Annotated in this window: 45 protein-coding genes (1 of these 45 only partly in view); 23 read left to right on the top strand and 22 right to left on the bottom strand. The window is 35.3% G+C overall.

Annotated elements, in window-relative coordinates; translation table 11 throughout:
- The 5 genes in view from ftsH to GGR42_RS05795 are tightly spaced (at most 52 nt apart) and all read left to right on the top strand, a layout consistent with a single transcriptional unit that may run on beyond the window.
- Positions 1 to 1,526 carry the 3' portion of an ATP-dependent zinc metalloprotease FtsH gene (gene ftsH, locus GGR42_RS05775; RefSeq protein WP_167961783.1) on the top strand. The gene continues 448 nt to the left of window position 1, outside the view, so the window shows 1,526 of its 1,974 coding nt (coding positions 449-1,974); the start codon falls outside the window, past its left edge; its stop codon occupies positions 1,524 to 1,526.
- Between the two features lie 52 nt (positions 1,527 to 1,578).
- Positions 1,579 to 2,187 (top strand): LUD domain-containing protein, encoded by a 609-nt coding sequence (locus tag GGR42_RS05780; protein WP_167961795.1) that lies wholly within the window; start codon positions 1,579 to 1,581, stop codon positions 2,185 to 2,187.
- A 1-nt stretch (position 2,188) separates the two neighbouring features.
- A complete protein-coding gene (locus GGR42_RS05785) occupies positions 2,189 to 2,992 on the top strand; it encodes a phosphatidate cytidylyltransferase (RefSeq protein WP_167961797.1) in 804 nt (267 codons plus the stop codon).
- Positions 2,982 to 3,650: a phosphatidylserine decarboxylase family protein gene (locus tag GGR42_RS05790; protein ID WP_167961799.1), complete on the top strand. Its 669-nt coding sequence runs from the start codon at positions 2,982 to 2,984 to the stop codon at positions 3,648 to 3,650. The genes GGR42_RS05785 and GGR42_RS05790 overlap by 11 nt, the downstream gene beginning before the upstream one ends.
- Positions 3,640 to 3,906 (top strand): acyl-CoA-binding protein, encoded by a 267-nt coding sequence (locus GGR42_RS05795; RefSeq protein ID WP_167961801.1) that lies wholly within the window; start codon positions 3,640 to 3,642, stop codon positions 3,904 to 3,906. The genes GGR42_RS05790 and GGR42_RS05795 overlap by 11 nt, the downstream gene beginning before the upstream one ends.
- Before the next feature lie 17 nt (positions 3,907 to 3,923).
- Here GGR42_RS05795 and GGR42_RS05800 read toward each other — a convergent pair whose 3' ends face one another.
- From GGR42_RS05800 to GGR42_RS05815, 4 genes are read right to left on the bottom strand one after another with little or no spacing between them, the layout of a single operon-like run.
- Positions 3,924 to 4,691, bottom strand: coding sequence for a creatininase family protein (locus GGR42_RS05800; RefSeq protein WP_209023926.1), 768 nt, complete (start codon positions 4,689 to 4,691; stop codon positions 3,924 to 3,926).
- 8 nt (positions 4,692 to 4,699) lie between these two features.
- Entirely contained in the window at positions 4,700 to 5,959 is a 1,260-nt protein-coding gene (locus tag GGR42_RS05805; RefSeq protein WP_167961803.1) for a sterol desaturase family protein, read from the bottom strand.
- A gap of 58 nt (positions 5,960 to 6,017) precedes the next feature.
- Entirely contained in the window at positions 6,018 to 6,722 is a 705-nt protein-coding gene (locus tag GGR42_RS05810; RefSeq protein WP_167961805.1) for a response regulator transcription factor, read from the bottom strand.
- A complete protein-coding gene (locus GGR42_RS05815; protein WP_167961807.1) occupies positions 6,706 to 7,986 on the bottom strand; it encodes a sensor histidine kinase in 1,281 nt (426 codons plus the stop codon). Before GGR42_RS05815 ends, GGR42_RS05810 begins: the two co-directional genes overlap by 17 nt.
- 229 nt (positions 7,987 to 8,215) lie before the next feature.
- On the opposite strand from GGR42_RS05815, the gene GGR42_RS05820 reads away from it, so the two are divergent.
- Positions 8,216 to 9,349, top strand: a complete 1,134-nt coding sequence (locus tag GGR42_RS05820; RefSeq protein WP_167961809.1) for a hypothetical protein — start codon at positions 8,216 to 8,218, stop codon at positions 9,347 to 9,349.
- 4 nt (positions 9,350 to 9,353) lie between these two features.
- Positions 9,354 to 9,785, top strand: a complete 432-nt coding sequence (locus GGR42_RS05825; protein WP_167961811.1) for a DoxX family membrane protein — start codon at positions 9,354 to 9,356, stop codon at positions 9,783 to 9,785.
- Positions 9,786 to 9,788: 3 nt separating this feature from the next.
- Here the strand turns inward: GGR42_RS05825 and GGR42_RS05830 are convergent, their stop codons facing one another.
- Positions 9,789 to 12,431, bottom strand: a complete 2,643-nt coding sequence (locus tag GGR42_RS05830) for a valine--tRNA ligase (protein WP_167961822.1) — start codon at positions 12,429 to 12,431, stop codon at positions 9,789 to 9,791.
- Positions 12,432 to 12,630: 199 nt separating this feature from the next.
- On the opposite strand from GGR42_RS05830, the gene GGR42_RS05835 reads away from it, so the two are divergent.
- Positions 12,631 to 13,023, top strand: a complete 393-nt coding sequence (locus tag GGR42_RS05835; RefSeq protein WP_245201400.1) for a DUF1573 domain-containing protein — start codon at positions 12,631 to 12,633, stop codon at positions 13,021 to 13,023.
- 55 nt (positions 13,024 to 13,078) lie between these two features.
- Here GGR42_RS05835 and GGR42_RS05840 read toward each other — a convergent pair whose 3' ends face one another.
- On the bottom strand, positions 13,079 to 14,278 hold the full coding sequence (locus tag GGR42_RS05840) for an aspartyl protease family protein (protein WP_245201401.1): 1,200 nt from the start codon (positions 14,276 to 14,278) through the stop codon (positions 13,079 to 13,081).
- Between the two features lie 286 nt (positions 14,279 to 14,564).
- Between GGR42_RS05840 and GGR42_RS05845 the strand changes: the two genes are divergently transcribed.
- The 9 genes from GGR42_RS05845 (at position 14,565) to GGR42_RS05885 (ending at position 23,409) form a co-directional block, all read left to right on the top strand.
- On the top strand, positions 14,565 to 15,755 hold the full coding sequence (locus GGR42_RS05845; protein WP_167961824.1) for a pyridoxal phosphate-dependent aminotransferase: 1,191 nt from the start codon (positions 14,565 to 14,567) through the stop codon (positions 15,753 to 15,755).
- Entirely contained in the window at positions 15,755 to 16,771 is a 1,017-nt protein-coding gene (gene murB / locus GGR42_RS05850; protein WP_167961826.1) for a UDP-N-acetylmuramate dehydrogenase, read from the top strand. The genes GGR42_RS05845 and murB overlap by 1 nt, the downstream gene beginning before the upstream one ends.
- A 206-nt stretch (positions 16,772 to 16,977) precedes the next feature.
- A complete protein-coding gene (locus GGR42_RS05855) occupies positions 16,978 to 17,544 on the top strand; it encodes an RNA polymerase sigma factor (protein ID WP_167961828.1) in 567 nt (188 codons plus the stop codon).
- Positions 17,541 to 18,299 (top strand): anti-sigma factor, encoded by a 759-nt coding sequence (locus GGR42_RS05860; RefSeq protein WP_167961830.1) that lies wholly within the window; start codon positions 17,541 to 17,543, stop codon positions 18,297 to 18,299. Before GGR42_RS05855 ends, GGR42_RS05860 begins: the two co-directional genes overlap by 4 nt.
- An 82-nt stretch (positions 18,300 to 18,381) precedes the next feature.
- Positions 18,382 to 18,579: a membrane or secreted protein gene (locus GGR42_RS05865; RefSeq protein ID WP_167961832.1), complete on the top strand. Its 198-nt coding sequence runs from the start codon at positions 18,382 to 18,384 to the stop codon at positions 18,577 to 18,579.
- A gap of 53 nt (positions 18,580 to 18,632) precedes the next feature.
- On the top strand, positions 18,633 to 19,202 hold the full coding sequence (locus GGR42_RS05870; RefSeq protein ID WP_167961834.1) for an RNA polymerase sigma factor: 570 nt from the start codon (positions 18,633 to 18,635) through the stop codon (positions 19,200 to 19,202).
- Between the two features lie 56 nt (positions 19,203 to 19,258).
- A complete protein-coding gene (lipA, locus tag GGR42_RS05875) occupies positions 19,259 to 20,125 on the top strand; it encodes a lipoyl synthase (protein ID WP_167961836.1) in 867 nt (288 codons plus the stop codon).
- Between the two features lie 48 nt (positions 20,126 to 20,173).
- Entirely contained in the window at positions 20,174 to 21,184 is a 1,011-nt protein-coding gene (gene gap, locus GGR42_RS05880) for a type I glyceraldehyde-3-phosphate dehydrogenase (RefSeq protein WP_167961838.1), read from the top strand.
- Positions 21,181 to 23,409: a tetratricopeptide repeat-containing hybrid sensor histidine kinase/response regulator gene (locus tag GGR42_RS05885; RefSeq protein WP_394352750.1), complete on the top strand. Its 2,229-nt coding sequence runs from the start codon at positions 21,181 to 21,183 to the stop codon at positions 23,407 to 23,409. Before gap ends, GGR42_RS05885 begins: the two co-directional genes overlap by 4 nt.
- On the opposite strand, the gene lpxK is transcribed toward GGR42_RS05885, so the two are convergent.
- On the bottom strand, positions 23,390 to 24,397 hold the full coding sequence (lpxK, locus tag GGR42_RS05890) for a tetraacyldisaccharide 4'-kinase (RefSeq protein WP_167961840.1): 1,008 nt from the start codon (positions 24,395 to 24,397) through the stop codon (positions 23,390 to 23,392). The genes GGR42_RS05885 and lpxK overlap by 20 nt on opposite strands.
- A gap of 50 nt (positions 24,398 to 24,447) precedes the next feature.
- Between lpxK and GGR42_RS05895 the strand changes: the two genes are divergently transcribed.
- From GGR42_RS05895 to GGR42_RS05905, 3 genes are all read left to right on the top strand, one after another.
- On the top strand, positions 24,448 to 25,542 hold the full coding sequence (locus GGR42_RS05895; RefSeq protein WP_167961842.1) for a Nif3-like dinuclear metal center hexameric protein: 1,095 nt from the start codon (positions 24,448 to 24,450) through the stop codon (positions 25,540 to 25,542).
- Between the two features lie 3 nt (positions 25,543 to 25,545).
- Positions 25,546 to 26,328: a zinc ribbon domain-containing protein gene (locus tag GGR42_RS05900; protein ID WP_167961844.1), complete on the top strand. Its 783-nt coding sequence runs from the start codon at positions 25,546 to 25,548 to the stop codon at positions 26,326 to 26,328.
- A 207-nt stretch (positions 26,329 to 26,535) separates the two neighbouring features.
- On the top strand, positions 26,536 to 26,934 hold the full coding sequence (locus tag GGR42_RS05905; RefSeq protein ID WP_167961846.1) for a DoxX family protein: 399 nt from the start codon (positions 26,536 to 26,538) through the stop codon (positions 26,932 to 26,934).
- A 56-nt stretch (positions 26,935 to 26,990) separates the two neighbouring features.
- Here the strand turns inward: GGR42_RS05905 and GGR42_RS05910 are convergent, their stop codons facing one another.
- From GGR42_RS05910 to GGR42_RS05930, 5 genes are all read right to left on the bottom strand, one after another.
- Positions 26,991 to 28,334 carry an FAD-dependent oxidoreductase gene (locus tag GGR42_RS05910; protein ID WP_167961848.1) on the bottom strand — a complete coding sequence of 448 codons (1,344 nt, stop codon included), beginning with the start codon at positions 28,332 to 28,334 and terminating at the stop codon, positions 26,991 to 26,993.
- A 192-nt stretch (positions 28,335 to 28,526) separates the two neighbouring features.
- Positions 28,527 to 29,075, bottom strand: coding sequence for a ClpP family protease (locus GGR42_RS05915; protein ID WP_167961850.1), 549 nt, complete (start codon positions 29,073 to 29,075; stop codon positions 28,527 to 28,529).
- A 96-nt stretch (positions 29,076 to 29,171) separates the two neighbouring features.
- Complete coding sequence (locus GGR42_RS05920; RefSeq protein WP_167961852.1) at positions 29,172 to 29,999, bottom strand: mechanosensitive ion channel family protein; 828 nt, start codon at positions 29,997 to 29,999, stop codon at positions 29,172 to 29,174.
- A gap of 16 nt (positions 30,000 to 30,015) precedes the next feature.
- Positions 30,016 to 30,198: a hypothetical protein gene (locus GGR42_RS05925; RefSeq protein ID WP_167961854.1), complete on the bottom strand. Its 183-nt coding sequence runs from the start codon at positions 30,196 to 30,198 to the stop codon at positions 30,016 to 30,018.
- A complete protein-coding gene (locus GGR42_RS05930) occupies positions 30,199 to 30,828 on the bottom strand; it encodes an RNA polymerase sigma factor (RefSeq protein ID WP_317169671.1) in 630 nt (209 codons plus the stop codon).
- 111 nt (positions 30,829 to 30,939) lie between these two features.
- Here GGR42_RS05930 and GGR42_RS05935 point away from each other — a divergent pair, with 111 nt between their 5' ends.
- On the top strand, positions 30,940 to 31,620 hold the full coding sequence (locus GGR42_RS05935; RefSeq protein ID WP_167961856.1) for a hypothetical protein: 681 nt from the start codon (positions 30,940 to 30,942) through the stop codon (positions 31,618 to 31,620).
- Here GGR42_RS05935 and GGR42_RS05940 read toward each other — a convergent pair.
- From GGR42_RS05940 to GGR42_RS05950, 3 genes are read right to left on the bottom strand one after another with little or no spacing between them, the layout of a single operon-like run.
- Positions 31,610 to 32,764: an MFS transporter gene (locus GGR42_RS05940; protein WP_167961858.1), complete on the bottom strand. Its 1,155-nt coding sequence runs from the start codon at positions 32,762 to 32,764 to the stop codon at positions 31,610 to 31,612. The two genes, GGR42_RS05935 and GGR42_RS05940, sit on opposite strands and share 11 nt — an antisense overlap.
- A 33-nt stretch (positions 32,765 to 32,797) precedes the next feature.
- The gene (gene kynU, locus GGR42_RS05945) at positions 32,798 to 34,066 is read right to left on the bottom strand and encodes a kynureninase (protein ID WP_167961860.1); all 1,269 of its coding nucleotides are present in this window, start codon (positions 34,064 to 34,066) and stop codon (positions 32,798 to 32,800) included.
- Positions 34,067 to 34,102: 36 nt separating this feature from the next.
- Positions 34,103 to 34,561 carry a GNAT family N-acetyltransferase gene (locus tag GGR42_RS05950; RefSeq protein WP_167961862.1) on the bottom strand — a complete coding sequence of 153 codons (459 nt, stop codon included), beginning with the start codon at positions 34,559 to 34,561 and terminating at the stop codon, positions 34,103 to 34,105.
- A gap of 63 nt (positions 34,562 to 34,624) precedes the next feature.
- Here GGR42_RS05950 and GGR42_RS05955 point away from each other — a divergent pair, with 63 nt between their 5' ends.
- Entirely contained in the window at positions 34,625 to 35,266 is a 642-nt protein-coding gene (locus GGR42_RS05955) for an O-methyltransferase (RefSeq protein WP_167961864.1), read from the top strand.
- Here the strand turns inward: GGR42_RS05955 and GGR42_RS05960 are convergent.
- From GGR42_RS05960 to GGR42_RS05990, 7 genes are all read right to left on the bottom strand, one after another.
- Positions 35,244 to 35,804, bottom strand: a complete 561-nt coding sequence (locus GGR42_RS05960; protein ID WP_167961866.1) for a phosphatase PAP2 family protein — start codon at positions 35,802 to 35,804, stop codon at positions 35,244 to 35,246. The genes GGR42_RS05955 and GGR42_RS05960 overlap by 23 nt on opposite strands.
- 6 nt (positions 35,805 to 35,810) lie before the next feature.
- Entirely contained in the window at positions 35,811 to 36,137 is a 327-nt protein-coding gene (locus GGR42_RS05965) for a Sec-independent protein translocase subunit TatA/TatB (RefSeq protein WP_167961868.1), read from the bottom strand.
- 100 nt (positions 36,138 to 36,237) lie between these two features.
- Positions 36,238 to 38,547 carry a M1 family metallopeptidase gene (locus GGR42_RS05970; protein ID WP_167961870.1) on the bottom strand — a complete coding sequence of 770 codons (2,310 nt, stop codon included), beginning with the start codon at positions 38,545 to 38,547 and terminating at the stop codon, positions 36,238 to 36,240.
- A 63-nt stretch (positions 38,548 to 38,610) separates the two neighbouring features.
- Positions 38,611 to 39,120: a DUF6702 family protein gene (locus tag GGR42_RS05975; RefSeq protein WP_167961872.1), complete on the bottom strand. Its 510-nt coding sequence runs from the start codon at positions 39,118 to 39,120 to the stop codon at positions 38,611 to 38,613.
- Between the two features lie 79 nt (positions 39,121 to 39,199).
- Positions 39,200 to 39,937, bottom strand: a complete 738-nt coding sequence (locus GGR42_RS05980) for a carboxypeptidase-like regulatory domain-containing protein (RefSeq protein WP_167961877.1) — start codon at positions 39,935 to 39,937, stop codon at positions 39,200 to 39,202.
- A 156-nt stretch (positions 39,938 to 40,093) separates the two neighbouring features.
- A complete protein-coding gene (locus GGR42_RS05985) occupies positions 40,094 to 40,894 on the bottom strand; it encodes a carboxypeptidase-like regulatory domain-containing protein (RefSeq protein ID WP_167961879.1) in 801 nt (266 codons plus the stop codon).
- Positions 40,881 to 41,627, bottom strand: coding sequence for a carboxypeptidase-like regulatory domain-containing protein (locus tag GGR42_RS05990; RefSeq protein ID WP_167961881.1), 747 nt, complete (start codon positions 41,625 to 41,627; stop codon positions 40,881 to 40,883). Before GGR42_RS05990 ends, GGR42_RS05985 begins: the two co-directional genes overlap by 14 nt.
- Positions 41,628 to 41,843: 216 nt before the next feature.
- Here GGR42_RS05990 and GGR42_RS05995 point away from each other — a divergent pair.
- Positions 41,844 to 43,732 (top strand): autotransporter outer membrane beta-barrel domain-containing protein (locus GGR42_RS05995; protein ID WP_167961883.1); only part of this gene is annotated, 1,889 nt, incomplete at its 3' end.

Raw genomic sequence — 43,732 nt, forward strand, 5'->3', positions numbered from 1 at the left:
TTATTATAGGTATTTGGATTTATCTTATGCGCAGAATGTCTGGTGGAGCTGGTGGTGGAGCTGGTGGTCAAATTTTTAATATTGGCAAATCCAAAGCCAAGCTTTTTGACGAGAAAACAGACACCCGAACCTCCTTTAAAGATGTTGCCGGACTAGAAGGCGCAAAGGAAGAAGTTGAGGAAATTGTTGAATTTCTAAGAAACCCAGATAAATATACTTCATTGGGAGGTAAAATTCCAAAAGGCGCTTTATTGGTAGGTCCTCCTGGAACAGGAAAAACACTATTGGCAAAGGCCGTTGCCGGTGAGGCCAAAGTTCCTTTTTTCTCATTATCTGGTTCAGATTTTGTTGAAATGTTTGTGGGAGTAGGTGCTTCCAGGGTTAGGGATTTATTTAAACAAGCAAAAGATAAATCACCAGCAATCATATTTATTGATGAAATTGATGCTATTGGACGTGCAAGAGGAAAAAATAACTTTACAGGTTCCAATGATGAAAGAGAAAACACACTAAATCAATTATTGACTGAAATGGACGGTTTTGGGACCAATACCAACGTTATTGTATTGGCAGCAACCAACCGTGCAGATGTTTTGGACAAAGCATTGATGAGAGCTGGTAGATTTGACAGACAAATATATGTTGACCTTCCAGACATTAGAGAGCGTAAGGAAATATTTGAAGTTCATTTAAGACCTATAAAGACTGCTGAAACATTGGATTTGGATTTTCTTTCCAGACAGACTCCTGGTTTTTCTGGAGCGGACATCGCCAATGTATGTAATGAAGCTGCTCTGATTGCCGCTAGAAAAGAAAAGAAAGCTGTTACCAAACAAGACTTTTTAGATGCGGTGGATAGAATAGTTGGTGGTCTTGAAAAGAAAAATAAAATCATAACTCCAGGTGAGAAAAAAACAATTGCCTATCATGAAGCGGGTCATGCAACAGTAAGTTGGATGTTGGAACATGCCGCACCTTTGGTAAAAGTAACTATTGTGCCAAGGGGACAATCTTTGGGAGCTGCATGGTATTTACCAGAAGAACGGCTTATAGTACGCCCAGAACAGATGCTAGATGAAATGTGTGCCACCATGGGAGGTAGGGCCGCAGAAAAGGTAATGTTCAACAAAATTTCCACAGGAGCCTTAAGCGACTTGGAAAAAGTGACCAAACAAGCTAGGGCCATGGTCACCGTTTATGGTCTCAATGATGAAATTGGAAACGTTACCTATTATGATTCTTCAGGCCAAAATGATTATGGTTTCTCTAAACCTTATAGTGAAGAAACAGCTCAAAAAATTGATGAAGAAATTTCAAAAATGATTGAGGAACAATATAAGAGGGCAATTGATCTTTTAAATAACAACAAAGATAAACTTACAGAACTTGCTGAACGTTTATTGGAAAAAGAAGTTATCTTTAAGGACGATTTAGAAAAAATCTTTGGAAAAAGACCATTTGACAGTGGTGCTGGTGAAGAAATTGCTGAAAAAGAACCAGCAAAGGAAGAGGAAAAGAGTGAATAAAAACTTGTTGTTTTTAGTCAATATCTTATTATTTTGAAGCTTTTTAGTATTAATGGGGTTATTTGATAAGTTATTTGGAGGAGGAAAAAAGGTTCCCAAAGAGACTGTGGAAACAAGAGGTGCCCATATGCCCAACCTCAACATCCCCGTAGATGAAAAATTCACCATTTATTTTAAAAAAAATGGGGGAAAGTTTCTTTATTGCGAATCTTTCTCCGAAGTTTCTGAGGCCCTTAAGAATATATTGATTGAAAACCAATGGGAAAATCATCCCTTCTTCTCTATGAATTCTAGATTGGAAGAAAAATTTTCAAAAGAAAATATCACGTTCACCAACAAAGCACATAAAAGCGAAATATTCTTTACCACCTGTGAGCATTTGGTTGCCCAAAATGGTTCTATATTGGTTTGTTCCCATCAATTAAAAGAAAAAAAACTGCACGAGCTTCCTTCCAACCTAATTGTTTTTGCCACCACCAGTCAATTAGTGGATTCAATTGGAGAAGGGCTAAAAACTATAAAGAAGAAATACAAAAACCAGATTCCGGCTAATATTACTACCATAAAGCACTTTCAATTAACACCAGAAAACAAAAATGATTTCCTTTCCTATGGTAGTACTTCCAAAAATTTATATCTTTTATTGATGGAAGACCTTTAATATGAAAGAAATTCTTAGGCGATTAATCACAGGGGCAGTATATGTTATTCTCTTGTTGTCCGCAGTTTTTTTAAGTTCCGATGCCTTTGATTTTTTGTTCATGACTTTTGGCCTTGCCTGTCTTTATGAATACAAAAGATTGGTACATCTTAAGGGATATCATATTTTTATAGCCTATTTGGGCCTATGGTGGGCCTACATTTACCTTATTAAAGACAACATTCCTATTTACATTCTGCTTATTGTCACCATTGCCGTAAACTTTTCACTTTTAGTCTATTTGTTCTCAAAAAAAGAAAGACATTTTAGCACTTTACAAAAATTTATAGTTGGCCTTTTTTATATTGGAGGAGGTTGCATTTTCTTAACCATGATTCCTTATAAAAACAACAATTTTGCCCAACTCCTAATAATGGGTATTTTTATACTCATTTGGGTGAATGACTCTTTTGCCTATTTAGTTGGAAAAAGTATGGGGCGCACAAAATTGTACTCAGCGGTTTCCCCAAAAAAAACAATTGAGGGTACACTGGGTGGTTTGGTTTTTGCCATTTTTGCAGCCTATTTAATTTCAATATATGACACCAACCTTACCATGCAACAATGGATTATCTTGGCTGTTGTAATTGTGGTTATGGGTAGTTTGGGGGATTTAGTCGAATCAAAATTTAAACGCGTTGCTGGAGTTAAGGACAGTGGTGCTATTTTACCAGGTCATGGGGGCATGTTAGACCGTTTGGATAGTTTGGTCTTTGCGGCTCCTTTTGCCTATTTAACGATAAATATTTTTACACATGTTTCATAGAGAGGGGCAAAAAATCATCCTAATTACTTTTTTAATTGTTTCGGCCATTGTGTTAGGGGCTCAGTTTTATATAGAGCATCCATGGTTAAAATTGGGATTGCAAATTGTTGCATTATTGATTTTAATTTTGATTTTACAGTTTTTCAGAAACCCTAAAAGAACGGTGAATCCAACCTTTGACGATATACTAGCGCCAGTGGACGGAAAAGTAGTAGTCATTGAAGAAGTTGAAGAAACGGAATATTTTAAGGACAAACGTCTACAGGTTTCAATTTTTATGTCACCTATTAATGTACATGTGACCCGTTACGCAGCATCAGGAAGCATTAAATATTCCAAATACCATCCTGGGAAATATTTAGTGGCATGGCACCCAAAATCCAGTACCGAAAATGAGCGCACGACTGTAGTCATTAATACTCCAAAATTTGGTGACATTCTGTATAGGCAAATTGCAGGAGCTTTAGCTAAACGTATTGTTAATTATGCTGAAGTTGGTGAAAGTGTTCAACAGGGAACAGATGCGGGATTCATTAAATTTGGTTCTCGCGTGGATTTGTTATTACCTTTAGATTGTGCAGTAGCAGTTAAATTAAACCAAAAAGTAGTGGGTGCCAAAACTTGTATTGCGACATTGGCAAGTAAGGATGAAAAATGAGAAATTACATAAGGAATTTGAAGAGGCTGTTGAATTTGTAAACTCATATGAAGAACCTTTCCCTGCCGACCTTCTATTAAAACTTTATGCCTATTATAAAATTGCAAACAAGAATTTTGGAACTCCAGGCAGTAAAACCCCTTTGATAAATGCTTTTAAGGCCAATGCCCTAATACAGGCAAGAAACTTGAGCCGTGAAGATGCAATGAAAAATTATGTGAAATTGGTAAATAAGGAAATTAGAAAAAAGAAGTAATACTCCTATTAAGCTTTTTACTCGTATAAATCAGTTATATCGGACTTACAAAGGTCTGCCATAAAATTGCCTATTTTTTTTGTAACGGCCTTAAAATATTTTTCTCCTTTTTCAGCAGTAGAAAATTCAGGGTTACCAACACCAGTATCTTCGCTTATTTGGGACCATTTGCGCTCCGCCCAAACCCATCCTTCAGAAAAATCTTTTATTTTATATTTCTTGCTAGCTCCTTTTCCCCATGAATCTTTTGAAAGCACTAAATCTGGTTTTAAATACAACAGAATACTCGTTTCCATTTCATCTGCATGATCGCCTTCTTCATCAAAAAACTCTGACTTATTTAAAGATTGAAACCAGTTAGAAAAACATATGAACATTTCCGGAAACTTTAATCCTAACTCCCGAACCAAAGGCTTAAAATTATTTCCACCATGACTGTTAAAAATCATTAACTTTTTTATTCCATGTCTATCCAATGTTGTAACTACATCGGACAAAATGGCCAATTGGGTAGTAGGGTTTAAATTGATATCCAAGTATATATCTGACTGCCCTGTATTTACACCAAAAGGAATTGTGGGCAACACAATAACTTTTGCTCCTTTTCCCCATGCAATTCTTGCTGATTCAACTGCCAGGGCATCAGCTTCAATAATATCGGTAGCATAGGGCAAGTGATAGTTGTGGGCCTCTGTTGCGCCCCAAGGCAGAATTGCCAAATCAAACTTTTCATCCTTTAAATGCTTCCAATTGGTTTCAGCTAAAATATAGGGCCTAATACTCATTTTTATAATTATATTGCTTCTATTAGTTTCTTTTCCTTTAATCCAAAATAAATCCCTCCTAAAATTGTACTCAGGAAATAAGTTCCTACCAGCAAACTACCCCAAGAAATATAAGAATCCACCCCAAACCAATCTCCAGTATATAAAATAAGAGCTATTCCTGCCAATCCTCTAAAAACCTCTATCCAAATACCGGAAGGATGACCATCCATCAAGGTAGTATATCCATAGATTCCAAAAAAAACAAAAGCACCATATAATAATAACCCATCTGCTCCTATTTGACCATAATTGAAAAACATAAACAATATAAGCCCCAAACACGCAAGCATTTGAGAAATAACATACCATTGAAATGAAATTGAAGTCGGTGTTTTATACTTATTAAAATTATACACATCGGTAATAATTTCAACCGGGTACTTTATTTTTACATCAGCTGGTCTCCAGCCTGTTGGCATAAACCAAATACGCAACTTATCATAATAATTTTTGGTTCTCCAAGCATCTTTAATAAGTCTCCACAAGTGTTGAAAATTAATTATAATGGGATTCCATGTGTTCACAGGTTTTAGCACTCCAAATTGTGGTGGCGCATCTTCCAACTCTTCTTGAAAAGTACCGAACATACGATCCCATACACAGAATATCGCAGAAAGGTTTTTGTCTATATACTCTGGGTTTATGGCATGATGCACTCTATGCTGAGATGGTGTAACAATCACATATTCCAGCCAACCCAATTTACCAATATGCTTGGTATGATACCAAAATTGGGCAAAAAGATGCACTGGGGCCAAAATGGCAATAACGTTATTTGGAATACCCAAAAGTGCTGCGGGTATAAGGAATATAGCATAGAAACCCAGTAAATTAGATATAGGTTGACGTAAAGCACAAGCTAAATTAAATTCCTCGCTACTGTGATGAATCATATGTGTATTCCAAAAATAGTTTATATGATGGCTAAGTCTATGATTCCAATAACTGGCAAAGTCCAATGCTACAAATGCTACTATCCAAACCACCCAAGTGATTTTCATATCCACCAATGCCAAATATTTTAAGAAAAAGGGATAGGTAACCAGAACTATGCCAAGACCTAATGAATCTTTAATAATATTGGATAAACCTGAACTTATACCTGAAACAGAATCCATAACATTATGGGTTTGTTTCTTAACTAGTGAACCATATAAAATCTCAGCTCCTAACAGAACCAAAAAAAAGGGAATGGCGTACAACAATGCATTTGCGTATGCTTCCATAAAATTAAAAACTTAATAATAAATATCCTTGAAACTAAATTTAATAAAACCCTTTGTATTAAAGGGTATACTTTGTCCTAAAAACAAAACCTTTACCATGAATGTTCTCTATTTTTATGGATGGATCCTTTTCCAAGTACTTTCTTAAATGGGTAATAAATACGTTTAAACTTTTCTTATTAAAATAATCGTTCTTTCCCCATATCCTATTAAGAATATCTTTATGCCTGCATAGTTCATTTTCATGGGAAGCCAAAAATTTAAGCAGTTCATTTTCCCTTGACGTTAAGTGAATTATATCATCCTTATAAAACAGTTCCTGTGTGGAACTCTTTAAATAATATGCTCCTATGTGAAAGTTGGATTCCTGTGGTTCTTCCAATTTAGATGTACGCAGCCTAGACAACAAAGTAGTTATTCTTACCACCAATTCTTCTTCGTCAATTGGTTTTTTTAAATAATCTACCGCTCCCAGTGAAAAACCTTTTAAAACATCTATTTTTAAGGACCTTGCCGTTAGAAAAATAAAGGGTAGTTCAGGATTTGTTTTTCCTATTTCTTTTGCCAAAGTAAAGCCATCCATTTCTGGCATCATAACATCTAAAATAGCCAAATCAAACAAATCTGACTCAATGGTACGCAATCCCTGCATAGGGTTTTTTTCCCAAATCACCTCAAAGTCTTTCATCCTAAGGTATTCTGAGAGCAGATAACCTAGGGATTCATCGTCCTCTACCAATATTATCTTAAACTTTCTTTCCATTTTTGTTCAAAGGAATTTCTATTAAAACTGTGGTTCCCATTCCCACTTCACTTTCTATCATAATTTTTCCTTTATGATTTTCCACTACCTTTTTTACATAACTAAGACCCAATCCGTAACCCTTCACTTCATATGTATTTCCGTTCAAAACTCTATAATACTTTTGAAAAATACGGTTTTTATCCTTTTCATCTATTCCTTTACCATTATCACTTATTATAATTTGAAGCTTTCCATTTTTCTTTTTGGCCTTTAGATTGATTATTGGATTTTTTGAATATTTTTTAGCATTGTCCAATATGTTATTGATAGAATTTTCCAAATGCGAAGCTTCTGTTTTAATACAATATGGACCCTCATCTAAATCATAGGAGAAGGAAACATTCTCAATCGAAGAGAGTGTTTTAAATTGTGAACAGAGTTTTTTAATATTTGGCTCAAAATCCATTTTCACAAGAGTAAAAACCCTTTTCTTAGCCTCAAGGCTACCTAGTTCCAAAACTTTGTCTATATGGTTTTTTAATCTTTCCACTTCTTGCCTGATTATAGCAATCTTTGGATTGTTCTCATCCCCTATTTCCTCTTCCAGCATCTTACTTGCCAAGCCAATGGAAAAAACTGGAGTTTTTAATTCATGTGTAAGGTTATTTATAAACTCATTGGTTGTTGTAATCACATTTCGTTGCCAATAATAGGTTCTTAACACCCAAAACACGGTAGCAATAATTCCCAAAATAAAAAGAAGGCTAGGGAGTGTAAGTCCGTTCAACTTAGACAAAAAGTAGGAGTTCAAACTTTCAAATTGCAACTCCAATATTAATCTTTCATTCAAAAGCTCCGGCAAATACCCTTCTAACTGTATAGGATAAACCGCAATATTATTTTCCTTGTTAAAAGTCGCGGGAGATTTAAGATAATAGGTAGAATCACGGGCAAACAAACCATAGGTAAAATCGGCGTCTATTCCATTATTTACCATCCTTTCTGTTAAATAATCGTTTAAGAAGTGGCTGGATGCATCTTTAAGACTATCTATTTCCAGTTCAAAATAAGATTGGTCCTCTCTTATAGCCTCTCCAATCAGAAAAGTAAGTCTATTGTTCTCTTTTAACTCTTCCTTTATGGTTTCGCTTGCCGTTCCTATTTTTATATTGAACTGTACTTTTGCCAGGTTAAGCCCTACCCGTAAATATTGATATTGGACAATTGCCAAGCCCAATATGGATACAATAAAAACTATAATATATATGTTTTTCTTTTTCAAAACTTTTGCTAAATAACTAAAAATAGCCTTCTCTTATCTTTTCTTAAACTTTTGTTTATCTAATTAACTCTTTGTTAATCTTTTTTACCCAACGGTTAACTCCTTGGCACTACATAGAACTCTACTTTAGCAACAGTTAAGTTAATGTAAAAAATAGTAGTAAGAAGTAATCAATTTTAATAGGCTGACCATTTGCGAATTGGTCAGCCTATTTTTCAAACTAAATCGAATGAGACCAAACAAAATTATAGTATTGATAGGGGTATTTGCCACCATGATGCAATTAAATGCCCAAGGCTGTGTAGCAATAAGACATTTTTCTTCTTGCGTTGGAAACACATTGGAAAACAACCTTTTAGGACCAGGTGATGTACAATTTGGCATGAACTACAGATATTTTAAATCTTTTAGACATTTTAGGGGAACTGAGGAAGAACCAGATAGGATATCCAATAATTCAGAGGTCATAAACAATTCCCACTCTTGGGATTTTTTCTTAACATATGGCCTTACAGATCGACTGTACACCAGTGTTACCATTCCCACGGTAATTAATACAAGGTCTTCTTTATACGAACACGGAAGGGAAGAAAGGCATACTTCCTTCTCTAGGGGACTTGCAGATATTCGAATAGGGGTCGGCTATTGGTTACTAAACCTTGAGAAACATGAAAACGGAAACGTAGCGGTTGGGTTGGGATTAAAACTTCCTACTGGAAATTACAATGCTTCAGATATATTTTACAATGTGGGACCAGATGAAACACCGCAAGTAAGACCCGTTGATCAATCCATACAACCAGGGGATGGAGGTTTTGGTATTACTGCAGATTTTCAATTTTATCAGAAGGTGGCCACCAACTTCTTTGCATATGGTGGTGGTTTTTACCTATTGAACCCAAAAGAGGTAAATGGCACAAGAACTTTTAGGGAAACTTTAAGCCCTATTTTGGAAAATGAGGCTATTATGGCCGTTCCAGACCAATATTCGGTAAGAGCAGGATTTAGTTATAGCATATCCAATACTATATCTACATCTTTGGGTTCTAGGTATGAAGGTGTACCTGTAAAAGATATTATGGGTGGAAATGAAGGGTTTAGAAGACCTGGAAATGTTCTTTCCATTGATCCTGGAATCGCCTTTATGAAGAATAATTTTTCATTAAACCTTAATCTTCCTTTTGCAGTGAGAAGGGAAAGACCACAAAGTATTACCGACAAACAAACCGAAGAACTAACAGGAAATCCTAGAAATGGTGATGCTGCCTTCGCAGACTATGTTATAAATTTTGGTATTTCTTATAGAATATCAAATAACAAAGTTAAAATTGACCCTACACTAATGGATGAATTTAAAAATTAGAATAATGAAAATACAGACCAAAATCAAACAAAACATACTTCCAATTTCAATAGGTGTTGTGTATTTGTGGTTTGGATTGTTAAAATTCTTTCCCAATCTAAGTCCTGCAGAGGAATTGGCAAAAACTACAATTTATGAACTTACTTTTGGGCTAGTCCCACCCAACATTTCCATTATTCTATTGGCTATTTTGGAAACCGGGATAGGATTGTTGTTAATCTTTAATTTTTACAAAACAATAGCCATTAGATTCGCCTTGGGGCATATTTTTCTAACCTTTACCCCATTATTTATTTTCCCAGAACAGGTGTTTAACAATACTCCTTTTGAACTTACACTATTAGGGCAATATATTGCCAAAAACCTTATAATAGTAAGCGTGCTCATTGCTTTATTAAATAACAACGGGAAGCATGGTAAATTCGCAAGAATTTAAATTTTACCCCAAACTGGCCAAACTTTTTTCCAAGGTCTCGATTTTAGCTTCAGCATCGGCAGCTTTTTTCTTTTCCATAGCCACAACTTGCTCCGGAGCATTGTTCACAAAACGCTCATTACTCAATTTGTTCTGAACGGATTGCAAAAAGCCTTTGGTATAATCTAGCTCTTCTGTAATTTTCTTTATTTCAGCCTCCACATCAATTGCGCCAGACATTGGAATGAAGTATTCATTACTTTTTACCCTAAAGGACAAAGCACCATCCACAGGTTTATTTACATAGGAAATACTTGAAACATTCGTAAGTTTTTGTATTACAACATCCCAATTTTTGGAAACATTTTCTTCATTTAATAAAGAAAGCTCCAAAGCATCTTTCATTGCAATATTCTTTTCTTTTCTAATGGTACGTATTCCCGATATTACTTCTGAGGCAAAATCAAACTCTGTTATTAAATTTATATTCACCTTCTGATCTATCGGCCATTGTGAAACCACCAAAGCCTCTTCTGGAGTCCGAACGGCAATATGTTGCCATACCTCTTCTGACAAAAATGGCATAAAAGGATGTAATAACTTTAGGTTTTCCTCAAACAAATGGATTACGGCATCATATGTTTCTCTATCAATGGGTTGTTGATAGGCTGGCTTAACAATTTCAAGCAGCCAAGAACAGAAATCATCCCAAACCAGTTTATAGATTGCCATAAGGGCATCTGATATTCTATATTTGCTAAAATGGTCTTCAATTTCCACTAGTGTTTGATTAAATTTAGCGCCAAACCAGTTTATTCCCAAACTTGAAGCTTCAGGCTGCGGCAAGTCGCTTACCTCCCAGCCTTTTATTAATCTAAAGGCATTCCATATTTTATTGGCAAAGTTCTTTCCTTGCTGACATAAAGTCTCATCGAACATTAAATCATTTCCCGCAGCAGAACTCAATAATAAACCAACACGAACACCATCAGCACCATATTCTTCGATCAACTTTAGAGCATCTGGAGAATTGCCCAAAGATTTGGACATTTTTCTACGCTGCTTGTCCCTAACCAATCCTGTTAAATATACATTTTCAAAAGGACGCTCATTTCGGTATTCATACCCCGCAATAATCATACGTGCAACCCAAAAGAACAAAATATCTGGTCCTGTAACCAAATCATTTGTTGGATAGTAATAGTTAACCTCTTTATTATTTGGCTCCAAGATTCCTCCAAAAACACTGATTGGCCATAACCAAGATGAGAACCAAGTATCCAGTACATCTTCGTCTTGACGCAAATCGTCAGCTGTTAGTACCTTTTTGACCCCACCCGAAGTGATAGCTTGCTGGGCTTTTACCAAGGCTTCCTCCTTACTTTCTGCCACCACAAAATCGTTCTGTCCATCACCATAATAGTAAGCAGGAATCTGTTGTCCCCACCATAATTGACGGGAAATATTCCAATCACGAATGTTTTCCATCCAATGACGATAGGTATTCTCAAACTTTTTGGGGAATAATTTTACCTCATTATTCTTTAAAACGGCATCAATGGCAGGTTTTGCCAATTGTTCCATTGCAAGAAACCACTGATCCGAAAGTCTTGGTTCTATAACCGCTTTGGTTCGCTCTGAAGTACCAACTTTGTTTAGATGTTGCTCCGTTTTTATTAAAAAACCTTTTTCTTCTAACTCTTTAGAAATTTCTTTACGAACTACAAATCTATCTTTTCCCTGATAATGAAGTCCAAAACTATTTAGAGTGGCGTCCTCATTAAAAATATCTATTACCTCAAGATTATGCTTTTCTCCAAGAGTTTTGTCATTAATATCATGTGCAGGAGTTACTTTAAGACAACCGGTACCAAATTCTATATCTACATACTCATCCTGGATAATGGGTATAACTCTATTACAAAGCGGAACAATGGCTTTCTTACCCTTTAAATGGCTATATCTTTCATCATTTGGATTGATGCAAATAGCCGTATCCCCTAAAATAGTTTCTGGCCTAGTAGTGGCAATTGTTACGCTTTCATCTGACCCATCAATTTGATATGATAAGTAATACAATAATCCTTGCCTTTCTTCATGGATAACTTCTTCATCTGACAGAGTGGTTTTTGCCTCAGGATCCCAATTTACCATACGGTGACCCCTGTAAATCATACCTTTATCAAACAAATCAATAAAAACCTTGATTACTGAAGCAGACATATCGTCGTCCATGGTAAACTTAGTTCTGCTCCAATCACAAGAACACCCTAATTTTTTTAATTGCTCCAAAATTACCCCTCCATACTCATGTGTCCAATCCCAAGCATGATCAAGAAATTCATCTCTGGAAATATTAAATTTATCCTTTCCCTGCTCCTTGAGTTTGGCTACAACTTTGGCCTCGGTTGCAATAGAGGCATGATCTGTCCCAGGAACCCAACACGCATTTTTCCCCATTAGGCGGGCCCTACGAATCAATACATCCTGTATGGTATTATTGAGCATATGCCCCATGTGCAACACTCCTGTAACGTTTGGTGGTGGAATTACTATTGAATAAGGCTCCCTGTCATCTGGCACTGAATTAAAATATCCATGCTTCATCCAGTAAGAATACCACTGCTCTTCTACCCTTTGGGGTTCATATTTTGATGGAATCTCCATTATTTTCGGTACGGTTTTTGTTTTGTGTGCTTGGGCAATCGTATAAATTGCGAAAGTACTGTGTTAAATTTTTGTAATCTGTATGTTTTTTGCCCAATTTTAAAATACGAAACAAAAATAAGTAACGTTATAACATAACAAAAGAATTTTGGACGATGATGTTAAAACATTTAAATTTGAAATTCACCCAAAACAAAAAATGATGAAAAAACTAGTACTTGTATTATTTGTTGGACTTCTTGGATTAAGCTTAAATGCCCAAGAAAGCTCAGCTAAAATAGAATTTGTATCAGAAACCGTTGATTATGGTGAAGTTGATAAAGGTAGTGATGGTGTAAGAACTTTTGAATTTAAAAATACGGGAAATGCCCCTTTGGTAATTAGCAAAGTAAGTTCTAGCTGTGGATGTACAATCCCAGAAAAACCAGAAGGTCCTATTGCTCCGGGAGCAAATGGTGTTATTAAAGTAAAATATGACACAAATAGAGTTGGTCCAATTAGAAAAGCAGTAACTGTTATTTCCAATGCGGACACACCTACCAAAGTGCTTAAAATAAAGGGTGAAGTTAAAGCACCTGTCCCTGCACAGTAGAACAAAGAAAATAAATATTAGAAAAGAGACCCGCTAAAAGCGGGTCTCTTTTTGTTTAAAATAATTTTTTAAGCACAAAAGTAAAAAGCAAATCACTGTTATAGCGTTCAATAAGAACCTTTACTTTTTTTCCTTCTTTCTCATTCAGCATTTTCATAACTTCTTGAAGCTTGTATTTATGAATTCTTTTACCATTTATAGCCAGTATTAAATCACCTTCTCTTAATCCAGCTTCCGCTGCCGGACTTCCTAAACGTATAGAAGAAACTACAATTTCGGGCACCAAGCTCAATCTTGTTTTGTTTTCCATCAATATTTGAACATTACCAAAAGAATTTCTATCATCTTCAATTACAACCCCTCTAGCGTCTGCAATACTTTCAGCAATATATCTAACTCCATCATGCTGCAGTTCTATTCCCGCCCAGTTATATTGAAAAGGCTCTTTAAAATTTCCATTCTTTCTAAAAGTCACCTTCTTTCTGGAATAATCAAAAACAACATTGAATCTTTTAAGAACCTCTCCCCCAACACTTCCATTTCTATTCCCCATATTATTTATTGTCCCAAAAGACTCCATATCTGGGAAAGCAGCCTTAGCATCATTCAAAATAAAGCTGCCTATACTAAAACTATGGACTTTTGTCCGCTTACCATAAATATCTCCACTTAATCCCCTTCCCAAAAAATCATCATAATTATTGTGAGGAACGTCCAATCCCTTTTTCTGATTTTCAAAAAGCCATACAGCATCGCTACTTCCCGTGTCCACCAAAAGTCTAACAGGAACATTCTTGCCCTTACCTAAAAAGATACCTCCATCAACATAAGCCTTATTTTTTTCTATGGCCAATGGCAAACTTCTAATTTTTCTATTATCCTTGTGCCTATAAAACTTAGGGTCATGCAATTTTATAACCTTATTTATATAATTTATCTCTACTACAAAATCTCTAAAAAGATCATACCCAATTATTCCATGAATTGGCATACCCAACGAAGGTGATAAATTTATACTCTTATCCAAAACCACATAAAGCTCTTGGTCTTTGTTTTCAACTTTACCTATTCTAAATTGATTTTCTTTTGATTTTAATGCCTTAATAGGCATACCATTTCCTAGACCCCTTATGGTAATTTCTGAAACATTATTGATTTGAACAGAATCTTGGTCGGAAATATTAAATAGTATGGGCTTATTGGCACCAGAATCCAATATAAACGAGAGTTCGGCCCCATTAACATCAATTGGCATAACAATAAGGTTATTGACCAATTCAAAATGTATTTTTTGTACTTTCTCTCCTTCCGGCAAATTAAACGTCTGCGCCCCTCCCAAAAATGGGAGGCAAATGAGAAAAAATGCGATATACAATGATTTTATATACAAAAAATTAGATTTTAACAACGGACTAATAATAAATATACGGATTTTACAATAAAATTACTTGTTAATTAACATTCCCCTAGCATATTAAATAAAGTTATATACTGTTGTTTTGTCCGTTATGATTTCTCACTTTTGTGTAAAATAATAGTGCATGCCATCTATATCAAAGAAAGGGCAATTAATGCCCCAATCACCTATAAGAAAACTGGTTCCTTTTGCAGAAGAAGCAAAGAAAAGGGGAATAAAGGTTTTACACTTAAATATAGGGCAACCCGATATTGAAACTCCCAAAATTGCCTTAGATGCAGTAAAAAACAACACAATATCTACCTTGGCCTATGCCCAAACTGAAGGTTCTGAAACTTACAGGAAAAAACTTGCAAATTATTATTTAAAGCAACAAATTAATGTAAGTCCAAAGGATATTATAGTGACTACAGGAGGTTCAGAAGCACTAACTTTTGTTATGGGTACCATTGCTGACGCCGATGATGAAATTATTGTTCCAGAGCCATTTTATGCCAATTATTATGGTTTTGCCCATGCCTATGGAGTAAAAATTGTGCCTATTGTTTCACACATAGAAGATAATTTTTCCCTTCCACCAATAGATGAGTTTGAAAAACTGATATCCTCCAAAACAAAAGCGATTTTAATAAACAACCCAAACAATCCCACGGGTTACTTATATAGTAAAGAGGAAATTCAAAAATTGGCGGCAATTGTAAAAAAGCATAATATTTTTTTAGTGGCCGATGAAGTTTACAGGGAATTTATCTATGATGAAAGCGAACATCATTCCATTTTACAAGAACCTGGACTGGATGAGCACGCCATCATTATTGACTCGGTCTCCAAAAGATATAGTATGTGTGGCGCAAGGATTGGCTGTCTGGTATCAAAAAATAAGGATGTCATAAAAACGGCCCTAAAGTATGCTCAAGCCCGTTTATCTCCCCCCACCTATGCCTTAATTGCCAGTGAAGCGGCTTTAGACACTCCGCAAAGTTATTTTGATGAAGTTAAAAAAGAGTATGTAAGTAGGCGGGATTTACTTATTTCTGAGCTCAGAAAAATTGAAGGGGTAAAAGTTGCCAAACCCAATGGTGCTTTTTATTGTATTGCCGAGCTACCAATTAATAATTCGGATGATTTCGCCCAGTGGACATTAGAGCATTTTCAATTCCAAGGAGAGACAGTAATGGTCGCACCAGCGGCAGGGTTTTATGCAACTGATGGTTTAGGAAAAAACCAAGTGAGAATTGCGTATGTATTGGAGAAAGAAAGTTTAAAAAGAGCTGTAAAGATCTTAAAAGAAGCTCTAAAATCATATAACAGTTAATGAATTTACAACAAAATATATCCTTAAAAACATATAACACTTTTGGTATTAATGCCAAAGCCGCATATTTTCTGGAGATAAATTCTGTTGATGATTTAAAACAAGCATTTCAATTGGAAAATCATCCAAACAAATTTGTGTTAAGCGGTGGGAGCAACTTGCTTTTGACCAATGACTTAAATGCGTTGGTGCTTCATATTAACATTAAAGGAAAAAAAATCGTTGAAGAAAATGATACCTCCGTAGTTGTTAATATAATGGCCGGTGAAAACTGGCACAACATGGTGCTTTGGGCATTGCAAAATGAATATGGTGGATTGGAAAATATGTCCTTAATACCTGGGAATACGGGAACAGCGCCCATTCAAAACATAGGCGCTTATGGAGTAGAGCTAAAAGATGTGTTTAAAAGTTGCGAGGCAATGAATACACAAACATTGGAAATAGAAACGTTCTCTAAAAAATCGTGTCAGTTTGGATATAGAAATTCATATTTCAAGAATGAAGGAAAAGGGAAATATATCATTACATCTGTAAACTTAAAACTGACCAAAAAAAATCACAAACTAAACACCTCATATGGGGCAATAGAGGATGAACTGAAAAAAAATAACATTTCCCAACCAACAATTCAGGACATTTCCAAAGCTGTAATTGCCATAAGAAAAAGTAAATTGCCAAACCCCGCTGAAATAGGAAACAGTGGAAGCTTCTTTAAGAATCCTGTATTAAATGCATCTGAGTTCAAGGATTTCTCTAAAAAAAATCCTGAAGCCCCCTTTTATAAAGTTTCCGAAAATGAAATAAAAGTACCTTCTGGTTGGCTTATAGAACAATGTGGTTTTAAAGGAAAAAGGGTTGGTGATGCAGGAGTACATAAAAAACAAGCATTGGTCTTGGTTAACCATGGAAATGCCACTGGCAAGGAAATTTTAAATCTTTCCCAAACAATCCGTGAAGAAGTATTTAAAAAATTTGGCATAAGAATTATTCCAGAAGTGAATATCATAAAATAACCCCCGTAAACATTTACAGGGGTTATACCAAACCAAACTAACCAAAAACTAAGTGGTAATAACCAGTTACACACTTATTTTATAAATATTTTTTTTACGCTAATGAGTAACAATCAATTTTATATTTTAGCGTTTGGTTTATATACGTTGATAAACCTTAAACTGGATGCCTTAGGCAAATATTTTTTTGGATACGTAGACTTTAAATGAGCACTTTACTTGAAAAACATATTGTGGAATTACTCCAAGAGAGAAATGAAAAAGCAATTTCATTGCTCTACGAACACTATGGTGATACGTTATACGGGGTAGCATTTAAAGTTTTACGAGATGAGGAGTTGGCGCAAGATGTCTTACAAGAAAGTTTTGTTAAAATATGGAAGAAGTCCGATTCTTATGATGCAACAAAAGCAAAATTGTTTACATGGCTTTTTAGAATCACTAGAAATTCAGCTATTGATAAGTTAAGAAGTGTTAAAACAAAAACCGATAAGGAAATCCAAATAAACGTTTCAGACGTATATAGTTTAGGTGTAAATAGCACAAAACCCGAATTAATGGATGTTCGGGAAAATTTGGAAAAAATAGAACCTAAATATCAAATTGTTTTGGATGCCTTGTTTTTTCAAGGGATGACACAACAAGAAGCCAGTGAAGAACTGGATATTCCTTTGGGAACTATAAAATCCAGGTTAAAAATTGGTCTTAGGGAATTAAAAAAAATTTATGGGGCCTCTATGCTGATTACACTTCTCTTAAGCATAATATCATGAAAGATAAAATTAGAATTTTTTTAGATACAGATTTATTGGAGAAATACTTAATAGGTAGTACTTCAACTGAAGAATCTTTGCAGGTAGAACGTTATATAGCTATGTACCCAGAGGTAAGGGAGACATACAATGAACTTCAGGAAAATTTAGAGACATTTGCTAAAATGCATGCAATTAAAACTCCTGAAGGTCTAAAAGAAACTATACAAAATAGAATAAAACAGGAAAATAAGGGAAGAAGAAAATTCTTTAGGTATGCAGTGGCAGCCAGTATTGCCGCACTTATTTTTGCTGGCTCCTCCTATTTCTTTTGGAATGAGAATCAAGGATTACAGGAAGAAAACACTTATGTTAGCAACAAAATCAAGGATTTAGAGGCTGATATGACCAACCGTTTGGAAGATTTTAGAAATCAATTTATTGTTCTTAACAACCCCCAAACTAAAAAATACAATGTCAATGGCAACCAAAAAGCAAAGGAGCTAAAAGCGGTGGCCTACATAAATCCAGTAAAAAAGTTATCCTATATCAATGTTAGAAATTTGCCAAACCTTCCAGAAGACCAATGTTTCCAAATGTGGGCAGAAGTAAATGGGGAGATGGTAAATCTAGGTGTGATTAAAAACATATCAGACAAGGATAAGTTATTTGCACTTCCCTATGCCGAAAATGCAATTGGCTATATTACCATTGAGCCCAATGGTGGAAATGTTACGCCAACGGTAGAAAATATTGTTGCCAATATATCTTACTAAACAGCAATATAAAATCGCATATACCCGCTTAATCCTTATTATTTGATGGGTATAATTTCTTACCTTTGCACAAATACTTAGCATGAAGTTAGCACTATTAACAATTGGACTTCTCTCATTGGCCTTTGCGGGGATTGCAATAAAAATATGGTCTAAAAAAGATGGCAAATTCGCTGGCACATGTGCTAGCCAAAACCCATTTTTGAACAAAGAAGGAGAAGCTTGCGGGTTTTGTGGGAAGCTTCCCAGTGAGCAAGATTGCAAAAAAGAAACCGCCTAAAACCTATAAAAAATTAAGGTCTACTTCTATTCATTTTTGAAACACTTTTGGGTTTGAAAAAAACTGATGACATTACAAAAGAGAATATTCAAAAGGCCAAATCCGGTAATCAAATAGCATTCAGTGCTTTACTCGATACTTTTTGGAATGATGTCTATGGTTTTCAATTAATTCGCACCAAGAATGAAAATGATGCTGAGGACATTACCATTCAAACTTTTTCCAAAGCTTTTGATAAAATAAATACGTTTGACGATAACTATGAGTTTAAAACATGGTTGATTACCATATCCAAAAACATTCATGTTGATTTAATTCGTAAAAGAAAAAGAAACATCCTTGAAAGTACAGATTTTAGGAATAAGGATGCCATAGGTGTTTTGGATGTTGCCCCAAGTGCCGAAGACCAGATTATAATAGAGCAAAACTTGGCCAATTTATTACAAGACATAAAAAAACTTAAACCTCATTACCAAAAAGTAATCAACCTTAGGTATTTTAATGAATATAGCTATGCCGATATCGCTACAGAATTAAATGAGCCAATAAATAATGTAAAAGTAAAACTTTTACGAGCCAAAAAACTACTGGCGGAAATTATAAAAAGTAAGAAACAAGAGTAGCTTTTCTCCTTTAACCTACAGTATTTTGTTTCGTATATTTGTATAAATTTTTCTGAATGAGTATAGAAAGTGTTGCACCACCGAAAGGAAAACCAAAATGGCTCCGAGTAAAACTACCAACAGGTAAAAAATACACCCAATTGAGGGGTCTTGTTGACAAATATGACCTGCATACCATTTGCACTTCTGGTAGTTGCCCAAATATGGGAGAATGTTGGGGAGAAGGAACGGCCACTTTTATGATTTTAGGTAATATTTGCACACGTTCCTGCGGATTTTGCGGGGTTAAAACTGGTAGACCAGAAAGTGTAGACTGGGAAGAGCCGGAAAAAGTAGCACGCTCTATAAAAATTATGCAGATTAAGCATGCTGTAATAACTTCGGTAGACAGAGATGACCTTAAGGACATGGGATCTATTATTTGGGCGGAAACCGTACAGGCCATTCGACGAATGAATCCAACAACTACATTGGAAACCCTTATTCCAGATTTTCAAGGAATAACATCTCATTTGGATAGAATAATCAAAGTGGCACCAGAAGTTGTATCCCATAATGTTGAAACTGTAAAAAGATTAACCAGAGAAGTACGAATACAGGCCAAATATGATAGAAGTCTTGAAGTTTTAAGATATTTAAGAGCAAATGGTGTAAATAAGACAAAATCTGGAATTATGCTTGGGTTGGGAGAAATGGAGGAAGAAGTACTGCAAACTATGGAAGACCTTAGGAATGCCAATGTGGATGTGGTCACGATTGGGCAATATCTACAACCATCCAAAAAACATTTACCAGTAAAAGAATTTATACTTCCCGAGCAATTTAAAAAATATGAGGAAATAGGACTTAAAATGGGTTTTAGGCATGTAGAAAGTGGTGCTTTGGTGAGATCTTCGTATAAGGCGCATAAGCACATTAACTAGAAGGCAATTCAAAAATATAATCCCGCAATTGCGGGATTTTTTATCTCTATGAAGCAAATTAATATTGGAATTAACGGTTTTGGACGAATAGGGCGAACACTTTTCAGGCTACTGGACGAGCACCCTGATTTAAAGGTAGTAGCCATAAATGATTTGGCAGATGCCAGAACCTTATCCCATTTACTAAAATATGATAGTATTCATGGAGTATATAAGTTAGATGTAACCCATGATGAAAACCACATCATAGTGCAAGGCATGAAAGTGCAATTAACCAATCATTCAGAACCAAAAGACATTCATTGGGGTGATTTAAATGTAGATGTTGTAATAGAGTCCACTGGGAAATTCAAGACAAAATCCCAGTTAGCTCATCACTTAAATAATGGCGCAAAGAAAGTAATTCTTTCTGTTCCTCCCATAGAAGATGATATTAAAATGGTGGTTTATGGGGTAAATGAAAATAGTATTGCAAAAGACGATACTATAATCTCCAACGCATCATGTACAACTAACAATGCCGCTCCCATGATAAAGGTCATAAATGACTTATGTGGAATAGAACAAGCCTACATAACAACGGTCCATTCCTATACTTCTGACCAAAGCTTGCATGACCAACCCCACAGGGATTTAAGAAGGGCAAGAGCTGCATCACAATCCATTATACCGACCACAACTGGTGCCGCCAAGGCATTGACCAAGATATTTCCCGAATTGTCTAATGTAATAGGAGGCTGTGGCATACGTGTTCCAGTGCCAAATGGTTCTTTAACGGACATTACACTTAACGTAAGAAAAAACACCACAATACAGGAAATAAATGATACTTTTGAAAGAATTTCACAGAATGAATTAAAAAACGTACTTTTTTATACGAAAGACCCTATAGTTTCTATTGACATAAACAATAGTTATTATTCTTGTACGTTTGATTCTCAGATGACTTCGGTTATTGGGAAAATGGTCAAAATTATTGGTTGGTACGATAATGAAACTGGCTATTGTAGTAGAATTATTGATCTTTTGCATTTATTGATAAATAAAAAATATATTTGAACGATAGATTTCTACATATAACACTTAGGAATATTGTTTTAGTTTGGATGCTGGTTATACCTTTTAAAAATTTGCAATCCCAAGAAAAAACACCCCAAGACGAAAGCTTGGAATCCTATTTTACAGATGCTACTTATTATAAGAATTTAAATAAATTAGATGCTGCGTTAGAAACATTGAACCAAGCAGCTAAGGTTGCTGAGGCCAAGGAAGATATAAAAGGTCTTGTTGATTGTTACCATAAAATAGCGTTGGTATATTTAGATTTAAAAGATACCAAAACGTGTACTTTTTATTGGGACAGGGCAGATGTTCTCCTTAAGGACATGGAATATAGATATGGTAGCGCCGTTCATAGATATATAGAAGCCATTTTATTATACAAAGGAGGAAATAATTTCCAAGCTATTTATCTCCTCAATGATGCCAAAGAATTAAATAACGATAGAAATTTATTTCACAATATAGTTTTGGTGGAGGCACGTATATATTCCGATTTGGAAAAATATGACAATGCTTCAAAAAATTACAACTCGTTATTGGTAAACAATGATATTTACGAGAAAGAATTTTTGGCCACTCAGGCATATTTGGGTCTTGCCAGAATGAACTTAAAAAAAGATTCTCTCGAAATAGGTGTCCAAAATGGATTGAATGCCCTGAACTTAGCTGAGAAAAATAATTTTCATCAAGAAGTAAGGGAAAGCAACCAATATTTAAGTGATGCCTATGAAAAAATGAAGAGGTATGACCTAGCGTTGGTCTATAACAAAAAACTAAAAGCTTTAACCGATTCCATTTTTTCAATAGAAAAAATTAGAGGTGAGACAAAAACTGCCGCTCAGATTAAAGATGACTTTCAAACAGAAGAAATAGCCCGCCAAGATTTAAAAATAAAGGAGTTGAGTGAATCTCAAAGCCGTTCTGAAATAACAGCCATACTAACTTCTGCCTTCCTTACTATTATTTCATTGCTAGCTGTTTCTCTATATAGAAACAATCAAATAAAATTAAAAACAAATGATTTACTGCATACCAAAAATAAGGAATTGCAAACCGCTAGAGATAAAGCAGTATCTGCTATGGAGGCCAAAACCAACTTTTTGTCAACTGTAAGCCATGAGCTTAGAACACCTCTATATGCCGTTACAGGACTAACACACCTTCTGTTGGAGGAAAATCCCAGTGAAAGTCAAAAAGAACATCTTAAAGCTTTAAAATTTTCTGGAGATTACCTTCTAAATTTTATAAATGACATTCTCCAAATCAATAAAATCGATGCAGATAAATTAGAGATTCTACAGGTAGATTTTAATTTAAAAAAGATATTGACAGATGTTATAGATGCCTTGACACAAAGTGCTAAAGAAAATAAAACTAAACTTATTTTGGATTATGATGAGGATATACCGGCCAATCTATTGAGTGACCCCATTAAGCTTTCCCAAATATTTATCAACTTAGTAGGCAACGCTATAAAATTTACAAAAAATGGTACCGTAACCATCACTGCCAAATTATTAAACCAAGTAGATGATAATACAACCTTATATTTTGAAATAAAGGACACCGGTATTGGTATCACCGATGAAAAACAGCAAAACATCTTTGATAGTTTTGAACAAGGTTCTATACAAATTAATAGAGAATATGGTGGTACTGGTCTGGGATTAACAATTGTAAAAAGTCTTCTCGGTCTTTTTAACAGTAAAATTCAGTTAAAAAGTGTTTTTGGAAAAGGAAGTTCGTTCTTCTTTGAACTTAATGTAAAGAGCAAAACTAATTCTGAAGAAGTCAATACACTTCAATTGGGAAATTTAGAAAAGGCACACGATTTAAAAGGGTTGCACATCTTAATTGTTGAAGACAATAAAATTAACCAGGTCATTACAAAAAAGATGTTGACCAAAAAAGAGATTACATGCGACATAGCCAATAATGGAAATGAAGCAATAGAATTGGTAGAAAAAAACAAGTATGATGCCATTTTAATGGACATACATATGCCTGGAATAAGTGGTGAAGAAGCTACTATTCAAATAAGAACGTTTGACAAAACTACGCCCATAATTGCATTGACAGCCATTTCTCTGGATGATAGTTTAGAAAGTTTTTATGCCGCTGGCTGTAATGATGTGGTGACCAAGCCATTTAAACCAGAAGTCTTTTATCAAAAAATTGGAGAAAATATTTTTGATAAAAAAACTAAGGATTTAGCTTCATAGTATTTGTAATTGCATTGACAATTTCCTCTTTACCTTCCCCAAAAAATTTATGTTTTATAGGAATGAAGCACATATTTTGAACCTTGTTTTTTAGTCTTACATAATCTTTTTCCGTAGTCAATATTAATTCCTTTTCATTGAACAATTCAATTTCCCTTTCTGTAAAAAAGTGATGGTCTTTATATTTAAGGTGATTTACTTCAACGTTATTTAGATTCAAAAATTCCAATAGGGGTTTTGGATTTGCAATACCTGTCACCAAAGTGATTTTTTTATTCTTGATAGCATTAAACCCAATACTTTTGTCTTCTCTTATAAATTGTTTTCCATACTCCAAATAACTAAATAACACTCTTTGATGCACCGCTGGCTTTAACATTTGCACAATCCTTTCTTGGTCAACAACCTTTAAACTAGAAGGACATTTTGTAACAACTATAATATGTGCCCGTCTTACTTCCCTTTTACTATCCCTTAAATTTCCTGTCGGTAAATACCAGTCATTAACAAAAAGGTTATCATAGGTAGTTAACAAAATAGAAATACTTGGTTTTACTTTCCTATGTTGAAAAGCATCATCCAAAAGAATCAAATCAGGTTTAGATATGTCTTCAATAATGGACAGAGCATTACTCCTATCCTCATCTACAATAACTTTTATTGAAGGAAATTTTGTCTGTATTTGAAAAGGTTCATCTCCAATTTCTTCAACTCTGGTATTTTTAGTAGCCTCAATAAATCCCTTGGTTTTTCTTCCGTACCCCCTACTCAAAACCACAAGGTCTAAACCATCCTTAAATTGAGAAATCAAAAACTCTATCATTGGGGTTTTACCGGTGCCACCTACACTTAAATTACCAATACAAACCGTTGGCGTCTCAAAGGATCTAGAAGGAAATATTCCTTGATCATAAAGATAGTTCCTTAGGCAAACTACAAGAGCATAAATAAGGGATAACGGAAAACTTAATTTTCTTAGGAGCCACATCTGAACGAAAATATAATATTTTATCTTTGATGACCTAATAAAATTTAAAAATGACAGTAAAGCACATTACTAATATTCTAGAGGAATTGGCTCCTTTAAGTTATGCCGAAGATTTTGATAATGTGGGCCTTTTGGTGGGAAATGAAAATACAGAAGTATCAGGAATATTGGTTACTCTGGACACTTTAGAGAATGTTGTTGATGAAGCCATAGCCAAAAAATGCAACTTAATTGTAAGTTTTCATCCCATTATTTTTAAAGGATTAAAAAAAATAACCGGAGCATCCTATGTGGAACGTATTGTGATAAAAGCCATTCAGAACAACATATCAATTTATAGTATGCATACTGCCCTGGACAATTCTCCAGAAGGAGTCAATGCAAAAATCTGTGAGGTATTGGGATTAAAAAATATACATATACTTATTCCTCAAGGGAACACCATAAAAAAATTAACAACCTATGTTCCTAAGGAAAGCGCCGATAAATTAAAGGAATCCTTATTCAATGCAGGTGCGGGAAATATAGGCAATTATTCCAACTGCAGTTTTTCTGTTGATGGAATAGGGACATATAAACCAGAAGAGCAAAGCAATCCTACCAAAGGCAAAATTGGAGAGATCCATTATGAAAATGAGACACAAATTTGTGTGACTTATGATAAAAAAGCTGAACCCAAAATATTAAAAGCCTTGTTTCACAATCATCCTTATGAAGAGATTGCATATGAGGTACTTACCTTAGAAAACACCAATCAGAATATAGGTATGGGAATGATTGGTGAATTGGAAGAACCTATGAATGAAAAAGAATTTCTTAAACTTTTAAGAGTCAACATGAAAGCAAAAGGAATACGTCATTCGGAGTTATTGGGAGAACAAATTAAAAAGGTTGCTGTTCTTGGTGGTAGTGGGGCATTTGCAATTGGAGCTGCAAAAGAAGCGGGAGCAAATATATTTGTATCGGCAGATATAAAATATCATCAATTTTATGAAGCGGAAGGTAAAATGATTGTTGCAGATATTGGACATTATGAAACTGAGCAGTTTACAAAAAATCTTTTAGTTGATTATCTTACAAAAAAAATCCCTAATTTTGCAGTCTCTTTATCAGAGAGCATAACAAATCCCATCAAGTATTATTAAAATATGGCAACAAAAACAGAAACAACCGTTGAGCAAAAATTAAGAGCATTGTACGATTTGCAATTAATAGATTCAAGGGTTGATGAAATACGCAATGTTCGCGGAGAACTTCCTTTGGAGGTGCAGGATTTAGAAGATGATGTATTGGGTCTTAAAACCAGATTAGATAAGTTAAAGACTGATATTGAAACCATTAACTTTGAGATTGGTGCAAAGAAGAATTTAATCGAAGAGGCGAAGACCTTGATGAAGAAATACGCCGAGCAACAAAAAAATGTTAGGAACAGTAGAGAATTTAATTCTTTGACTAAAGAAGTTGAGTTCCAAGAGTTGGAGATTCAATTGGCTGAAAAAAACATTAAAGAGTTCAAAGCGCAGATAGATCAGAAAAAAGAAGTGGTTGCAGAAACCAAAGAGCATTTGTCTGAGCGTGAGACACATTTAAAACACAAAAAAGGGGAGTTGAACGCTATTTTAGCAGAAACAGAGAAAGAGGAAAAAGCCTTACTGGAGAAATCCGCCAGCTACGAAGGTCAAATAGAAGAGAGATTGGTTAAGGCGTACAAGCGAATTAGACAAAATGTAAAAAATGGTTTAGCCGTTGTTCCTATTGAAAGAGGTGCTTCTGGAGGCTCCTTCTTTACCATTCCCCCACAAGTACAAGTTGAGATTGCTTCTAGAAAGAAAATCATAACCGATGAGCATAGTGGAAGAATATTGGTAGATTCCACTTTGGCAGATGAGCAGCAAGAAAAAATGGAAAAACTTTTTTCTTCCCTAAAATAAGGTTCTATTGGAATACTATATAAAGCCATCTAAATTAGATGGCTTTTTTTATACAGTTATATTTCCATCTTATATATTCAGCAATTTTCAATTCAACTATACTTTCTGTTCACTTAACCCAACCAAAATTAAAAGCAACTATAATTAAAAGTGCAAATCATTCATATACAATACTTTTACAGAATCAAATCTTTAAAAATATTTATTATGAAAAACAAGTACTTTATACCATACCTAATTTTTTTAGGATTATTTTCAATAATGATTTTAGCATCAGTATACAATCATATTTTTAATTATGAAGTAGTAGTTGGAGAATATGCTAAACTTGGTTACCCTGAACATTTAATTGCACCAATGGTTATTGCCCAATTATTTGGGTTATTTGTAATTATTTATAACAAAGGTGAATTACTTCTTGAATGGGCATACGCAGGATTCTTTATAAATTTAATCTTTGCAATTATAGCCCATTATGTTTCAAAACATGGGAACGGAGCCGCTTCTGTAATATGCCTTACTTTATTATGGTCAACATATTCATTAAACATAAAGGCAAAGCAAGCTAAGAAATCGGAAAGTAAAAAAGCAATTCAAATTGTTTAATAAAGTTCCACAAACATAAAAGATTGGGTTATAGAAATACATATGGCCCAATCTTTTTATTTCAATGCCTTTAAAATACTATTTTCAACTTCCAGGCTATCCCATTTCTTTTCAATTTCTGACATTTCCATAATATCCTTCATTATTTTTTCCTGTTCATCACCAATTGCCAAGGCTTCTGAATAAGGACTATCGGAAAAAGTAACCCTAGAATACACAGGTATCCATTTTTCTGGATACTTTTTGGAAAAATGTTTTTCAATCTTCTTTTGCAAAAGAAATTTTGGATCGGCCGTTTTACTGCTCATTTCAATAAAATTCCTATAACTTAACTCAGCAATAGCGTCGGCATTTGGTTTTCTTTGTTCTTGGTACTCCTTAAAAATAATATCCCACTTGTCTTTGTGTTTTTTTATAAGCCTATTCAAAACATAAATATCTTCAAAACCGGCATTCATGCCTTGTCCGTAGAATGGAACTATGGCATGGGCAGAATCACCTACAAGGGCAACTTTGTCCCAATAGGTCCAAGGATAACATTTCATGGTAACCATAGCGCTTGTTGGATTCTTAAAAAAATCCTTGGTTAGATTCTCTATGTCTTGCATTACGTTGGGAAAGTAGGTAGTAAAAAAAACTTTTGCTTCCTTTTCACTGGTAATGTTTTCAAAAGATACTTCTCCCTCAAAGGGCAAAAATAGAGTACAGGTAAAACTACCATCCAAATTTGGCATGGCAATAAGCATAAAAGACCCTCTAGGCCATATATGAAAAGAGTTTTTGTCCAGTTTATGGGAACCATCATCATTGGCTGGAATGGTCAATTCTTTATACCCTACATTAATGAAGTTTTGTGAGTAATTAAAGCGACTGCGTCTTTGCATCTTATGCCTAACTCTTGAAAATGCCCCATCGCATCCAAAAATTAGGTCGTATTTATACTCTTTCCACTCGCTTTTTTCTGACTCTCCAGTATATATTTTAGCATCGGGAAGATTTACGTCCCACACTTTTTCATTAAATCTAAAAACAGCTCCTTCTGCTTCTGCCAAATCTATCATTCTTCGGTTTAGGACACCCCTTGAAATAGACCAAATAGCTTCTCCTTCTTTTCCATACTTTTGAAAATACATGGGTTTTCCATTTACATGCATCGCACGCTTATCCAAAGGAATAGCCAATTTTTTAACCTCTTCTTCTATACCGACTTCTTTAAGGGATTTCCATCCTCTATTGCTCATGGCAAGGTTAATGGAACGACCTGAAAATTCTATTGTCCTAATATCTGGTCTGCGATCAAAAACAGTGACAGAATGTCCTAATTTTTGAAGATATATTGATAGTAAAGAACCTACCAATCCAGAACCCACTATAGCAATGTTTTTAGAATTTTCTGACATACTTTATTGCCCGTAGAATTATGGTTAAGATGTAAAAATAATAAAATAAAGTATTTAGGTGAAGGATGCTTTATCGTAATCCATAACCTAAATTTTTCCGTATATATTAAAACATTCCGCGAGAGCGTCTATATATATCCAAAAAACCTTCACATTAATACTGTGAAGGCTTTTTTATTAATTTAATTGTTGCTATTCTAAAATCCCATCAACTATACCATAAGCTATAGACTCCTCCGCGCCCATCCAGTAATCCCGATCAAAATCTTTCATTACCTTATCAAAGTCCTGACCACAATTATCTGCTAAAATTTTAGCCCCCAATTCTTTGGTTTTTATAATTTCTTTGGCTTGAATCTCAATATTGGATGCCTGTCCCCTTGCGCCACCACTTGGCTGATGAATCATAACCCTAGCATGTGGTTGAATAAACCTTCTCCCTTTTTCTCCAACAGAAAGAAGAATAGAACCCATAGATGCTGCCAATCCTGAGCATACGGTAGATACCGGACTTTTTATTTGTTTTATAGTGTCATATATAGCAAAACCAGAGGTAACATACCCTCCAGGACTATTTATAATGAGTTGAATTTCATTATTGTTCTGAAGATCAAGGTAAAGTAAACGGTCAATAACGTGCTTTGCAGAATCATCATCTACCATTCCCCATAAAAACACTTTTCTTTCGTTCAGTAATTTTTCCTGTATTGCTTCTTGTACTTTTCCCTTTTTTGAAGTCATTTTTTAATTTGTTGATAAACATCAAAATTAATGAAATTATTGCATAGTTGCTTTAACTATTAGCCCACATTCCAAATCTAAAATGATATGCAAAAACTATTCTTTTATTTTCACTCTATTCTCTGAAATCTCTTTTATGGGAACCACTATTTTACCATCCTTTGTTTTAAGGGTTAAACAGGCATTATCAATGGCTTCAATAGTACCTTTTAGGTCATTAAGTTCAATTTTGTCACCTATTGCATAGTTTTTTCTAGTATAAAAAGTACGTAACAAATCCGATATTATATCTCTGGAACCAAGGCCAAATCCCAAAGCTATTGCAAAAAGAAAGGCCCCTAAAATAATTGTAAAATTACTGGTAATTATCGTTGTATCTATTCCTGCTTGGTTTAAAGCCGTGATAGTGACAAATATACCTATGATGTAAAACACCACATTTCCAACAATCTTAGAGCCTCCAAAGCCAACAGATTCAAAAACACTTACCAGCGCCTTTTTAATAAGTTTGGCAACATACATACCACCCATAAAAATAATAACCGCGGTCAACAATACGGGCAGGTACCTTAAAAGGTTTGCAATCTCATTGGAAATAACCTGTAAATGCATAATATCTGCAGCCACAATGATAAATACCAACCATAGTAAAAGCTTTACAAAACCCAAGAGGATTTTAGAAATTTCAATTTTAATATTGGAGTCCCCAAAAAGTTTGGCTTCATTAATTTTTTCCGAGACCCGGTCTATTTTAATTAGCTTAAAAATCTTTTTTAGAACAAACTTTACTATTTTGTTTACTATCCATCCAAAAATTAGAATAATAATGGCCCCCAATATTCCCGGTAGGGCGGAAGCAATATCTTTAAGGATAGATGAAAGAGTTTCAAATGTTAGATTTTTCCATTCGTTTACAGTTTCCATATTTTTTATTTTTTGCTTATTTTTTGTTGGTCTTAAAAAGCCCTTTTATTAGGGACGAATAATTGGAAGTTACCAAAAAGGCCATTTCCATGATTAGTTTAGCGATGGCAATATCATTCATAACTTTTTTTTTCATTTCAGGGGGGACTTCCCTCAATGATTTTTCCAGTTCTTCAAAAGGATTTATTTGTTCAGCCATCTATTTTAATTCGTTATAGATTTCTACTAGTCTACTTCTAGACCTTTTTAATCTCATTTTTATGGCACTCTCACCTATTTCCATTAGTTGGGACAATTCTTTTACGGATACACCATCTTGATACTTCAATAACAAAATAGATTTATCCTCTGGATCAATCAACTTTAAAGCCTTTTCCAATTTATCTGTTTTAAGTTTAAAAAGGCTTTCATCTGATACATCTTGAACCAAATTATGTTTATCATCGTCCACAGGATTGGATTTATCTCTTATTTTTTTTTGCTTGTCCCTATTTACATAGTTTGTACAGAAATTATAGGTCAATGAAAATAACCAAGTTGAAAATTTAGACTTACCCTTAAATGTGTTCAGTTTTACAAATAACAGCAAAAAGACATCCTGTGTTAGGTCTTCCGCTTCTGCCTCTGTTCTTGAAAAACTATAACACTTATTATATACTTTGGCCGAATACCTATCATATAAACTCCCGAACAACATTGTATTGTTGTTCTTAACGATCATATCGACCAATTCCTCATCTGTCAAATCATTATATCTCTCTCCCTTCCCAAGCCCACGCTCGGATTGGTTCTTTATAATAATTAGAAACAGTTTTTTAAGAAAAGTCACTGGTTATTAATGATAATTAAAAGTTAAACTTATAAGGATTTACCATATTTTGAAAGCACAAAGTGCACAATTTATTTGAAAAACACATTATCTTTATTCAAAATGTCTTGTATGAAACATCTATTTTCCATTTTAGTTTTATTTTTAATAGTGCTGGCAAGCTGTAAAACAGAGAAAAAAGCTGAACCCGTAACCCCTGAAAAAAATCTTACAATTTTAGAGAATGTAGCTTATGCACATGGTTTTGAAAATTGGAAAAATATTAAAAAACTTGGCTTTACTTTTAATGTGGATAGGGATACCTCCCATTTTGAGAGAAGATGGATATGGGACACCAAACTAAATTTAGTTACTGCAATAACATCATCAGATACTATAACCTACAGCAGAAAAGATATGGATTCCACAACGCATAAAACAAATGGTGGATTCATTAATGATAAATTCTGGTTAATGGCTCCTTACAACTTGGTTTGGGACAAAGACAATTTCACATATGAACATATAGAGAAAACTGAAGCTCCCATTAGTAAAAAAACAATGCAAAAATTGACAATTGTCTATAAGAATGAAGGTGGCTATACACCTGGGGATGCCTATGAATTCTTCTTTGGTGATGATTATATGGTTAAGGAATGGGTTTTTAGAAGAGGAAACCAAGCCGAACCCTCAATGACCACTACATGGGAAGAATATGTTGAAAAAGATGGTTTAAAAATAGCCCGTATTCACCAAACTGAAGATGGTAGTTTTAAATTACATTTTACTGATATAGAAACAACTACGAACTAATTTTTGATTTTTTAAGCAAAAAGGACGCTCCCAATATTAATACAGAACAGACAAGAAGAGTTATAAATGTGATTCTTAATGAATAACTCTCTGCCAAAAATCCGAGCACTACAGGAGCCAATAAAAATCCAGAATAGCCTGTTCCGGCAATAAAAGATATGCCTTGAGAGGATTCTACTCCGTTCACATTCCCACCAATACGAAATAACTCTGGCACCATGGCAGAAAAGCCCAAACCAATGAGACCAAAACCAGCAATGGCTATATAGGTTTGTGCTGTAAGTACTAACCCAAACCCTAATATGGCTAAAATTGCGCCATAGGTAACCAAGCGTTCAGAGCCTATTTTTGTGCTTACCAAATCCCCTAAAAAGCGACCCAGAGTCATTGTGATGGAAAACGCCAAAAAGCCAGTGCCTATTAATTGTTCGGGAGCTAGGGATACTTCTTTAAGAAATAATCCACTCCAATCTATGACGGCTCCTTCACTACCCATCGCAAAGAAAGAAACCACTCCCAATAGCAATAAGGGTTTAAAATTTTTAAAACCAAAGGGTTCTTTATTTTCAATTTTAGCCGTTACATGACTATAATTTTTAAAGAAAAAAACATTTACCAGTACCACTAGAACAATAGCTATACCCATATGAATGGCAGGGTTGTTAAGTAAAGGAATTAAAAAACTGCCCAAACCGGCCAAAACTCCCCCCAAACTAAAAAAACCATGTGCAGCCGACATAAAATTCTCTTGCTCTTCCTTTTCAATTTCTGTAACCAAGGTATTCATGGAAATATCTGTGAAAGCACTAGATGCCCCAAAAAAGAAAAGTGAAACCATCAAAGTAACATAACTTGGCGCTATTAGTGGAAATATGGCGGCCATACTTACCAATAAAACTCCTGTTCTGGTTGCCTTTCCCACACCAAATCTGGTAATGAGCTTAGATGCTATGGGAAATACTGTAAACGTCCCCAAAGCCAAACAAAAGATGGCTATACCCAGTTCAGAATTGTTTATCTCCAGTTTTTCTTTAACAATGGGGATATAAATTGCCCAAGTACCAAACAGAATATTTATACTGGCGAAAACCCATGATGGACCAAAGTATTTCGGGTTGGAAAGAATTAATTTTAGCGATTTCATTAAGCGGTTGGTCTACAAAGTAACTAATGTACTCTATTTACTCAAAATACCTTCCTTTAAAATCTGGCCAAACCTATACATATCTTCATAAGAGCAATAAAAGGGCGCAGGAGCCAAACGAATTACATTGGGTTCCCGCCAATCTACTATTACTCCATTTTTCATAAGATAATCAAATAATGGTCTGCCCTCTCCATGCAATAGCACTGATAATTGACAACCCCTTTCCATAGGTGTAATAATTTCAAAAGTGCTATTTACTTCCTTATCAATTTCATGTAAAATAAACTCTAGGTAGCTTACTATGCTAATTCTTTTTTCAATTAGGCTTTTCATTCCCACTTCTTCAAACAAAGTAAGCGATGACAAATATGGTGCTAAAGAAAGAACAGAAGGATTACTTACCTGCCAAGAGTCTGCCGTATGTGTTGATTCAAATTCAGGTTTCATTAAAAAGCGTGTTTCCTTTTTTGTGCCCCACCACCCTTGAAACCTTGGAATGGAATCATCTGCCAAGTGCTTTTCATGCACAAAAATACCAGATGCGTTACCTGGACCACTATTCATGTATTTGTAACTGCACCAAGCGGCAAAATCCACACCCCAAGTGTGCAGTTTTAATTCTATATTTCCTACAGCATGTGCCAAATCCCATCCCACAAAAGCTCCCACCGACTTCCCTATTTTTGTTATTGTTTCCATATCAAAAACCTGCCCATTGTAGTAATTTACACCTCCTATTAAAACTAAGGCAAGCTCCTCTCCTACTTCTTTGATCTTGGCCACTACATCTTCAGTTCGCCAAAAGTGCTCTCCCTCTCTTTTTTTAACCTCGACCAAAGCTTCATCGGGGTTAAATCCATGAAATTTTACTTGACTTTGCAATAGATATTGATCTGAAGGAAATGCTTTTTCCTCACATAATATTTTAAATCTTTTTTTTGTTGGTCTATAAAAAGAAACCATTAAAAAATGAAGATTAGCAGTAAGTGTATTCATGACCGATACTTCCTCGGTTTTTGCCCCAACTATTTCAGACAAGGGCTCAGCCAATCGTTCATGATAGTCCCACCAAGGTTTTTTTGAATGAAAATGACCCTCTACGGCCAAATTCTTCCAATCCGTCATTACCTCATCAATATAACTTTGCGTACATTTTGGTTGAAGTCCCAAAGAGTTTCCAGTAAAATAAATTACATCTTTTCCATTGACTTGTGGAAAATGAAATTCATTTTTATAATCATGGAGTTTATCCTCCGAGTCTAATTTTTGGGCAAATTTCAATGTATTCTCAAACTGCATAGCATGGTTTTAGTTCAAAAATACAATTTAGAAATTCTATTTTAACCTCATTTCTATGATATGCTTTTCAAAGCCGGCTTTTTCATAGGCTTTAATTGCTGGTAAATTATCTTCATAGACAGTTAACCTAATTTCTTTTAGCCCTTTCGCATAGGACCATTCTTTCAAAAATTCAAGAATCTTTTTGTTTAACCCTTGACCTCTGTAATCTGGATGTGTATACATGAAGCCCAAATAAGAATATTCTTTATGAATTAAATAAGGTTTGGCGGACTTTTTAATAGCGTATCCAGAACTTACTACTTCACCATCCTTTTCTACAACAGCCACTTGCGCATCCTCGCTTTCAATCATTGCCCTTATATCATAATAACTAATTGGGTCATCCGCCAAAGTAACATCAAAAGGTCTTTCGGCCGAAATTACCCCCTGCTCATATTTCAGCAAGATATCCAAATCCTTCAAATTAGCTGGTCGTATATTCGTTTCGTCCATATTCTAGCGGTTTTCAATTTCTAAGGTAGTTTATAAATCTATATTTTTACAAAAAATAACCCAATGCATTTTTTATCAACCATCCTTGAAAGTTATATCACCAATAATTCCGAGGATGAACCTCAATTATTACAGGAACTTACCAGAGAAACACATTTAAAAGTGATCCAGCCAAGAATGATCACTGGCCATTATCAGGGTAGAGTGTTAAGTCTACTTTCCAAACTAATAAACCCAAAAACCATTTTGGAGATAGGCACTTATACAGGATATTCCGCCATCTGTATGGCCGAAGGCCTGCATACCCAAGGAACATTGCACACTATTGATATAAACGACGAGTTACACACCATGCAACGCACCTACTTTGATAAAAGTGGTTATGGAAAGCAAATTATCCAACACACAGGGGATGCATTGAGTATAATTCCAAAATTAGATATGGAATTTGACCTTGTTTTTATTGATGCTGAAAAGACGAGCTATCTAGATTATCTGGAGTGTGTACTGCCAAAAACAAAATCTGGGAGCGTTATTTTGTCCGACAATGTTTTATGGTCTGGGAAAGTTGTAGAGCCATTGGATGAGAAAGATAGAGCTACTAAAATTTTGCTTGACTACAATAAAAAACTAAAAGAGGACCCTAGACTAGAAACTGTTCTTTTACCCATTAGGGATGGGCTTACACTAAGTAGGGTGAAATAATTTTCTTGTGTATCTTATAAAACAAAAAGGCTGCTGCTATTCCTACGAATGCCCCAACAAACAAATCTACAGGATAATGTACCCCAACATAAATTCTACTGTAGGCAAACAAAAGAGGCCAAAGAAAAAATATCCACGCCCATTTTATTTTTTTTCTAAGAAATAGTACTATCAATGTTGTAATGGCGAAGGAACTAGATGAATGTCCAGAGAAAAAACTATAATCTGTAGGTCTTTTAAGTATCCTGATGATTGTATTTATCTCTTCAGTGTTATTTGGTCTTAACCTAGCCACCCATTCCTTTGTTACATAACTGGCAAGGAGCACAAACCCAATGAGAAACGCTATGGTCAAAACTTTGGAGAATACTTCCCTTTTTGGGAATTTTAAGGATATAAGAACAAAGAAGAGAATAAAAAGAGGAATCCAAGTGTAAATTTCGGTGACTGTTACCCAAAATAAATCATAGGTTGTTGTTCCAAGTCCATTAAAATATATAAAAGTCTCTTGGTCCCATCTTAAAATATCCTCTAGCATATAGCATTACTTTCGCTTAATTACGCCAGACACATCCTCTATATTCTTCTTTACATCGCCAATCTCTTTGTTGAGTCCAGAAGTCATATTTTCTTTTACGGAATCGATATCTTTCTTGATATCCGTAACAAAATCGGTATCTATACCTTGTTTTTCGGCGCTTTTTTGAATCTCTTGCTTAATATCCTCTGTTGCATCTTTTAATTGACGCATTCCCTTTCCCAAGCCCTTGGCTATACCAGGAATCTTATCGGCACCAAATACCATGACCACAATGAACATGATAAAGAAAATCTCCCCGCCGCTAATAAATAAGAAAACTGTAGAATACATAATACAAATATAATGAGAAGTTGGTTTCAACTTAAAAAAAAGCCTTACAATCCTAAATAAATATCGGAAGTAAGGCTTTTATTCTATTAGTTAAGGAAAATTATTTTCCTTTTATATTCTCTTTAAAATTTTCAAAGTCCGACTTTTCTTCTTTTATTGGCCAAGAGTTGTTTGTTGTATCTATATCGGCTGTCTCCAATTTAGGGTCAATAACAATGCCTACCAATTCTTTTTCAGAGGAAATAACCCTTTTTACTTCCTTATCGTTCTTTCTCCATATTTCTGGTGGATACGTAACACTTTCAGTAGTTCCATCTGCATAGGTATATTCCACTATCAATGGCATAGGTATACCACCCGGCTTATCAAAAGTAACTTCATAAAAATATTTTGGCTCTTTAACGGCCGCTCTTTCCTCGGCAGTCATATTATCCATCATATATTCTTTTAAAGTAGTAGACGTTTCAGATGGTGCTTTCCCTTTTAATTCTGGGTCAAAATCCTCACTGTCTTCTTCTGTCAAATAAACCAAGGGAGGTAAATCAGCTTCGGTAATGTTCCGTGCGGCCATATATTCCTCCATTTGTTTGGTAGGCTTGTTGCTTACGTAGTATTTTTTTACATCTTTAACTCCTATATCCACATAATCCGTAGTATAGAACCAACTTCTCCAATACCAATCTAAATCAACTGCCGAAGCATCTTCCATAGTTCTAAAGAAATCCTCTGGTGTTGGGTGCTTAAACATCCAACGCTGTGCATAGGTTTTAAAAGCATGGTCAAACAATTCCCTGCCCATAACCGTTTCTCTTAAAATATTTAATGCAGTAGCTGGTTTTCCATACGCATTTGGACCCAGTTGATATACATTTTCTGGATTGGACATAATAGGTGAAATTGAACTTTGATCCCCGCCCATATAGGGAACTATCTTAGCTGCTTCCCCTCTTCTAGAAGGATATTTGTCATTTGGTGCAATAACATCTGGATTGGCCTCTCCAAATTCTTGCTCGGCCATATACTGCATAAAAGTATCCAAACCTTCATCCATCCATCCCCATTGACGCTCATCAGAATTAACGATCATTGGAAAAAAGTTATGGCCCACCTCATGTATAATTACACTGATCATTCCATATTTAACTCGGTCTGAATATGTGCCATCCTCATTAGGTCTTCCATAGTTCCAACAAATCATGGGATATTCCATTCCTTGGTTTTTTGCATGTACAGATATTGCCTTATGGTATGGATAATCAAAGGTATGGGAAGAATAAGAAGTTAACGTTGCGGCCACGGCCTTTGTGGAAAGTTCTTCCCATAAAGGGTTTCCTTCTTTTGGATACATAGAAACCGCCATTACATCCCTATTGCCAATTTTAACCGCCTGCATGTCCCAGATAAATTTACGAGATGTGGCAAAACCAAAATCGCGCACATTGGTGGCTTTTAATTTCCAAGTTTTCTTCTTTTCTGAAAAACCTTTTTCTGCTGCCTCAACCTCAGCCTGGGTAACAATCAAAACAGGTTTGTCATATGACTTTTTGGCTTGTTCATACCGTTTCATCATATCTTTGGAAAATACTTCCTTTCTATTCTGAAGCACGCCCGTACCATCCAAAATATGATCTGCGGGCACGGTGATGTTTACCTCATAGTCTCCAAAAGGCAATGCAAACTCACCACTTCCCCAAAACTGATGGTTTTGCCATCCTTCCACATCACTGTAAACAGCCATTCTTGGAAAAAATTGAGCAATTACATAAGCTCTGTTTCCATCCTTAGGAAAATACTCAAACCCAGACCTTGCCCTATTTACCGTATGATCAGGTATGTTATACCACCATTTAATCGAAAAGGATATTTGTTCTTTGCTTTTTAATGCTTGTGGAATATCCACACGCATCATGGTTTGATTAATGGTATATGGCAATGGTTTGCCCGAAGCATCTTTTACAAACTCTATATTAAAACCACCATCAAAAGGACTACCCAAATACTCGCCAGCAAAACTACCCGAACGGTATGCTAAAGGAACTCCGCCACCATCTCTTAATGGTGACTTAGAATCCTTGGCCCTAACATTTTGGTCCAATTGTACCCATAGGAATTCTAGATTATCTGGTGAGTTGTTAATATAGGTGATTGTTTCCTCCCCATAAATTTTGGCATTCTTATCATCCAACTCAATGTCCATTTTATAATTGGCCTGTTGTTGGTAGTAATCCGGTCCTGGTGCTCCAGATGCCGACCTGTATGTGTTTGGAGTAGAAAACTCCTCATACATTTGTTTAAATTTGCTCTGGTTTAAATGACCAGGCTCCCTTTCTTTTTTCTCCTCTTCTTGTGCATTTATCGTTGCTGCAAACAGAAACAAAATAGCGGCAAAACAGTACTTCACTCTACTCATATTTTTTAATTGATTTATTAGTGTTCGAAAATTAAAGTTTTTTTAACTAAATGTTAATTAATGTTATAATTTTAACATTCCTTTATTATTTTCCCGAATTAAAACGAAGCTTTTCATAATGTCCTTTAACCTAAAATGAACCACGTTCTGCTGCTCAACAAATAAATCGAACAGAACCTCATTCTGTACTTCAATCGATTTTACTTCCGGAAAATTGACTTTTGGAATCTCTATATAGCAGACCATAATATCGTCATCATACTCTTTTCCCAAAAAATCATAGGCAACCACTTCACCATCAATCTTGATCACCAATTTGGATTTTAAATACTTCTCTATATAATCCATTGCAATGGGCGACTCATCCTTGGTTGCCAAATTTCCTTTTATTCCAAAACGCTTATCCAATACTTTTTCAAAATCGTCAATGAATATACGTGAGGTAATTTGTAGTGCATCCTCCTTTTCTGAATATTTTACACTTGTAACACTCAAATAAAATTTGTGTGCCGTTGTAAATGCAAAAAGAGGAAGTAGTAAAACCAGCAATCCCTTTAATAGTTTCTTTCTCATATTTCAAATCTAAACTCAAACAAAATTATGCAATCTGTATGCCAATTTTTATTTTATCGCTCTTGTTATTTATTAAAAATCAATCCAAGTTATTGTTCTTTCTATAGCTTTCGCTTTTCTTCATAAGAAAATCCCAAAGCTTTATATCATTATTACCGATTGCCAGAGGTTGAAACACGGAATCTGCCTCGCAATAGTACATAAAATCCGGTATTCTTCCGATTGGAATTTTTAGTTGGTTGATAAAAAGAGAATCCATAATGGATTTTTGAACACTTTGGGTCAATGCACTTTTCTTGTCCAAAGCCACCCTTTTTTTCAACATTTTAGTACGGCCACTAAGCCTATTTAAAATTTTATTGGTATTAATTGTTAATGCTATTACATAGAAATAATAAAACTTACCATGGTCCGCATCATTTAATTTATTTTCACTTTGGGTAAACCTTTTGGCATTGGCATTGGGCAATTTTAAGGTCGATGCGGAAACCACTGGGCCTATTTTCAAATTATCAAGATCTTTATTCAAATCCCCCGAGAGATTATACGGACGTATAACCACCTCATCCAGCTCGTTGGTATATTCTTCCATTATAATGGAAACAAAACTGCTCTCCATTATTGAAGATGTCACCACCAAACTCTTTCTTTTTAACTGTACCGAAGTAAAAAGCAACGTATCATTAAGATGGACCTTTATTTGAAACTTTCCATCAGAATCCGTTATAGTCCCTTTTTTACTGGTAAGGTTTTGTACATGTACATTTTCAATTTTTTTTTCATGGACCACAACCTCTCCCTCTAATAGCTTATCCATTTTTTGGCCAGTCACATAAAAACTTGTAACAAGAAAAATAAGAAGGTTGTATTTTTTTCTCACCATTATTTTATCCAACTTTTCTCAATTTTCACAATTGTTGCATTGTACTCCTATACATACCAAAGGCTAATAGTTATTAGCAAAATGTCAGCATCAATCCAGTCCATTGTTCTCTCTGTAGACCAAGCTCTTCCCTTTTAAGAACTCCCAAATTTTAAGTTGATCATGGGTATCCACAACTGCATTAAAATTCTCATCCACCTCACAGAAATACATAAAATCATCTATTTTATCTCTAGGAATTTTTAACTCGGACACATATAGGGAATCTACATAATAATTGGTGACTCTTTGCGTACGGGCATATTGGCTATCTATTGCCACCCGTTTTCTCAACATTTTATTACGCCCTGTAATTTCATTTATAATGGGATTAAAAGGCAAACTAAGCAACATTCCCATATTAAACTTTGGCATAGAAGCCTCCTTTAACAGCCGTTCACTTTGTGTAAAAGTCTTGGCATTTGCATTGGGCAATCCTAAAGTACTTGCAGATACCACCGGTCCAATCTCCAAATTTTCCATATCCTTGGTAAGGTCTCCAGATAAATTAAAGGGACGCACCACTACTTCATCCAGTTCGTTCATGAACTCTTCCAAAGGCACATAAACAAGACTGCTTTCCAGCATGGTCTGTGATATGACCACTTGTTTTCTTTTGTACTGCACTGCCGAAAAAAGCAATGTATCGTTAAGTTTTACCACAATCTCAAAATATCCTTCTTGATCTGTTATTGTGGCCCTTCCTGTAGTGGTATTCATTACATGGACATCTGCCACGTCTTTGTTATCACTTTGCACCTTCCCCTCTAATTGGTGCGAAAAAAAATTCTGTGCACCCATAGATGCACTTGCCATGAAAAGAAAAACAAAAAGGATCTTACTTATCCTCATCCAATTGGGTTAAGTATACCTTGCTTTTGTCTACCAGAAAATCAATGAGTTGAAATTCATTTTGTTTTTTCAACAAGGACTGCTCCGGCAACTGCGTATCGCAATAATAGAGAAAGTCCTCAATTTTATCCTGCGGTAATTTTAGGTCGTTTACAAAGAAAGCGTCATCGTACACTTGTCTTAAAACCTCACTCATTTTAAGGGGATCCTTTTCTTCTGTGTTCTTGTTTTTGGATTTCACCAATGCCTTAAAAATATTTACAAAATTAATACCGTCCTGCATACCCCTTTCGGTCCGGGATTGTGCTATGTTCACCACTTGCGTAGTACGGTCAATTTCATACTCATGCTCCTTAAAATCCTCGTTCTGCATTTCCAAGAATTTTTCTTGGTTCTCTGGGGTTACCACCACCTCGTCCAACTCCGTTACCTTTTCGTTTACCTCCACAACCAAACGGTTGTTCTTTAAGATTTCTGGGGTGATTTTGACCATCATCAACTGGTAGTTCACCGCCATAAAGACCAACTCATCGCCCTCTTTTACCCTAATCATAAATTCACCGTCCTCATTGGTTATAGTCGCGCTATCATCAGTAGTATTTATAACATTTTCGTTCACTACATTGCTATTCCTATAAAGTACCTTTCCCCTTAGGAGAATACGCCCATCATCTTGGGAATGAGCCAGTAAAAAAGAAAATAGACAACTAAAAACCAATAATACGTTTTTCATAAATTAAAACTTTGGGATAAAGAAAAGACAAGGTAAGGTTATTATAAAATTAGGGCAATTAAACTTTTGTTAATGTGTGTTTTCTTTGCAAATTCTATTAAATTTTTGGGGATAGCTCAGTTTACCGACTTGTAGTGCATTTTGTACCTTAAAATTAGGTAAATAAACCTATATCACTATTTTTGTTTTTACTCTAAATTCCTAGAACACACTACCATGAAACTGAAATTTTTAATCGTTTTTCTGTCCATTTTTTGTTTGGTTTCCGTTCGGGGGCAAATAAAAATTGGGGACAATCCACAAAACATAAATGCCAGTTCTGTGTTGGAACTGGAAAGCACTACTAGGGCCTTTGTTGTAACTCGAGTGAACACAGCGCAAATGAATGCCATTGTCCCGTTACAAGGTGCACTGGTATACAATACAGACAACCTTTGCCTACATTATTATGATGGGGCGCAATGGATAAACCTCTGTGGAGGAGATGAACTAAACACCACCAACGTTAGCCTAGCATTGGAAGGTGGCAATTTAGTATTGACAGATAGTGATAACAATGCCGTAAGTGTGCCCTTAGAAGAAATAAGCGCACATACATACACTACGGACCCTATTCAAAATTCCATTGAAACCATTGTTATTACCCAAAATGGGGACAGCTATAATTTTGAGGTAGGAGAAATTACAGGTAACAACATTGTAAACGGATCCATAAACGGTTTTTTGGACATACAGGCAGGTTCTATATCCGACCTACAATTGCAGGCCAACTCTGTAGGGCAAGAAGAGTTGCAGGACAATACGGTTGCAGACCTAGAGATAGACTATGACCAAGTTACCTTGGCAGATTTTACAAACGATGCTGGCTATGTTACTGCGGGGGATATTATAAGCACAGAACCTGGGAATGTACTAACAGATGACAATGGGGCTTTTTACGATGATAGTGGCTTGTTGACCGATATTGCTGCCAATGCCGGGAATATTCAGGCCAATGCGGATGGTCTTGCGGCCCATATCTTGGCAGATGAAGATACTGATGCGAACAATGAGCTGATTACTGGTGCAGCTATAGTTGGAAATGAGTTGATTATCACCGAAAAAGGAATAGAAACAAGTGTAAATTTAGGAGTATTTAACAATACAGGCAGTGACAACCAAAATCTTGAAAGTGCCACACTTTTAGGTTCTGATTTAACAATAAATATTGAAGGTGGAAATCCAGCGATAGCTGATTTGAGTGCATTGGCTACAGACACAGAACTAGCAGTGGCAATTGCTGATTCAGAAGCTTTGGATAATGACAAAGAAGATGACAATGAATTAATAACAAGTGCTGTTTTAACGGGTACAGATTTGATAATCACAGAAGCTGGGACAGCCACACCTTGGACTGTTCCATTGGCCAGTCTCAGCGGAAGTAATGGAGCTGATGGTAGTATTATAGACCCTACTGGTGGCACAAACATCAATATTACTGGGGCAGGAACTAGTGGAGACCCTTATATCATTAATAGCACGTTTACAGAAGTCGATGGGAGTATTACAAATGAAATTCAAACATTGACCTCTGATGGCTCTGTTAATATAACACCAACAGGACCAAATAATACAGATTATATATTAACAGTTCCTGGTTCTGAGACAATAGTAAACCCTGGGACTAACATTACCATTACTGGAAATGGCACGACTGCAACTCCATATATTATAAATGCATCTGGAGGTATCGTTGCTGATGGCTCTGAAACTGTTATTAACAGTAGTTCTACAGTGACAGTATCAGGAATGGGCACTTCTGGAAATCCATATGTACTAACTAGTGTGGATACCTCAAATGGTTCTGAAACAATTATTAATCAGGGGGCAAACATTACAATAACAGGAGATGGAACCGTTGGAAATCCTTACATAATTAATGCTTCTGGTACAATAGGAACTGATTGGACGGATTTAGCTGGAATTCCCACTGGATTTGCAGACGACACAGACAACGATACTCAGTACATCGCTGGCACTGGACTGACCCTATCTGCCGGTAACGAGTTCGCACTAGATGCCGCAACAATAGTCGCGGACTGGGCCAACCTAACGGGAATCCCTGC

The sequence above is a fragment of the Saonia flava genome, assembly GCF_011927795.1.
In the GTDB taxonomy this organism is placed as follows: Bacteria; Bacteroidota; Bacteroidia; order Flavobacteriales; family Flavobacteriaceae; genus Saonia; species Saonia flava.

What these genes read in the sequence shown, in the direction of transcription:
- GGR42_RS05830 (WP_167961822.1), bottom strand. Translation starts at nt 12,431, where the DNA reads ATGGAGATTCCATCAAAATATGAACCCCAAAGGGTAGAAGAGCAGTGG.
- GGR42_RS05940 (WP_167961858.1), bottom strand. Translation starts at nt 32,764, where the DNA reads ATGAAATCGCTAAAATTAATTCTTTCCAACCCGAAATACTTTGGTCCA.
- GGR42_RS05780 (WP_167961795.1), top strand. Translation starts at nt 1,579, where the DNA reads ATGGGGTTATTTGATAAGTTATTTGGAGGAGGAAAAAAGGTTCCCAAA.
- GGR42_RS05920 (WP_167961852.1), bottom strand. Translation starts at nt 29,999, where the DNA reads ATGGAAACTGTAAACGAATGGAAAAATCTAACATTTGAAACTCTTTCA.
- GGR42_RS05990 (WP_167961881.1), bottom strand. Translation starts at nt 41,627, where the DNA reads ATGAAAAACGTATTATTGGTTTTTAGTTGTCTATTTTCTTTTTTACTG.
- GGR42_RS05905 (WP_167961846.1), top strand. Translation starts at nt 26,536, where the DNA reads ATGAAAAACAAGTACTTTATACCATACCTAATTTTTTTAGGATTATTT.
- GGR42_RS05900 (WP_167961844.1), top strand. Translation starts at nt 25,546, where the DNA reads ATGGCAACAAAAACAGAAACAACCGTTGAGCAAAAATTAAGAGCATTG.
- GGR42_RS05985 (WP_167961879.1), bottom strand. Translation starts at nt 40,894, where the DNA reads ATGAGGATAAGTAAGATCCTTTTTGTTTTTCTTTTCATGGCAAGTGCA.
- GGR42_RS05840 (WP_245201401.1), bottom strand. Translation starts at nt 14,278, where the DNA reads ATGCCAATTGATGTTAATGGGGCCGAACTCTCGTTTATATTGGATTCT.
- GGR42_RS05960 (WP_167961866.1), bottom strand. Translation starts at nt 35,804, where the DNA reads ATGCTAGAGGATATTTTAAGATGGGACCAAGAGACTTTTATATATTTT.
- kynU (WP_167961860.1), bottom strand. Translation starts at nt 34,066, where the DNA reads ATGCAGTTTGAGAATACATTGAAATTTGCCCAAAAATTAGACTCGGAG.
- GGR42_RS05785 (WP_167961797.1), top strand. Translation starts at nt 2,189, where the DNA reads ATGAAAGAAATTCTTAGGCGATTAATCACAGGGGCAGTATATGTTATT.
- GGR42_RS05970 (WP_167961870.1), bottom strand. Translation starts at nt 38,547, where the DNA reads ATGAGTAGAGTGAAGTACTGTTTTGCCGCTATTTTGTTTCTGTTTGCA.
- GGR42_RS05825 (WP_167961811.1), top strand. Translation starts at nt 9,354, where the DNA reads ATGAAAATACAGACCAAAATCAAACAAAACATACTTCCAATTTCAATA.
- GGR42_RS05805 (WP_167961803.1), bottom strand. Translation starts at nt 5,959, where the DNA reads ATGGAAGCATACGCAAATGCATTGTTGTACGCCATTCCCTTTTTTTTG.
- GGR42_RS05800 (WP_209023926.1), bottom strand. Translation starts at nt 4,691, where the DNA reads ATGAGTATTAGGCCCTATATTTTAGCTGAAACCAATTGGAAGCATTTA.
- GGR42_RS05925 (WP_167961854.1), bottom strand. Translation starts at nt 30,198, where the DNA reads ATGGCTGAACAAATAAATCCTTTTGAAGAACTGGAAAAATCATTGAGG.
- GGR42_RS05810 (WP_167961805.1), bottom strand. Translation starts at nt 6,722, where the DNA reads ATGGAAAGAAAGTTTAAGATAATATTGGTAGAGGACGATGAATCCCTA.
- GGR42_RS05845 (WP_167961824.1), top strand. Translation starts at nt 14,565, where the DNA reads ATGCCATCTATATCAAAGAAAGGGCAATTAATGCCCCAATCACCTATA.
- GGR42_RS05965 (WP_167961868.1), bottom strand. Translation starts at nt 36,137, where the DNA reads ATGTATTCTACAGTTTTCTTATTTATTAGCGGCGGGGAGATTTTCTTT.
- GGR42_RS05935 (WP_167961856.1), top strand. Translation starts at nt 30,940, where the DNA reads ATGAAACATCTATTTTCCATTTTAGTTTTATTTTTAATAGTGCTGGCA.
- murB (WP_167961826.1), top strand. Translation starts at nt 15,755, where the DNA reads ATGAATTTACAACAAAATATATCCTTAAAAACATATAACACTTTTGGT.
- GGR42_RS05975 (WP_167961872.1), bottom strand. Translation starts at nt 39,120, where the DNA reads ATGAGAAAGAAACTATTAAAGGGATTGCTGGTTTTACTACTTCCTCTT.
- GGR42_RS05950 (WP_167961862.1), bottom strand. Translation starts at nt 34,561, where the DNA reads ATGGACGAAACGAATATACGACCAGCTAATTTGAAGGATTTGGATATC.
- GGR42_RS05795 (WP_167961801.1), top strand. Translation starts at nt 3,640, where the DNA reads ATGAAAAATGAGAAATTACATAAGGAATTTGAAGAGGCTGTTGAATTT.
- lpxK (WP_167961840.1), bottom strand. Translation starts at nt 24,397, where the DNA reads ATGTGGCTCCTAAGAAAATTAAGTTTTCCGTTATCCCTTATTTATGCT.
- GGR42_RS05835 (WP_245201400.1), top strand. Translation starts at nt 12,631, where the DNA reads ATGATGAAAAAACTAGTACTTGTATTATTTGTTGGACTTCTTGGATTA.
- GGR42_RS05895 (WP_167961842.1), top strand. Translation starts at nt 24,448, where the DNA reads ATGACAGTAAAGCACATTACTAATATTCTAGAGGAATTGGCTCCTTTA.
- GGR42_RS05860 (WP_167961830.1), top strand. Translation starts at nt 17,541, where the DNA reads ATGAAAGATAAAATTAGAATTTTTTTAGATACAGATTTATTGGAGAAA.
- GGR42_RS05865 (WP_167961832.1), top strand. Translation starts at nt 18,382, where the DNA reads ATGAAGTTAGCACTATTAACAATTGGACTTCTCTCATTGGCCTTTGCG.
- GGR42_RS05855 (WP_167961828.1), top strand. Translation starts at nt 16,978, where the DNA reads ATGAGCACTTTACTTGAAAAACATATTGTGGAATTACTCCAAGAGAGA.
- GGR42_RS05790 (WP_167961799.1), top strand. Translation starts at nt 2,982, where the DNA reads ATGTTTCATAGAGAGGGGCAAAAAATCATCCTAATTACTTTTTTAATT.
- GGR42_RS05980 (WP_167961877.1), bottom strand. Translation starts at nt 39,937, where the DNA reads ATGGATAAGCTATTAGAGGGAGAGGTTGTGGTCCATGAAAAAAAAATT.
- GGR42_RS05915 (WP_167961850.1), bottom strand. Translation starts at nt 29,075, where the DNA reads ATGACTTCAAAAAAGGGAAAAGTACAAGAAGCAATACAGGAAAAATTA.
- GGR42_RS05820 (WP_167961809.1), top strand. Translation starts at nt 8,216, where the DNA reads ATGAGACCAAACAAAATTATAGTATTGATAGGGGTATTTGCCACCATG.
- lipA (WP_167961836.1), top strand. Translation starts at nt 19,259, where the DNA reads ATGAGTATAGAAAGTGTTGCACCACCGAAAGGAAAACCAAAATGGCTC.
- GGR42_RS05910 (WP_167961848.1), bottom strand. Translation starts at nt 28,334, where the DNA reads ATGTCAGAAAATTCTAAAAACATTGCTATAGTGGGTTCTGGATTGGTA.
- GGR42_RS05955 (WP_167961864.1), top strand. Translation starts at nt 34,625, where the DNA reads ATGCATTTTTTATCAACCATCCTTGAAAGTTATATCACCAATAATTCC.
- gap (WP_167961838.1), top strand. Translation starts at nt 20,174, where the DNA reads ATGAAGCAAATTAATATTGGAATTAACGGTTTTGGACGAATAGGGCGA.